50 protein-coding genes, 2 tRNA genes and 1 pseudogene (2 of these 53 cut by a window edge) are annotated in these 55670 nt (G+C 72.7%); 23 read left to right on the top strand and 30 right to left on the bottom strand.

All coding sequences use genetic code 11. The features are described 5' to 3' along the window. On the bottom strand, window positions 1-451 hold the 5' portion of the coding sequence (locus ACGFZP_RS08560) for an SseB family protein (RefSeq protein ID WP_392929976.1). Its footprint begins 56 nt before the window's first position; 451 of the gene's 507 nt are visible here — the first part of the coding sequence; its start codon is at window positions 449-451; its stop codon lies off the left edge, out of view. A gap of 214 nt (window positions 452-665) precedes the next feature. On the opposite strand from ACGFZP_RS08560, the gene ACGFZP_RS08555 reads away from it, so the two are divergent. Further along, window positions 666-2495, top strand: coding sequence for an acyl-CoA dehydrogenase (locus ACGFZP_RS08555; protein ID WP_392929974.1), 1830 nt, complete (start codon window positions 666-668; stop codon window positions 2493-2495). A gap of 149 nt (window positions 2496-2644) precedes the next feature. Here ACGFZP_RS08555 and ACGFZP_RS08550 read toward each other — a convergent pair whose 3' ends face one another. Genes ACGFZP_RS08550 through ACGFZP_RS08540 form a run of 3 tightly spaced genes read right to left on the bottom strand, consistent with a single transcriptional unit; the run spans window position 2645 to window position 6224 of the window. Beyond that, window positions 2645-3892 (bottom strand): ABC transporter permease, encoded by a 1248-nt coding sequence (locus tag ACGFZP_RS08550; protein ID WP_392929972.1) that lies wholly within the window; start codon window positions 3890-3892, stop codon window positions 2645-2647. Further along, the gene (locus ACGFZP_RS08545) at window positions 3892-4647 is read right to left on the bottom strand and encodes an ABC transporter ATP-binding protein (protein ID WP_392929969.1); all 756 of its coding nucleotides are present in this window, start codon (window positions 4645-4647) and stop codon (window positions 3892-3894) included. Before ACGFZP_RS08545 ends, ACGFZP_RS08550 begins: the two co-directional genes overlap by 1 nt. Next, window positions 4644-6224 (bottom strand): peptidoglycan-binding protein, encoded by a 1581-nt coding sequence (locus tag ACGFZP_RS08540; RefSeq protein WP_392929967.1) that lies wholly within the window; start codon window positions 6222-6224, stop codon window positions 4644-4646. The genes ACGFZP_RS08545 and ACGFZP_RS08540 overlap by 4 nt, the downstream gene beginning before the upstream one ends. 633 nt (window positions 6225-6857) lie before the next feature. Between ACGFZP_RS08540 and ACGFZP_RS08535 the strand changes: the two genes are divergently transcribed. After that, window positions 6858-8171, top strand: coding sequence for a M18 family aminopeptidase (locus tag ACGFZP_RS08535; RefSeq protein WP_392929965.1), 1314 nt, complete (start codon window positions 6858-6860; stop codon window positions 8169-8171). Between the two features lie 123 nt (window positions 8172-8294). On the opposite strand, the gene ACGFZP_RS08530 is transcribed toward ACGFZP_RS08535, so the two are convergent. Both ACGFZP_RS08530 and ACGFZP_RS08525 read right to left on the bottom strand, forming a co-directional pair. Then, window positions 8295-10124, bottom strand: a complete 1830-nt coding sequence (locus ACGFZP_RS08530; protein ID WP_392929962.1) for an NHL domain-containing thioredoxin family protein — start codon at window positions 10122-10124, stop codon at window positions 8295-8297. 68 nt (window positions 10125-10192) lie between these two features. Next, window positions 10193-10708, bottom strand: coding sequence for a GNAT family N-acetyltransferase (locus tag ACGFZP_RS08525; RefSeq protein WP_392929959.1), 516 nt, complete (start codon window positions 10706-10708; stop codon window positions 10193-10195). Between the two features lie 89 nt (window positions 10709-10797). Here ACGFZP_RS08525 and ACGFZP_RS08520 point away from each other — a divergent pair, with 89 nt between their 5' ends. After that, window positions 10798-11280 (top strand): LURP-one-related/scramblase family protein, encoded by a 483-nt coding sequence (locus ACGFZP_RS08520; protein ID WP_392929958.1) that lies wholly within the window; start codon window positions 10798-10800, stop codon window positions 11278-11280. Between the two features lie 26 nt (window positions 11281-11306). Here the strand turns inward: ACGFZP_RS08520 and ACGFZP_RS08515 are convergent, their stop codons facing one another. Both ACGFZP_RS08515 and ACGFZP_RS08510 read right to left on the bottom strand, forming a co-directional pair. Then, on the bottom strand, window positions 11307-12536 hold the full coding sequence (locus tag ACGFZP_RS08515; RefSeq protein WP_392929956.1) for a glutathionylspermidine synthase family protein: 1230 nt from the start codon (window positions 12534-12536) through the stop codon (window positions 11307-11309). Between the two features lie 4 nt (window positions 12537-12540). Continuing rightward, a complete protein-coding gene (locus ACGFZP_RS08510; RefSeq protein WP_392929954.1) occupies window positions 12541-12942 on the bottom strand; it encodes a hypothetical protein in 402 nt (133 codons plus the stop codon). Window positions 12943-13107: 165 nt separating this feature from the next. On the opposite strand from ACGFZP_RS08510, the gene ACGFZP_RS08505 reads away from it, so the two are divergent. Then, a complete protein-coding gene (locus ACGFZP_RS08505) occupies window positions 13108-13530 on the top strand; it encodes a DUF350 domain-containing protein (RefSeq protein WP_387941005.1) in 423 nt (140 codons plus the stop codon). Window positions 13531-13608: 78 nt separating this feature from the next. On the opposite strand, the gene ACGFZP_RS08500 is transcribed toward ACGFZP_RS08505, so the two are convergent. Continuing rightward, the gene (locus ACGFZP_RS08500; protein WP_392929953.1) at window positions 13609-13965 is read right to left on the bottom strand and encodes a winged helix-turn-helix transcriptional regulator; all 357 of its coding nucleotides are present in this window, start codon (window positions 13963-13965) and stop codon (window positions 13609-13611) included. A gap of 97 nt (window positions 13966-14062) precedes the next feature. Here ACGFZP_RS08500 and ACGFZP_RS08495 point away from each other — a divergent pair, with 97 nt between their 5' ends. Further along, entirely contained in the window at window positions 14063-14953 is an 891-nt protein-coding gene (locus ACGFZP_RS08495) for an NAD(P)-dependent oxidoreductase (RefSeq protein WP_392929951.1), read from the top strand. Window positions 14954-15015: 62 nt separating this feature from the next. On the opposite strand, the gene ACGFZP_RS08490 is transcribed toward ACGFZP_RS08495, so the two are convergent. Continuing rightward, complete coding sequence (locus tag ACGFZP_RS08490; protein WP_392929950.1) at window positions 15016-16068, bottom strand: aldo/keto reductase; 1053 nt, start codon at window positions 16066-16068, stop codon at window positions 15016-15018. 310 nt (window positions 16069-16378) lie between these two features. On the opposite strand from ACGFZP_RS08490, the gene ACGFZP_RS08485 reads away from it, so the two are divergent. Further along, window positions 16379-17311: a hypothetical protein gene (locus ACGFZP_RS08485; RefSeq protein WP_392929949.1), complete on the top strand. Its 933-nt coding sequence runs from the start codon at window positions 16379-16381 to the stop codon at window positions 17309-17311. Between the two features lie 58 nt (window positions 17312-17369). Here the strand turns inward: ACGFZP_RS08485 and ACGFZP_RS08480 are convergent, their stop codons facing one another. The 3 genes from ACGFZP_RS08480 to ACGFZP_RS08470 all read right to left on the bottom strand — a co-directional run bounded on the left by ACGFZP_RS08480 (window position 17370) and on the right by ACGFZP_RS08470 (window position 18574). Then, window positions 17370-17681: a DUF6087 family protein gene (locus tag ACGFZP_RS08480; RefSeq protein WP_392929948.1), complete on the bottom strand. Its 312-nt coding sequence runs from the start codon at window positions 17679-17681 to the stop codon at window positions 17370-17372. A gap of 142 nt (window positions 17682-17823) precedes the next feature. Further along, entirely contained in the window at window positions 17824-18144 is a 321-nt protein-coding gene (locus ACGFZP_RS08475) for a DMT family transporter (RefSeq protein WP_392929946.1), read from the bottom strand. A gap of 85 nt (window positions 18145-18229) precedes the next feature. Beyond that, window positions 18230-18574, bottom strand: a complete 345-nt coding sequence (locus tag ACGFZP_RS08470; protein ID WP_392929944.1) for a DMT family transporter — start codon at window positions 18572-18574, stop codon at window positions 18230-18232. 117 nt (window positions 18575-18691) lie between these two features. On the opposite strand from ACGFZP_RS08470, the gene ACGFZP_RS08465 reads away from it, so the two are divergent. Together ACGFZP_RS08465 and metG are read left to right on the top strand one after the other, a co-directional pair. Continuing rightward, window positions 18692-19183: a MarR family winged helix-turn-helix transcriptional regulator gene (locus ACGFZP_RS08465; protein ID WP_392929942.1), complete on the top strand. Its 492-nt coding sequence runs from the start codon at window positions 18692-18694 to the stop codon at window positions 19181-19183. 292 nt (window positions 19184-19475) lie between these two features. Then, the gene (metG, locus tag ACGFZP_RS08460) at window positions 19476-21188 is read left to right on the top strand and encodes a methionine--tRNA ligase (RefSeq protein ID WP_392929940.1); all 1713 of its coding nucleotides are present in this window, start codon (window positions 19476-19478) and stop codon (window positions 21186-21188) included. Between the two features lie 257 nt (window positions 21189-21445). Here the strand turns inward: metG and ACGFZP_RS08455 are convergent. Then, window positions 21446-21598: pseudogene (locus tag ACGFZP_RS08455) on the bottom strand (DUF397 domain-containing protein); the annotation flags it as partial. A gap of 20 nt (window positions 21599-21618) precedes the next feature. On the opposite strand from ACGFZP_RS08455, the gene ACGFZP_RS08450 reads away from it, so the two are divergent. Further along, window positions 21619-21960: an ATP-binding protein gene (locus ACGFZP_RS08450; protein WP_392929939.1), complete on the top strand. Its 342-nt coding sequence runs from the start codon at window positions 21619-21621 to the stop codon at window positions 21958-21960. A 76-nt stretch (window positions 21961-22036) separates the two neighbouring features. On the opposite strand, the gene ACGFZP_RS08445 is transcribed toward ACGFZP_RS08450, so the two are convergent. Together ACGFZP_RS08445 and ACGFZP_RS08440 are read right to left on the bottom strand one after the other, a co-directional pair. Then, entirely contained in the window at window positions 22037-22639 is a 603-nt protein-coding gene (locus tag ACGFZP_RS08445; RefSeq protein WP_392929937.1) for a GNAT family N-acetyltransferase, read from the bottom strand. Between the two features lie 144 nt (window positions 22640-22783). Beyond that, a complete protein-coding gene (locus ACGFZP_RS08440; protein ID WP_387940967.1) occupies window positions 22784-24067 on the bottom strand; it encodes an adenylosuccinate synthase in 1284 nt (427 codons plus the stop codon). 126 nt (window positions 24068-24193) lie between these two features. Here ACGFZP_RS08440 and ACGFZP_RS08435 point away from each other — a divergent pair, with 126 nt between their 5' ends. The 3 genes from ACGFZP_RS08435 (at window position 24194) to purM (ending at window position 28181) form a co-directional block, all read left to right on the top strand. Beyond that, a complete protein-coding gene (locus ACGFZP_RS08435) occupies window positions 24194-25066 on the top strand; it encodes a diacylglycerol kinase family protein (protein WP_392929935.1) in 873 nt (290 codons plus the stop codon). A 372-nt stretch (window positions 25067-25438) separates the two neighbouring features. Then, window positions 25439-27019 carry an amidophosphoribosyltransferase gene (purF, locus tag ACGFZP_RS08430; RefSeq protein WP_392929934.1) on the top strand — a complete coding sequence of 527 codons (1581 nt, stop codon included), beginning with the start codon at window positions 25439-25441 and terminating at the stop codon, window positions 27017-27019. Between the two features lie 76 nt (window positions 27020-27095). Beyond that, the gene (gene purM / locus ACGFZP_RS08425; RefSeq protein WP_392929932.1) at window positions 27096-28181 is read left to right on the top strand and encodes a phosphoribosylformylglycinamidine cyclo-ligase; all 1086 of its coding nucleotides are present in this window, start codon (window positions 27096-27098) and stop codon (window positions 28179-28181) included. Window positions 28182-28360: 179 nt separating this feature from the next. On the opposite strand, the gene ACGFZP_RS08420 is transcribed toward purM, so the two are convergent. Both ACGFZP_RS08420 and ACGFZP_RS08415 read right to left on the bottom strand, forming a co-directional pair. After that, complete coding sequence (locus tag ACGFZP_RS08420; RefSeq protein ID WP_387940959.1) at window positions 28361-28618, bottom strand: DUF3073 domain-containing protein; 258 nt, start codon at window positions 28616-28618, stop codon at window positions 28361-28363. Between the two features lie 404 nt (window positions 28619-29022). Further along, entirely contained in the window at window positions 29023-30156 is a 1134-nt protein-coding gene (locus ACGFZP_RS08415; protein ID WP_392931002.1) for a Glu/Leu/Phe/Val dehydrogenase dimerization domain-containing protein, read from the bottom strand. Window positions 30157-30392: 236 nt separating this feature from the next. Between ACGFZP_RS08415 and ACGFZP_RS08410 the strand changes: the two genes are divergently transcribed. Together ACGFZP_RS08410 and bldC are read left to right on the top strand one after the other, a co-directional pair. Then, on the top strand, window positions 30393-31289 hold the full coding sequence (locus ACGFZP_RS08410; protein ID WP_392929929.1) for a hypothetical protein: 897 nt from the start codon (window positions 30393-30395) through the stop codon (window positions 31287-31289). A 565-nt stretch (window positions 31290-31854) separates the two neighbouring features. After that, the gene (bldC, locus tag ACGFZP_RS08405; RefSeq protein ID WP_014137253.1) at window positions 31855-32061 is read left to right on the top strand and encodes a developmental transcriptional regulator BldC; all 207 of its coding nucleotides are present in this window, start codon (window positions 31855-31857) and stop codon (window positions 32059-32061) included. A gap of 378 nt (window positions 32062-32439) precedes the next feature. Here the strand turns inward: bldC and ACGFZP_RS08400 are convergent. Together ACGFZP_RS08400 and hrpA are read right to left on the bottom strand one after the other, a co-directional pair. Next, window positions 32440-32513, bottom strand: a tRNA-Asp gene (locus ACGFZP_RS08400). Window positions 32514-32627: 114 nt separating this feature from the next. Next, entirely contained in the window at window positions 32628-36623 is a 3996-nt protein-coding gene (gene hrpA, locus ACGFZP_RS08395; RefSeq protein ID WP_392929928.1) for an ATP-dependent RNA helicase HrpA, read from the bottom strand. A gap of 164 nt (window positions 36624-36787) precedes the next feature. Here hrpA and ACGFZP_RS08390 point away from each other — a divergent pair, with 164 nt between their 5' ends. Next, the gene (locus ACGFZP_RS08390) at window positions 36788-37327 is read left to right on the top strand and encodes a SigE family RNA polymerase sigma factor (RefSeq protein ID WP_392929927.1); all 540 of its coding nucleotides are present in this window, start codon (window positions 36788-36790) and stop codon (window positions 37325-37327) included. Beyond that, window positions 37324-38244, top strand: a complete 921-nt coding sequence (locus tag ACGFZP_RS08385) for a hypothetical protein (protein WP_392929925.1) — start codon at window positions 37324-37326, stop codon at window positions 38242-38244. The genes ACGFZP_RS08390 and ACGFZP_RS08385 overlap by 4 nt, the downstream gene beginning before the upstream one ends. Window positions 38245-38344: 100 nt before the next feature. Here ACGFZP_RS08385 and ACGFZP_RS08380 read toward each other — a convergent pair whose 3' ends face one another. Together ACGFZP_RS08380 and ACGFZP_RS08375 are read right to left on the bottom strand one after the other, a co-directional pair. Beyond that, the gene (locus ACGFZP_RS08380) at window positions 38345-38890 is read right to left on the bottom strand and encodes a VOC family protein (protein WP_392929923.1); all 546 of its coding nucleotides are present in this window, start codon (window positions 38888-38890) and stop codon (window positions 38345-38347) included. After that, complete coding sequence (locus tag ACGFZP_RS08375) at window positions 38887-40188, bottom strand: MFS transporter (RefSeq protein WP_392929921.1); 1302 nt, start codon at window positions 40186-40188, stop codon at window positions 38887-38889. Before ACGFZP_RS08375 ends, ACGFZP_RS08380 begins: the two co-directional genes overlap by 4 nt. 163 nt (window positions 40189-40351) lie before the next feature. Here ACGFZP_RS08375 and ACGFZP_RS08370 point away from each other — a divergent pair, with 163 nt between their 5' ends. From ACGFZP_RS08370 to ACGFZP_RS08350, 5 genes are all read left to right on the top strand, one after another. Continuing rightward, window positions 40352-42349: an NAD-dependent epimerase/dehydratase family protein gene (locus tag ACGFZP_RS08370; protein WP_392929919.1), complete on the top strand. Its 1998-nt coding sequence runs from the start codon at window positions 40352-40354 to the stop codon at window positions 42347-42349. Continuing rightward, window positions 42346-43131 carry a protein phosphatase 2C domain-containing protein gene (locus tag ACGFZP_RS08365; RefSeq protein ID WP_392929917.1) on the top strand — a complete coding sequence of 262 codons (786 nt, stop codon included), beginning with the start codon at window positions 42346-42348 and terminating at the stop codon, window positions 43129-43131. Before ACGFZP_RS08370 ends, ACGFZP_RS08365 begins: the two co-directional genes overlap by 4 nt. 5 nt (window positions 43132-43136) lie before the next feature. After that, entirely contained in the window at window positions 43137-44255 is a 1119-nt protein-coding gene (locus ACGFZP_RS08360; RefSeq protein ID WP_392931001.1) for a Gfo/Idh/MocA family protein, read from the top strand. A gap of 131 nt (window positions 44256-44386) precedes the next feature. Continuing rightward, entirely contained in the window at window positions 44387-45811 is a 1425-nt protein-coding gene (locus tag ACGFZP_RS08355; RefSeq protein ID WP_392929916.1) for a UDP-glucose dehydrogenase family protein, read from the top strand. Then, entirely contained in the window at window positions 45812-46714 is a 903-nt protein-coding gene (locus ACGFZP_RS08350) for an NAD-dependent epimerase/dehydratase family protein (protein ID WP_392929914.1), read from the top strand. Here ACGFZP_RS08350 and ACGFZP_RS08345 read toward each other — a convergent pair. The 3 genes from ACGFZP_RS08345 to ACGFZP_RS08335 all read right to left on the bottom strand — a co-directional run bounded on the left by ACGFZP_RS08345 (window position 46666) and on the right by ACGFZP_RS08335 (window position 49263). Then, the gene (locus tag ACGFZP_RS08345) at window positions 46666-47343 is read right to left on the bottom strand and encodes a response regulator transcription factor (protein ID WP_392929912.1); all 678 of its coding nucleotides are present in this window, start codon (window positions 47341-47343) and stop codon (window positions 46666-46668) included. The genes ACGFZP_RS08350 and ACGFZP_RS08345 overlap by 49 nt on opposite strands. Before the next feature lie 50 nt (window positions 47344-47393). Further along, window positions 47394-48167, bottom strand: a complete 774-nt coding sequence (locus tag ACGFZP_RS08340) for a copper homeostasis protein CutC (protein ID WP_392929910.1) — start codon at window positions 48165-48167, stop codon at window positions 47394-47396. A 103-nt stretch (window positions 48168-48270) separates the two neighbouring features. Then, the gene (locus tag ACGFZP_RS08335; RefSeq protein WP_392929908.1) at window positions 48271-49263 is read right to left on the bottom strand and encodes a LysR family transcriptional regulator; all 993 of its coding nucleotides are present in this window, start codon (window positions 49261-49263) and stop codon (window positions 48271-48273) included. 137 nt (window positions 49264-49400) lie between these two features. On the opposite strand from ACGFZP_RS08335, the gene ACGFZP_RS08330 reads away from it, so the two are divergent. Together ACGFZP_RS08330 and ACGFZP_RS08325 are read left to right on the top strand one after the other, a co-directional pair. Continuing rightward, on the top strand, window positions 49401-50363 hold the full coding sequence (locus ACGFZP_RS08330; RefSeq protein ID WP_392929906.1) for a zinc-binding dehydrogenase: 963 nt from the start codon (window positions 49401-49403) through the stop codon (window positions 50361-50363). Between the two features lie 69 nt (window positions 50364-50432). Then, complete coding sequence (locus ACGFZP_RS08325; protein ID WP_392929904.1) at window positions 50433-51518, top strand: alpha/beta hydrolase family protein; 1086 nt, start codon at window positions 50433-50435, stop codon at window positions 51516-51518. A gap of 19 nt (window positions 51519-51537) precedes the next feature. Here ACGFZP_RS08325 and ACGFZP_RS08320 read toward each other — a convergent pair whose 3' ends face one another. The 5 genes from ACGFZP_RS08320 to ACGFZP_RS08300 all read right to left on the bottom strand — a co-directional run. Then, complete coding sequence (locus ACGFZP_RS08320; RefSeq protein ID WP_392929902.1) at window positions 51538-52047, bottom strand: hypothetical protein; 510 nt, start codon at window positions 52045-52047, stop codon at window positions 51538-51540. Then, window positions 52044-53672 carry an alpha/beta hydrolase gene (locus ACGFZP_RS08315; protein ID WP_392929900.1) on the bottom strand — a complete coding sequence of 543 codons (1629 nt, stop codon included), beginning with the start codon at window positions 53670-53672 and terminating at the stop codon, window positions 52044-52046. The genes ACGFZP_RS08320 and ACGFZP_RS08315 overlap by 4 nt, the downstream gene beginning before the upstream one ends. Window positions 53673-53674: 2 nt before the next feature. Beyond that, on the bottom strand, window positions 53675-54094 hold the full coding sequence (locus ACGFZP_RS08310) for a hypothetical protein (RefSeq protein WP_392929898.1): 420 nt from the start codon (window positions 54092-54094) through the stop codon (window positions 53675-53677). 255 nt (window positions 54095-54349) lie between these two features. Beyond that, window positions 54350-54425: transfer RNA gene (locus ACGFZP_RS08305), tRNA-Phe, on the bottom strand. Window positions 54426-54524: 99 nt separating this feature from the next. Then, window positions 54525-55670: the 3' portion of a helix-turn-helix domain-containing protein gene (locus ACGFZP_RS08300; protein WP_392929896.1), read on the bottom strand. Its footprint extends 93 nt past the window's final position; only the last 1146 of its 1239 coding nucleotides appear in the window; its start codon lies off the right edge, out of view — the gene reads right to left on this strand; the stop codon is at window positions 54525-54527.

The raw sequence follows: 55670 nt of genomic DNA, 5'->3' as shown, positions 1-55670 counted from the left end.
CGAACACCATCCGGTGCTCGCCCTCCATGTCCAGCGCGAAGCCGTACCCCGTCGGCAGCAGGTCGAGCACCTCGGCGCCGCTGACGGTGAAGTGCTTGGAGTCCTTGCCGGCGTAGCGGCGCAGCTCCTTCAGCGAGCTGAACATCGGGATCACCGGGGTCGGCGTGTTGTGCAGCGCCAGGAATCCGGGGCGCTCGCCGCGCGGGCAGTGCACCTTGGAGGTGATGAAGATGGCCTGGAAGTCCTCCACCGCCATCGACCCGGTGGTGAAGGCCCGGACGGCGTCCGCCAGCGAGGGCGGGGACGGCTCCGGGTAGAGGGACTGCTGCTGCGCCGCCTGCGGCTGCTCGCCGTAGGGGCCCGGCCCGGGCATGCCGTTCATGCCCGGCTGCGGCCCCGCCTGCTGCTGGTAGGGGTCGCCCGGGTACGCGTTCTGGTCATAGCCGTACACACGGACAGGCTATCGGGAGCGCAGCCGCCTGTGCGGCGGTCGATCCTGACAGGAGTGGCCGTCCGGCGTTGTGGGACGTGACCACGTTCATAGCGGATTCACCGCCAGGGGCTTGAAACAAGTTACCGCTGGGTAGCATCATGATGCCTACTGGTGGGTACGGGGCGCCCGAACGCGGCGGTCACCCGGAAGCGACGAACCGGAGATAACGGCCATGGGTCACTACAAGTCCAACCTGCGGGACGTGGAGTTCAACCTCTTCGAGGTGTTCGGCCGCGACCAGGTGTACGGCACCGGTCCGTTCGCCGACATGGACGTCGAGACCGCGAAGAACATCCTCAGCGAGATCGCGCGTCTCGCCGAGAACGACCTCGCGGCGTCCTTCGCGGACACCGACCGCAACCCGCCGGTCTTCGACCCGGAGACCAACACCGCCCCGATCCCCGCCTCGTTCAAGAAGAGCTACCAGACCTTCATGGACGCCGAGTGGTGGCGCCTGGGCATCCCGGAGGCCATCGGCGGCCAGGTCACCCCGTCCTCGCTGATCTGGGCCTACGCCGAGCAGGTCCTGGGCTCGAACCCGGCCATCTGGATGTACTCCTCCGGCCCGGCCTTCGCGGGTGTCGTCCACGACGAGGGCACCGAGGCGCAGAAGAAGGTCGCCGAGCTGATGACCGAGCGGCTCTGGGGCGCCACCATGGTGCTGACCGAGCCCGACGCCGGTTCGGACGTGGGCGCCGGCCGCACCAAAGCGATCAAGCAGGAGGACGGCTCCTGGCACATCGAGGGTGTGAAGCGCTTCATCACCTCGGGCGAGCACGACATGTCCGAGAACATCATCCACCTGGTGCTGGCCCGCCCCGAGGGCGGCAAGCCGGGCACCAAGGGCCTGGGCCTCTACATCGTCCCGAAGTTCGACTTCGACTGGGAGACCGGCGAGCTCGGCGAGCGCAACGGCGCCTACGCCACCAACGTCGAGCACAAGATGGGCCTCAAGGCCTCCAACACCTGCGAGATGACCTTCGGCGCCAAGCACCCGGCCAAGGGCTGGCTGCTCGGCGAGACCGTCGACGGCATCCGCCAGATGTTCAAGATCATCGAGTTCGCCCGGATGATGGTCGGCACGAAGGCCATCGCCACCCTCTCCACCGGCTACCTCAACGCTCTCGAGTACGCCAAGGAGCGCGTGCAGGGCGCCGACATCTCGCAGTTCCTGGACAAGACCGCCCCGCGCGTCACCATCACGCACCACCCGGACGTGCGCCGCTCGCTGCTCACCCAGAAGGCGTACGCCGAGGGCATGCGCGCCCTGGTGCTGTTCACCGCCTCCACCCAGGACGACGTGCTCGCCGCCCGCCTGCGCGGCGAGACCGACGAGGCCGCCGAGCGCCTGAACGACCTGCTGCTGCCGATCGTCAAGGGCTACGGCTCCGAGAAGTCCTACGAGCAGCTCGCCCAGTCCCTGCAGACCTTCGGTGGCTCCGGCTACCTGCAGGAGTACCCGATCGAGCAGTACATCCGGGACGCGAAGATCGACACCCTGTACGAGGGCACCACCGCGATCCAGGGCCAGGACTTCTTCTTCCGCAAGATCGTCAAGGACGGCGGCCAGGCGCTCACCGCGCTGTCCGAGCAGATCCAGAAGTTCCTCGGCTCGGCCGCGGGCGGCGACGCCCTGGCCGCCGAGCGCGAGCTGCTCGCCAAGGCCGCGGGCGACCTGGAGGCGATCGTCGGCAAGCTGCTGGCCGACCTCTCCTCGGTCGAGCAGGACGTCAAGAACATGTACAAGGTGGGCCTCAACACCACCCGCCTGCTGATGGTCTCCGGCGACGTCGTGATCGGCTGGCTGCTGCTGCGCCAGGCCGCGGTGGCCCTGGCCAAGCTGGAGGCCGGCGCCTCCGAGAAGGACGTCCCGTTCTACCAGGGCAAGGTCGCGGCGGCCCGCTTCTTCGCCAAGAACGTCCTGCCGACGATCACCCCGCAGCGCCTGATCGCCGAGGGCGTCGACAACGAGATCATGGAGCTGGCGGAGGAGGCGTTCTAGGACGCCCCCCCGTCGCCCGGTCGGCACCTGCCGCGTGTGACACCTCTCTGACCGCCTGACCCAACCCTCAGTACGAAGGGGGCCCGCCTTCCCGGCGGGCCCCCTTCGTGCTGTCCGCGGCCGCCCGGTCGTCCGGGCCGCCTGGCCGGTCAGCCGCTGCGGAGGGCCTGGAGCGGGTCGGTGCGGGCGGCGCGCAGCGCGGGGTAGAGGCCGGCCAGCAGCCCGACCACGCTGCCGATCAGCGGGGCGGGCAGCGTGGTGGCGGGCTGGAGGACGGCGGTCCAGTCCCGGGCGGCCGCGACGGCGACCACGGTGACCACGCCGAGGGCGGTGCCGATCAGGCCGCCCAGGGTGCCGAGGGCGGTCGACTCGGTGAGGAACTGGGCGGCGATGTGGCCGGTCCGGGCGCCGAGCGAGCGGCGCAGGCCGATCTCCCGGGTCCGTTCCAGGACGGCGACCAGGGTGGTGTTGGCGATGCCGACCGCGCCGACCAGCAGGCAGATCCCGGCCAGGGCCAGGAAGAGGCCGGTCAGGTCGGAGGCCACCTTGTCCTGGAGGCCGTGCGGGTCGGGCGGCGGGACGACCGTGAAGGCCTCCGGCGCGTCCGGCCGCAGGGCGAGCGGGAGCTGCGCGGCGACCACCGGGGCGGCGCCGACCCGGGTGGCCACCAGCGCCTGGGCCGCGTGCTCGGGATCCGCCCCGGGGTTGCCGAACTGCGCCAGCGCGGTACTGGCCGGGATGATCAGTCCGAGCAGCGCGCCGGACTGCCGCCGCACGTCCGAGTAGATCCCGATCACCGTGTACGGCGCGGAGTCGATGAAGACGGCGGGCTGGGCGTCCAGCCGGCTCACGCCGAGGCGTTTGGCGGCGGTCTGACTGAGCAGCACCACCGGTTGGGCGGTCCGCTGGACGAAGGGGTCCATGGCGACGCCGGCCGTGATGGTGGGCTCCATGGCGGCCACCGCGCCCGGGGTGGCCGCGAGCACGGTCAGGCCCGTTCCCTCGTTCGCGCCGTTCGGGCGGCCGGAGAGCACCGGAGCGCCCGGTACGGCCCACCAGACGCCGCCCGCGCGTACCCCGTCGATCCCGGCGAGCCGGCGGTCGGCGTCCTCGGGGAAGTGGGTCGGCGGGTTGGCGCCGGGCGCGACGCCCTCCGTCGCGGGCCGGTCGGAGACGTGCACCGTGGTGGCCCTGGTCAGGCTGAACTGTTCGCCGATCTGGCCGGAGGCCGTCGCGGTGAGGCCGAGCACCGCGACGAACGCGCCGATGCCCAGCACCGTGCCCAGCATGGTCAGCACCGAGCGGCCGGGGCGCTGGAGGACGCCGGACAGGGCCTCCGAGCAGAGGTCCCGCACCCGGAGCCGGGAGGGCGGCTCGGGCAGTGCGCCGCGGGCCATCAGCGCGGCGCTCCGGCCTCGGCGCCCTCGCGGGGAGCGGCACTGGTCCCGGCTGGTCCGGCCTCGTCGAGGACGCCGTCGTGGAGGGCGATCCTGCGCCCGGCGCGGGCGGCGACGGCCGGGTCGTGGGTGATGACCACCAGGGTGAAGCCCTGGGCGTGCAGCTCGTCGAACTGGGCCAGTACCGCTCCGGCGTTGGCCGAGTCCAGGTTGCCGGTCGGTTCGTCGCAGAGCAGCAGGCTGGGGCGGTTGACCAGGGCGCGGGCGATCGCCACCCGCTGCCGTTCGCCGCCGGACATCGTGGTGGGCAGGGCGTCGGTGCGGTGGCCGAGGCCGACCTGGCGCAGTGCGTCCAGGGCGGCCGCCCGGCGCCGTCCGCGGGGCGTGCGGTTGTAGACCTGGGCCAGCACCACGTTCTCCTCGGCCGTCCGGTGCGGCAGCAGGTGGAAGGACTGGAAGACGAAGCCGATCCGGCGCCCGCGCAGGGTCGCCCGGTCCCGGTCGCGCAGGCCTCCGGTGTCGATGCCGTCCAGCTCGTAGCGGCCCCGGCTGGGGGTGTCGAGCAGGCCGAGCAGGTGCAGCAGGGTGGACTTGCCGGAGCCGGACGGGCCGGTGATCGCCAGGTACTCCCCGCGGTGGACGGTCAGGTCGGACGGGTGCAGCGCGGTGACCGGGGGCTGTCCCGGGTAGCTGCGGCCGACTCCGGACAGGGCGATCACGGGCGGGGTTCCGGCGGTGCCTGGGGTCGCGGTCATCGGCCGACCACCACCTGGTCGCCGGGCCTGAGTTCGGCGCCGACGCCGGGCACCACGGCGACCATGCCGTCGGCGCTCACCCCGGTGGTGACCGGGACGGTGGTCCGGTTGCCCGCGGCGTCCACCCTGGTGACCGAGGTCCGGCCGGCCGCGTTGGTGGAGATCGCGGCCACCGGGACGGCCGTCACCGGCTGCCCGGCGTTGTCCTTCAACACGGTGAGCCGCAGGTTCCGGCCGTTCAGGGCGGCGGGCAGCGGGGCGGCGGGGGCGATGGCGACGGGGACGTAGGCCGGTCCTGCGCCCGGGCCGCCGGCGTTCGGGGCGCCCGGGGCGGCGTTGCCCGCCGACCCGCCTGCCCCCGACCCGCTTCCGCTGGTGCCACCGGTGCCGCCGCTTCCGCCGCCCAGCGTGATCACCTTGCCGGTGGGCGCCGCGGTGGTCGGGGCGCCGACCTCGCCCACCGTGCCCTTCAGGGTGGTGTTGGTGTCCTCGACCAGGATCTCCACGGCCATCCCGGTCTTGACGCCCGCGGCCTGGGCGGGCGTCAGCTGCCCGGTGACGCTGAGACCGCCGCTGGTGAGCGAGAGCAGGGTGCCGGTCGCGGGGGTGCCGACCGAGCCGTTGACCGCGGTGACCGAGGCGGGCAGCGTGGGCAGGAAGACGGCGTGGGCGGCGGGCACCATCGGGCCGTTCACCGCCTGGGCCTTGTCGAGGGCGGTCCTGTCGGCGGCCAACTGCTTCTTCGCGGCGGTGAGTTGCTGGTCGATGTCGAGCCCGGTGGCGGGGGCCGGCGCTCCGGTGGCTGCTCCGGTGGGCGCTCCCGCGGTGGGGGCGGGGCCGGTGGGGGCGGGCGTCGGCGGCTGGGCCGCGCTGCTCTGGCCGGCCTTCTTCTGCGCGGTGAGCGAGTCCACCGTCTGCCGGCTGGCGTCCACGGCCTTCTGTGCGGTGTCGACGGCCTGCTGGGTGGTGGCGCCGGTGGTGGGTACGGGGTAGCCGAGTCTGCGGTAGAACTCGGTGACCGCCTGCGCGGTGCCCGGGCCGAAGGCGCCCTTGTCGTCCGATCGCAGCGAGTACCCCAGGCCGGCCAGCGCGTCCTGCAGCTCGGTGACGTCCGGGCCGCTGCTGCCGGGCTTGATGTCCCGGTAGGCGGGCACCGGCCCGTTGAGCGCGAAGAGCGGCTGGCCGGACACCTCGGCCAGTAACTGCCCGCTGTTGACGGCGTCTCCGGTCCTCACGGCCAGTTTGGACACGTACAGCCGGGTGACGTCGGGGGAGGCCGAGGAAGGGACGATGTCGTACTGGGCCGGCGGGTAGACCACCGCGCGGGCCGGCACCGACCGGTTCAGCACCTGGCTGGTCACCGGCGCGGTGATCAGGCTGTTCGGCGCCGCCGCCGCCTGGGCGGCCCGCTCGGCGGGGGACTTCACCAGCGAGGCGGCGCCCAGGCCGCCCACCGCCAGCAGGGCCGCACCCGCCGCCACCAGCGCCAGCACCCGTCGGCGCCGCGCGGTCCGGGAGCGGCGCGGGGGCGCCGCGGCGTCGGCCGGCTCGGCGGCCTCGATCGTGGTGGTCGTCAACGTGCTTCTCCCCCCGGCGACTTCACTCCCGGGGGAGTATCGTCGATCGGCCGTCGGACGGGTGCAACGGGGTGCGCGCCGAGCCCGACCGGGCGCCTGGTCGACCGGGCGCGGGCCCGGCCTGGTCGGCGTCACAGCCGCCCCGGCCGTCGGGGGCGATCCGGGCGGCCCTGCGCCCTGGGCCCGCATCGGCGGCCGGATCCGCGCGGGGTTGGCCGGACGGGTCGCGACCACCGGCACGGGCGGTGGTGATGTTGGTCACCAGGACGGCGGGCGGGCGGCCCCAACTCACCCGCCGTGCCGGGTGGGCGGTGGTGCACCGGCCGTTCCGCGCGTAGCCGGGGCCGCAGCCGCGGCAGTGCCGTAAGGGCCGGACGGCGCCCGTCCGGTTCGCTGACGGCCCGTCACTTGTGAAAGGGTGGGGAGGGGGATATGTGATGACCCTGTGCAAGCGGCCGGAATCCCTGGGTGCCCGACGGGGGTTCGGGGACCGGCGGGGCGTCACTTCACGGTTGTGTCTGCGTTCTGCATCCGTTGCCGGGTTCCGAGTGTCATGTCCGTGTACGGGCATATGCTCAGGGTGCGAAGTCGACCCCCAATCCGGCTTCAGCCCTCCCTCGACTCAGGAGCAGCATGTCGACCGCCGCCCGCCAGGCCTTCTTCGACCGGACGCACACCGATGATCTGATCGCCTTCCTCGGCACCTCCCCGTCGCCCTACCACGCGGTCGCCAGCGCGGCGGAGCGCCTGGAGAAGGCGGGCTTCCGGCAGGTCGCCGAGGCCGACGCCTGGGACGCGGCGGCCGGGGGGCGCTACGTCATCCGGGGTGGCGCGCTGATCGCCTGGTACGTGCCGCAGGGCGCGGGCCCGGAGACGGCGTTCCGGGTCGTGGGCACGCACACCGACTCGCCGAACCTGCGGGTCAAGCCGGTGCCGGACACCGGGTCGGCCGGCTGGCGACAGGTCGCGGTGGAGATCTACGGCGGCGTGCCGCTGAACACCTGGCTGGACCGCGACCTCGGCCTCTCCGGCCGGCTCGCGCTGCGCGACGGCAGCTCGCGGCTGGTGCAGCTGGACGAGCCGCTGCTGCGCGTGCCGCAGCTGGCGATCCACCTCGACCGCCAGGTCAACGAGGGCATGAAGCTCGACAAGCAGCGCCACCTCACCCCGATCTGGGGCCTCGGCCCGGTCGACGAGGGCTCGCTGATCTCCTACGTCGCCCAGCGGGCGGGCGTCGAGGCGGCCGACGTGGCCGGCTGGGACCTCATGACGCACGACGTGCAGCCGGCCTCCTACCTGGGCCGCGACCGCGAGCTGCTGGCCGGCCCGCGCCTGGACAACCTGCTGTCGGTGCACGCGGCCGCCGCCGCGCTGGCCGCCGTCGCCACCGCCGCCGCGACGGACGGCGCGGACCTGCCGTACATCCCGGTGCTGGCCGCCTTCGACCACGAGGAGACCGGCAGCGAGTCGGACACCGGCGCGCAGAGCCCGCTGCTCGGCAACGTCCTGGAGCGCAGTGTCTACGCGCGCGGCGGCAGCCCCGAGGACCGCGCCCGGGCGCTGGCGGGCACCGTCTGCCTCTCCTCCGACATGGGCCACGCCGTCCACCCGAACTACAGCGAGCGGCACGAGCCGGGGCACCACCCGATGCCGAACGGCGGCCCGATCCTCAAGGTCAACGTCAACAACCGGTACGCGACCGACGGCGTCGGCCGGGCGGTGTTCGCGGCGGCCTGCGAGCGGGCCGGCGTGCCGTGGCAGACCTTCGTCTCCAACAACGCCATGCCCTGCGGCACGACGATCGGCCCGATCACGGCGGCCCGGCTCGGGATCAGCACCGTCGACTGCGGCATCGCGGCGCTGTCCATGCACTCGGCGCGCGAGCTGTGCGGGGCGGACGACCCGTACCTGCTGGCGAGCGCGATCAAGGCCTTCCTGGAGGGCTGAGCGGCTACCCGGAAGGGCCCGGCGGAGCGCTCTCCGCCGGGCCCTTCCGTCATCCGCTCCGTGCTGCCGGACGCCTGCGCCGTGTTGCTGGACGCCGGGTCCCGTGCTGACGGATACCGCCGGCTACTCCATGCCCGCCAGGACCAGCGGCAGCCGCCGCGCGCCGTCCGCGGTGAGCGTCACCGGCACGCCCCAGTCCTGCTGGTGGACGTGGCAGGCCGGGTACTCGATCTCCGGGTCGTCGTCGCAGGAGGCGGCCATCGCCGAGACGTGCAGGACGCCCTCGGCCACCTCCGCGGAGAGCACCAGCTCGCGGGAGAGCGCCGAGTCGGCCCCCGCCCCGGAGACCAGCAGCTCAGGCGGGGTGGAGCTGACCAGCAGCCGGGTGGACGGGCCGTAGCGCTCGTCCAGCTTCTGACCGGTGGGTGCGGAGAACACCACGTCCAGCTGGAACGCGCCCGGCGCGACCTCGGTGGCCGCCCGCCGGGTGCGGTGCGCGACCGACTCCACCCGGACGGCCTCCTCGGGCAGTCGCAGCCTGGTCAGCCGGTGCCGGGCGGACTCGACCACCACGATGTCGCCGTCCACCAGCACCGCCCCGGAGGGCTCGCGCAGGTCGGTGGCCAGCGTGGTGACCTCGCCGCTCGCCGGGTCGAAGCGCCGCAGCGCGTGGTTGTAGGTGTCGCTGACCGCGACCGAGCCGTCGGGCAGCACGGTGACGCCGAGCGGGTGCTGGAACAGCGCCTGGTCGGCCGCGCCGTCGCGGTGGCCGAAGTCGAACAGGCCGGTGCCGACGGCGCTGTGCACCGTCTTCGTTTCACGTGAAACCCACCGCAGGGACGACGTCTCAGAGTCGGCCACCCAGAGCCGCTCGCCGTCCGCCGACACCGCGAGCCCGGACGGCTGCGCGAACCACGCCTCGGCGGCCGGCCCGTCGACCAGGCCCTCGTTGGTGGTGCCGGCCGCGACGCCGACGGTGCCGGCCGCCGGGTCGTAGGACCAGAGCTGGTGGACCCCGGCCATGGCGATCCAGACCCGGCCGTCGAACCAGGCGACGTCCCACGGCGAGGAGAGGTCCACCTCGCGGGCCGGGCCCTCGGTCGCCGAGCCCTGCCACCACTGCCGACCGGTGCCCGCCAGGGTGGTGACGGAGCCGTCCGACAGCCGGACGCCGCGCAGCGCGTGGTTGACGGTGTCGGCGACGATCACGTCGCAGCCCAGCGCGTCGCGGACCGGACCCTCGGGGAGCAGCAGCAGACCCTGCGGCTCGCTGAACCGGGGGCTGGTGCCGTCGACCAGGCCGCGCTCGCCGTCGCCGATCCGGCGCACCACGCGCTCGCCGTCCTCGGCCAGCTCGACCAGCGAGTGGTGGCCGGAGTCGGCGACCAGGAAGTGCCCGTTCGGCAGTCGGACGGCCTTGCCCGGGAACCTGAGGTCGCCCGCGACCGGCTCGGGCGCCACGTACGGGCCGTCGCCGCGCCGCAGGGTGCCCTTGGCCTCGTGCTCCGCCTCCAGCTCCTCGACCAGCCGGGCGATGGCGTGCGCGTGCCCCTCGCCGGCGTGCTGGGCGACCACGTACCCCTCCGGGTCGATCACCACCAGCGTCGGCCAGGCGCGGACGGCGTACTGCTTCCAGGTGACGAGCGCCGGGTCGTCCAGCACCGGGTGGTGCACCTCGTACCGCTCGACGGCGTCCACGACCGCCTGGTGGTCGGCCTCGTGCACGAACTTGGGCGAGTGCACGCCGACGATCACCACGGTGTCGCGGTGCTTCTCCTCCAGCTCGCGCAGCTCGTCCAGGACGTGCAGACAGTTGATGCAGCAGAACGTCCAGAAGTCCAGGATGGTGATCTTGCCCCGGAAGTCCGCGAGCGTGAGCTCCTTGCCACCGGTGTTCAGCCAACCGCCTGCCCCGACCAGCTCGGGGGCGCGTACACGTGCACGAGATGCCATGAGCCAATCAAACCGCACCCGGCGGCAGGACATTCCGCCGTGGTGGGTTTCAGCGGGTGGCCTTCGGCTCAGGTGGTCCGGGCGGGCTGGTCGAGGCGCCAGCGGACCTCGCCGTCGTGGAGCTCGCCGGTGGGGGTCAGGCCGAGGGAGCGGGCGATGGCGGCGGAGGCGTGGTGGTCGGGGTGGATGTGGGCAAGGACGGTGGTGACGCCGCCCGCGGTGAGGTGGGCGAGCAGGGTGCGGGCGGCCTCGGTGGCCAGGCCGCGGCCCTGCCAGGGGGTGCCGGTCACCCAGGCCACCTCGGTGGCCTCCGGGCCGATGGTGGCCTGGACGTAGCCGGTCAGCCGGCCGTCGGCGCGCAGTCGCAGGGCCCAGTTGCCCCAGGCCTGGGCCGGGTCGGGGGAGCCCGCGGCGAGGCGGGCGTAGCGGGTGCGCAGGGCGTCGGCGGTGGGCGGTTCGCCGCCGGTGAAGGCGTAAAGGGCCGGGTCGGCGAGCGCCTCGGCCATCCCCTCGGCGTGCTCGGGCCCGATCGGGAGCAGGTCGAGGCGCTCGGAGCGCAGGGGCACGGTGGTGGAGGGGCGCATGCCGGTATTCAACGCCTGTGTGTGGCGGTGCTTCGTGCCGGGTACCCGTTCGGGTCGAATGGGGGGAAGGTCCACTCGGAGGAGGCGTTATGCGGTACCTCATCAGGGAGAAGCTGTTCACGATCGGCGACGACTACTGGATCGAGGACGAGGACGGGCACCGGGCGTTCCTGGTGGACGGCAAGGTGCTGCGGCTGCGGGACACCTTCGAGCTGAAGGACACCAGCGGCCGGATCCTCGCCGTGATCAAGGAGAAGGCGTTCACCGTCCGGGACGCGATGAAGATCGAGAACGCCGACGGGGACGTGATCGCGACCGTCCGGGAGAAGCTGTTCACCCCGTTCCGCGACAAGTACCACGTGGAACTCGCGGGCGGCGGCGAGCTGAAGATCCACGGGAACCTGATCGACAAGGACTACCGGATCGAGAACAGCCACGGCGACGACCTCGCCCGGATCTCCCGCAAGTGGTTCCGGATCCGCGACAGCTACGGCGTGGAGATCGCGGACGGCGCGGACGCCGGCCTGCTGCTCGCCGTCGCGGCCTGCGTGGACCACCTGACGGAGGAGTAGGCGCGCGGCCGGGCCGACTGCGCGGTCTACACGATGACGTGCGGCAGGAAGCGCGCCCCCTGGTGGGTGATCGGGCTGTCGTCCGTCTCGCGGATGCCCAGGCCCGCCGACTCGCCGTCGACCACCCAGGTGCCGAGCACCGGGCGGTTGCCGTCGAAGTCGGGCAGCGGGTGGTACTGCTGGTAGCAGAACCCCTCGGAGCCGTAGCGGTCCGGGTCGCCGGCCCAGTCGGCGAGCCGGGTCTCGCCGCCGTCCGCCTCGACGATCCGGATGCCGGCGCCCTCGCGGCCGAGCAGCGGTTTGGCCGCGTAGCCGGGGCCGTCCGGGTCGGCGAGTTCGCGCGGGCCGTCCAGGTAGGCGGGCAGCAGGTTGGGGTGGCCGGGGTACAGCTCCCAGAGCACGGCCAGCAGGGCCTTGTTGGAGAGCAGCATCTTCCAGGCCGGTTCGATCCACAGGGTGGAGCCGGTGGAGCCGCCGAGGTCGATGGCGTCCAGCAGCTGTCCGCCGAACTCGTCCGAGGCCAGCCACTCCCACGGGTAGAGCTTGAACGCGGAGCGGATGAAGCGGTGTTCGAGGTCGACGAAGCGGCCGGAGAGGCCGTCCCAGCCGATGTCCTCCATGGCGATGCCGACCGTCTCGACGCCGGCCTGCTCGGCGCACTCCTGGAGGTAGAGGGTGGTCATCCAGTCCTCGCCCTCGGTGTCGCCGCGCGAGTGGGCGAAGTGCACCGGGCCGGGCGGCAGCAGGTGCTTCTGCCGGGCCCAGGAGGCGACCAGGCGCTCGTGCAGCGAGTTCCACTGGTCGGCGGCGGGGAAGCGCTCCTCCATCCAGAACCACTGCGGCCCGGCCGCCTCGATCAGGGAGGTCGGGGTGTCGGCGTTGTACTCGAAGAGCTTGGCCGGGCCGGCGCCGTCGTACGCGAGGTCGAACCGCCCGTACACGGCGGGCTGTTCGTCGCGCCGCCGCCAGGACTCGGCGACGGCGGCGGCCAGTCGGGGGTCGGTGATGCCGTAGTCGGCGAACCGGCCGGTGCGCACCACGTGCCCGGCGGCGGCGAGGGACATCTCGTGCAGTTCCTCGACCACCTCCTCCAGCGCCTCGACCTCGGGCAGCGAGAACTCGTAGTACGCGCTCTCGTCCCAGTAGGCGTGCGGGCCGCCCTGGTTGCAGGGGTCGGAGCACATGGCGTAGATCAGACCCTGGGCCTCCACGGTGGCCAGCCAGTCGGGGCGCGGGGCGATGGTGCGACGGCGCACGGGCTCAGCCCCCGCCCGAGCCGCTGGAGCCGGACGGGCAGCCGAAGCCGCCGCGCTTGGTGGCGGCCTTGTCGAAGGTGCCGCCGAGGGCGGTGGTGGCGCCCGAACCGCAGTAGTACCAGCGGCCCGCGGTGGCGCCGGCGCCCTGGCAGGAGTGGCTGTCCAGCACCTTGAGCGTGCCCGGGTCGACGCAGCGGCTGGGCGGGCTGCTGCCGGCGGACGAGCAGCCGGAGAGCGCCAGCGCGAGGGTGCCGACCATGCCGAGGGCGACGAAGCCCGAGCGGCGGCGGCCGTCGGGGGAGTCGGCGGGCCGCCCGGCGGGTACCGGGGAGGTGGCCGCGGCGGGCGTCGCGGCGGGTCTCGCCGGCTTCTCGGCTGGCCCGGCTGCGGGTGGGGGCGGCGTCATGGCGACCGATGGTACGCGGCGGGCCGGATGGTACGGGAGGGGCCCCGGTTCCCCGGCCGGGCGTTGACCCGATGGGATATGTTTTGCCGATCCTTGACCGGGGGAGCCCGGTGACCGCACCGGGCTCAGCCGGACTCAGTGAATGGACCCGGGGGGAAGACACCCATGAACGACATCCTGCACGGTCTCGGTGCCGCGGCCGCCTTCGGCGGCGTCGGCGTGGTGCTGCTGCTCCTCGGCGTCGGCCTGGTCGACGTGCTGACGCCCGGGAAGCTGGGGCACCAGATCTGGGTGGAGCGCAACCGCAACGCCGCGGTGGTGCTGAGCTCCGCGCTGCTCGGCATCGGCGGCATCGTCTTCACCGCGATCATGTACACCTACGAGGACTTCGGCAAGGGCCTTGCGTCCACCGCCTGCTTCGGCCTGCTGGGGCTGCTGCTGATGGCCGTCGCGTTCTGGGCGGTGGACGTGCTGACGCCGGGCAAGCTCGGCGCGATCCTGGTCGACCCGGAGCCGCACCCGGCGGTCTGGGTCACCGCCAGCTGCAACATCTCGGTGGCGGCGATCGTGGCGGCGGCGATCGCCTGAGGCCGCGATCGCCTGAGGCCGCGATCGCCTGAGGCCGCAGCGCCGGGCTCCAGCTCTCAGGGGCGAAGGCCTCAGGGTTCAGGCGACCTGGACGGGGTGCGGGTCGCCGCCGAGGACGTTCTCGCGGCCCCAGGCCCCCAACGGGGCCAGTGCCGCGTTGAGCCGGGCTCCGGCCTCCGTCAGCGAGTACTCCACGCGCGGCGGCACCTCCTCGTACGCCTCGCGGTGCACCACGCCGTCCGCCTCCAGCTCGCGCAGGTGGGCGGCGAGCACCTTCTCGGTGATGCCCGGCACCAGGCGGCGCAGTTCGCCGAAACGGCAGCTCCCGCGCTCGTCCAGGGCCCAGAGGATCAGCACCTTCCACTTGCCGCCGATGACGTCCATCGCGGCGTCGATCCCGCAGACGTACGCGCCCGGCCTCGATACGGTCGCCATGCCCCCACCTTCCGACCTGGATGCTCACCCCAGGGTAACCACCCACTCCCAAGTGCGTACTTGATCACCTCAGGGGCCTGCGACGAGCCTGGTCGGCATGGCACAGAACACCGTTGAGAAGACCTCCCGTACCCCGCTGACCCTGCTCGGCCTCGGTGCGATGGGCACCGCGCTCGCCCGGACCTGGCTCGCCGCCGGGCACCCGACCACCGTCTGGAACCGCACCGCCGCACGGGCCGAACCGCCGGCCGCCCAGGGCGCCGGCGTCGCCGCGACCGCGGCCGAGGCGGTTGCCGCCAACCGGCTGGTGGTCGTCTGCCTGCTCGACGACGCCTCCGTGGACGAGGCGCTGTCGGGCGTCGACCTGTCCGGCAAGGACGTCGTCAACCTCGTCACCAGCACCCCCGGCCAGGCCCGGGCCCGCGCCGAATGGGCCCGCGAGCGCGGCGCCCGCTACCTGGACGGCGGGATCATGGCCGTCCCGCCGATGATCGGCGTCCCGGCGGCCGGCGGGTACGTCTTCTACAGCGGCTCGGCCGAGCTCTTCGAGGAGCACCGCGAGACCCTGGCCGTCCCGGCCGGCACCACGTACGTCGGGGCGGACGCCGGCTTCGCCGCGCTGTACGACGTGGCGCTGCTGAGCGCGATGTACGGCATGTTCGCCGGGCTCACGCACGCCTTCGCGCTGCTGCGCAAGGAGGCCCTGCCGCCGACCGCGGCGGCCCCGCTGCTGAGCGGCTGGGTCGGCGCGATGGCGCAGTCGGCGCAGCGCAGCGCCGAGCAGCTGGAGAGCGGGGACTACGTCACGGGCGTCGTCTCCAACCTCGCGATGCAGGTCGCGGGCACTCCCACCTTCCTGCGCACCGCCGAGGAGCAGGGGGTCAGCCCGGAACTCCTCACCCCCTTCTTCGAGCTGATGCGGCGGCGGCTCGAGGAAGGGGGCGGCGAGGAGGACCTGACGGGCCTGGTGGACCTGCTCCGGCGGTAGCGCGGTCCGGTGGGCCGGTCCGGGTGGTGGCTCGGGCCGGGCGTCCGCGAAGGCCCGCGGTGTCAGCCGGCCGCGCGGGCGGCGGGCGTGCGGCGGCGGAGGGCCGGGTCGGTGAGCGCCGGGGGCTTCCAGACGCCGTCGGGGTGGTAGACGTTCGTGCCGGGCGGGACGATCGCGTCGATGCGGTCGAGGGCGTCGTCGTCCAGGACGAGGTCGGCGCCCTTGAGGGCGTCCTCCAGCTGTCCCATGGTGCGCGGACCGATGATCACCGAGGTGACGGCCGGGTGCGCCAGGGGGAAGGCCATGGCCACCTCGGGGAGGGTGCGGCCGAGCTCCTCGGCCAGTGCGGACAGCTCCTCGACGGCGTCCAGCTTGGCCGCGGTGCCGGGCAGCGCCGGGTCGAAGCGGGCCGGGGTGAGGGCGGCGCGGCCGGAGGTCATGTCGATCGGACGGCCCTTGCGGTAGCGCCCGGTGAGGAAGCCGGAGGCGAGCGGGCTCCAGGTCAGCGCGCCCATGCCGAGCCGCTGGACGACCGGCAGCACGTTCGCCTCGATGCCGCGGGCGAGCAGCGAGTACGGCGGTTGCTCGGTCCGGAAGCGCTGCAGGCCGCGGCGTTCGGCCACGTGGTACGCCTCGACCAGCTCCTCGGCGGGGAAGGTCGAGCAGCCGAAGGCGCGGATCTTGCCGGCCCGGACGAGGTCGCCGAGCACCGAGAGGGTCTCCTCGATGTCGGTGGTGTGGTCGGGGCGGTGCACCTGGTAGAGGTCGATCCGGTCGGTGCCCAGTCGGCGCAGGCTCTCCTCCACCTCGCGGACGATCCAGCGCCGCGAGTTGCCGCCCCGGTTGCGGCCCTCGCCCATCGGGAAGTGCACCTTGGTGGCGAGCACCACGTCGTCCCGGCGGCCGCCGGCGAGGGCCTTGCCGACGATCTGCTCGGACTCGCCCGCGGAGTACATGTCGGCGGTGTCGACGAAGTTGATGCCCTGGTCGAGGGCGGCGTGGATGATCCGGACGCAGTCGTCGTGGTCGGGGTTGCCGACGGCACCGAACATCATCGTGCCGAGGCAGTGGGTGCTCACCTCGATGCCGGTGCCGCCGAGGACGCGGTAGCGCATGGTTCAGGCTCCCTGGAGTGGGTGGTGGGCGGGCGGTGGCCGGTGGTGGTCGGCTGTGGGTCCCGACGGTAGATCTTGGAGTGCACTCCAGGGCAAGGGGATTCCGTCGACCGGCTCGGCGCGGACCGGCTCCGTGCGGACCGGTTCCCTGTGGACCGGCTCCGTGCGGCCGGATCCCCCCGCCGGGGGAGCGGCTTCCTCCGGGCGGTGGAGGCCGAGCGGCCAACGCCGGTGCGAGCGTGGGGGCATGACGGACATCGGGCGGATCGCCGCACGGGCAGTGAACGGACGGGCAGTGAACGGACGGGCCGTGAACGGATGGGGCGTTGCCGGGTGGGGCGCGGCCTACGCCGCACTGGGGGCCGGCTGCGCCGCGGGCGGCCAGGCGCTGTTCGGACTGGCCTGGCTGGGGTGGGCGGTCGCGGCGGTGGGCGCGGTGGCCGTCGCCGTCGGCCTGGCGGTGGTGCGCCTCGGCCCGCAACCTCCTTTGCGCAGAGCTCTGTTGGCACTCTGCGCGCTTACGGTGGCGGGGGCGTTCAGCCTGCTGATGGACGTGATCACGCTCATCTTCGGTCAGGGCGTGGACAGTCGGGCTGACGCCGGGCTGCACGCGCTGTCGGCGTTCGGCGCCGTCCTCCTGGCCGGGGTGGCCCGTCCGGGCCGCCCGGCCAGGGCGGCCGAGCCCGTCGGACCGGCCTCGCGTCGGGTCCAACTCGCCGCCTGTGCCGGGACGCTGGCCTTCGCGCCGTACGTCGCGATGAAGCTGGTCTGGGTGCTGGGCGGCACCTTCGCCGGAACGGACGGCGCCGAGATGCGAGCCGCCTCGGAACGCAACGGCGCCTCCGGGATCTGGCTCACCCTGGAGTCCTGGGGCCTGGACGGGACGGTGCTGTTGGCGGCCCTCGGCGTGTTCCTGCTCTGGGGCCTGGTCCGGCCGTGGGGCCGGGTCTTCCCGCGGTGGACCCCGGTGTTGCGCGGACGCCCCGTCCCCCGCTGGCTGCCGCTCACCCCCGCCCTGCTCGGCGCCGCCACCCTCGCGCCGTACGGCGTCCTCGGTCTCGGGTACCTAAGCCTCGCCACGGCGGGCGCGGTGACGATCCGGCCCGGTGACTTCCACAGTGCGGCGGACGCCCTGCTGGTGGGCTGGATCGGTTTCTGCGCCTTCGCCGTGTACGGGGTGGCACTGGCGGTCGCGGCCCGCTCGTACTGGCGGCGGACGGCGTCCGGTCGCCAGGCCCCTTGATGCCCGCCCTGGCTCGGGTTCCGTCCGTCGGGAACCGTGGCCAGGGCCCGGCCCCGTCTCAGGCGTCCGGCTTCCGGTGGCGGCCGGTGCCCTTGCGCAGGAGCGGTACGGGGGTGTCGGACTGCGGGAAGGCCCGGAGCGGCTCGACCCGGGCGATGAGCCCGTACGCCTCGGCGTAGTTCTTTGCGACGGCGACCGGCTGCCAGGCGAAGCCGTCCCACTCGACCACCAGCCGTGGTGCGTCCTGGAAGAGGTGCGCCCCGCGCTGCGGCCCTGCCACCAGGGCGATCGCGTCCCGCACCCCGGGCGGGCGGCGCCGCTTCGCGCGGGCGGCATACCAGTCGGCCAGCGGTTCGTCCTCGGCGTCCATCGCCACCTCCCTCACGTCCGGCGGGGCCAGTCTTGCCGATGGCGGGAGGGCGGGGCGATTCCACGAACGGGTGAAACGGTAGTGCTGTTGTCCGACCGTCAGATGTCCGACTCCGGGCCTGGAGTGCTCCGGGCCGCCCGGTTCAGATCCCGGCGGCGAGCTTCAGGGTGATCGCCCCGGCGATGATCGAGGCGAAGGAGAGCAGCTTGGGCAGGGTGATCCTCTCCTTGTAGACCAGGGCTCCGAAGAGGACCGTGCCGATCGAGCCGAGCCCGGTCCAGATCGTGTACCCGACGCTGAGGTCGATGGTCCGCAGGGCGAGGCTCAGGGTGAAGATGCCGGCCGCGGCCACGACCAGGGTGAAGACGGACGGCCAGAGCCGGGTGAAACCGTGGGTGGCGTTGGTGCCGAGGGCGAAGCCGATCTCGAAGACGACGGCGATTGCGAGGAAGACCCAGGCCATGACGTGCTGCTCCTTTGTGGGCGCGGTTGTTCGGGATCAGGGGTCGGGCGGGTCCGCCGGACCGGAGGGGGTCGAGGAGGCGGGGTCAGGAGGCCGGCTGCTGTTCGCCGCCGAGCCGGTCGGCGAGCTTGAGGCCGAGGACGCCGCCGATGATCAGGACGAAGGCGACGGCCTTCCCGGCGTTCATCGACTCGTGGAAGACCACCGAGCCGAGGGTGACGGTGCCGATCGACCCGATCCCGGTCCAGACGGTGTAGCCGACGCCCACGTCGAGGGTCTTGAGGGCGAGGCTGAGGAAGAAGATCCCGCCGGCGGCGGCCGCCGCGGTGAGCAGCGAGGGCCCGAGGACGGTGAAGCCGTGGGTCGCGTTGGTGGCCAGGGCGAAGACCACTTCGAAGGCCGAGGCGATGAGCAGGTAGATCCAGGCCATGAGAACCCCCCGGGTTCCTAGTAATTGCATGTATGTGCAAGTTCATGGAGACTGGGCAAGAGCATGCATGTACAAGTAACCTGTGTCAACCCACCCCGCACGGCCAGGGAGTCACCCATGACCTCTCGACCCACCCCCACCAGCGGCGATGCGGATGCCCGGATGTGGGCCCGCCTCACCGCGCTGCACACCCAGGTCGAGGGCCGCCTGGCCACCGCCCTCCAGCGCCGCCACGGTCTCGGCCTCTCCGAGTACCGCGCCCTCGGCTTCCTCGCCGAGGCCCCCAAGGGCGAACTGCGCATGCAGGACCTCGCCACCAGCCTCGGGCTCAACCAGAGCTCGGTCACCCGCCTGGTCGCCCGGCTGCACACGGCCGAGTTCACCTACCGGGACAGCTGCCCGGACGACAAGCGTGGCGTCTACACCGTCATCACCGACCTCGGCCGCGCCCGCCGGGAGGAGGCCCGCAGCACCTACGAGTCCACCCTCACCGCCGCGATCGACGAGGCGGGCGAGGCCGCTGCCGACCTCGCCCCGCTGCTCACCACCGCCCGGCGCTCGCTCGGTACCCCCGTCCCCGGGCCCCCGCCGGCGGTCGCCACCAGCTGATCACCCCGGCCCGAGCCCGGCCCGAGCCCGCGTCCGCGCAGGTGTCCCGTGCAGGCGTCCGGTACAGGCGTCCGTACCAGCGCCCTCGTCCGCGCCCGAGCCCGGTGCCGCTCGGGGACGTGCCGGGAGCCACTAAACTCAGCCGCACCCGGGACGCACCGCGTCCAGGTCGCCTCCGGCCGTCCGGACTCGCTTGGCCGCCTGTACCCGACGCCCGGTGCACAGGACATCGACACCATCCACCCGCGGGCACCCCCACCGGTGTTCGCCGGAGACATTGGAGCATCCCAGGATGACTCGGCAGTTGATCACCAGCGCGCTTCCCTACATCAACGGGATCAAGCACCTGGGCAACATGGTCGGGTCGATGCTCCCGGCGGACGTCTACTCCCGCTACCTGCGCCAGCGCGGCCACGAGGTCCTGTACATCTGCGCCACCGACGAGCACGGCACCCCTGCCGAGCTGGCCGCCCAGGAGGCGGGCCTGCCGGTCGCCGAGTTCTGCGCGCAGGCCCACGACCAGCAGAAGGCCATCTACGACGGCTTCCAGCTGTCCTTCGACTTCTTCGGCCGCAGCTCCTCCCCGCAGAACCGGGAGATCACCCAGGAGATCGCCCGCGAGCTGCACGCGAACGGCTTCATCGAGGAGCGCTCGGTCCGCCAGGTGTACTCCAACACCGACGGCCGCTTCCTCCCGGACCGGTACATCGTCGGCACCTGCCCGCACTGCGGCTACGACAAGGCCCGCGGCGACCAGTGCGAGAACTGCACCCGCGTCCTCGACCCGACGGACCTGGTGGAGCCGCGCTCGGCCATCAGCGGCAGCTCCGACCTGGAGGTCCGCGAGACCAAGCACCTCTTCCTCCTCCAGTCGAAGCTGACGGACGAGGTCGAGGAGTGGATCGCGGCCAACGGTGACACCTGGCCCGTCCTCGCCTCCTCGATCGCCCGCAAGTGGCTGACCGAGGGCCTCCAGGACCGCGCGATCACCCGCGACCTGGAGTGGGGCGTCCCCGTCCCGGCCGACGTCTGGCCGGAGCTGGCGGCCTCCGGCAAGGTCTTCTACGTCTGGTTCGACGCCCCGATCGAGTACATCGGCGCCACCAAGGAGTGGGCGGACGCCGCCCCGGCCGGCGAGGTCCGGGACTGGAAGTCCTGGTGGTACGAGGCCGACTCCACCGTCCGGTACACGGAGTTCATGGCCAAGGACAACGTCCCGTTCCACACGGTGATGTTCCCCGCCACGATCCTCGGCTCGCGTCGGCCGTGGAAGAAGGTCGACTACGTCAAGGCCTTCAACTGGCTGACGTACTACGGCGGCAAGTTCTCCACCAGCCAGAAGCTGGGCATCTTCACCGATGTCGCGCTGGAGCTGCTGCCGGCCGACTACTGGCGCTACTTCCTGATGGCGCAGGCCCCCGAGTCGGACGACTCCAGCTTCACCTGGGACCTCTTCGCCTCCGTCGTCAACAAGGACCTCGCCGACACCCTCGGCAACTTCGTCAACCGCGTGCTGTCCTTCAGCCGCAAGCGCTTCGGCGACGAGGTCCCGGCCGGCCACGAGGCGGGCGAGGCCGAGCAGCGCCTCGGAGCCCAGATCGCCGAACTGCTCGCCGAGTACGAGGGCCACCTCGACGCGCTCAACTTCCGCAAGGCCGCGCAGAGTCTGCGTGCGCTGTGGAGCGCCGGCAACTCCTACCTGGACGAGAAGGCCCCCTGGCTGCAGGCCAAGACGGACCTGGAGGCCGCCGCCCTGACGCTGCGCACCGCGATGAACCTCATCCACCTGTACTCGGTGGTCTCCGAGCCCTTCATCCCGACCGCCGCCAAGGCCATCCGCGACTCCTTCACCCTGCCCGACGACACCCGCACCTGGGTCGCCGCCGACGAGGCGCTCACCCTCGTCCCGGCCGGCACGCCGTTCACGGTGCCTCCGGTGCTCTTCGCCAAGATCACCGACGAGCAGCTGGAGAGCTGGACCACCCGGTTCGGCGGCGGCGCCTGAGCGTCCAACCCCGGGCTGCGTGGGAAGTCGGCAGGTCCGACTTCCCACGCAGCCGCGGCGGGGCGGCCGGGGGAGTTCGGGTTGTTGTAGACCGTCTCCCGGTACCGGCGAGGTGTCCGGTAACGGTCGAACGGTTGGCCCTGTTGGCGCGTGGGTTCGCCCGTGTCGGCGGCCCCTTGCGGGAGCAGGGGGCCGCCGGAACGATTCGGCCAGGCGGTGCCGAAGTGGTCGAACTCGCCGCGCTTGACGCCTTCGAGCCGGAGGGCGAACTTCTTGGGGGTGGTGACGACGACGGCGTCGGGGGCGTCGGACTCGCGGATCTCGACCAGGCCCTCACTGTTGATCGCGACCTCGACCGAATTGCCGCCGCCCTGGGTGCTGCTGGTCGACTTCTGCCACTGATGCGACATCGCTTATCTTCCCGCCGGCCGTGCCGGAGATCGTCGGCACCCTGCGGCGGCTCCTCCGCGAAACGCTGCAGATCATCGGCCGGGGCGCGGACGTCCCGTGCCTCCTGCTCTCCGAGCTGGTCACCAACGCCCTCGTGCACGGCGACGGCGCCCCGACCGTTGTGCTCGAACTCCGCGCCCACAAGCTCTACATCACCGTCTCCGACGCCTCGGCCGCACCGATCCTCCGACCGGTCCCCGATGACACGCGAACAAGTGGACGGGGGCTTGACCTTGTCGACTCGCCTGCCGATGAGTGGGGTGTGGAACTCATCGGGTCGTACGGGAAAGCGGTGTGGGCGGTTGCGGCGGTCGGTGGCTGATGGGTGTCGTCCTGCTGGCCGGGCTGTTCGTCTCGGTGCTCTTCGTCGGCGTCGTCGCGCAGATCGCCGCTGCCCGTCAGCCGAGTGAAAGGCGTTCCGTCAAGCGGGACTTGGCCTCCGGCCACTCGTCGGCCAGCATGGAGAAGTAGGCGCTGTCGCGCCAACTGCCGTCCGCGCGAAGCCTGTCCCGGCGGTGGATGCCCTCGAAGGTCGCGCCCAGACGTGAAATGGCGCTGCGGGAGCGCTCGTTGAGGCTGTCCGCCTTCCAGAAGACGCGACCCATCCCCAGGTCCTCAAAGGCATGGGTGAGCAGCAGCAGCTTGGACTCGGTGTTCACCGCCGTCCGCCAGGCGGTCCTTGCGTACCAGGTGCCGCCGATCTCGACGAGTTCGTTGACGGCGTCGAAGTCGTAGTACCCGGTCATGCCGATCGCCCGCCCGCCCGCCAGGTCGATCACCGCGAACACGACCGCCGTTCCGCCCTCGATCTCGGCGAGCCGCTTGTCGATGACGGCGGCGAACTCCGCCTCGGTGTGCGGCGTGCCGGAGGGCACCCAGCGCCAGACCTCCTCGTCGCCGCCGCCGGCGGCGAACAGGTCGGACAGGTGGTGGCGGCCGAGGGGTTCGAGGCGGACGTGGCGTCCGACGAGGGTCACCGGCGCGGGAAGCTTCGCAGTCATGATCCCGAAGGTAGCGCCACTCTGCACTAGAGGCAATGCCTTGTTGCACTAGTGCAAAAGCCCCAAGGAGCGAAGAAGGCCCTGTGGGACGGTGCGTCCCACAGGGCCTTCTCAGCTGCCCGCGTGCCTACCGGGCCGGGCGGCTCAGATGAACGAGTTGATCTCGATCGTCTCGGTGCGGCCCGGGCCGACGCCGATGGCGGAGATCGGGGCGCCCGACATCTCCTCCAGGGCCTTCACGTACGCCTGGGCGTTCTTCGGCAGGTCGGCGAAGGTCTTCGCCTTGCTGATGTCCTCGGTCCAGCCCGGCAGCGTCTCGTAGATCGGCTTGGCGTGGTGGAAGTCAGACTGGTTGTACGGCAGCTCCTCGACCCGCTTGCCGTCGATCTCGTAGGCGACGCAGACCGGGATCTGCTCCCAGCCGGTGAGCACGTCGAGCTTGGTCAGGAAGAAGTCGGTCAGGCCGTTGACCCGGGTCGCGTAGCGCGCGATCACCGCGTCGAACCAGCCGCAGCGGCGGTCGCGGCCGGTGGTCACACCGCGCTCGCCACCGATCCGGCGGAGCGCCTCGCCGTCGGCGTCCAGCAGCTCGGTCGGGAACGGGCCCGAGCCGACGCGGGTGGTGTACGCCTTCAGGATGCCGATGACGCGGTCGATCTTCGTCGGGCCGATGCCCGCACCGGTGCAGGCACCGCCGGCGGTCGGGTTGCTGGAGGTGACGAAGGGGTACGTGCCGTGGTCGACGTCGAGCAGGGTGCCCTGGCCGCCCTCCAGCAGGACGACCTTGTTCGCCTTCAGCGCCTCGTCCAGCACCAGGGTGGTGTCGGCCAGGAACGGCTTGATCTTGTCCGCGTAGCCGAGGTACTCCTCCAGCACCAGCTCGGCCGGGATGGCGCGGCGGTTGTAGAGCTTGACCAGCAGCTGGTTCTTGTCGTGCAGGGCGGCTTCGATCTTCTGCTGCAGGATCGACTCGTCGAAGAGGTCCTGCACGCGGATGCCGACGCGGTTGATCTTGTCCGCGTAGGTCGGGCCGATGCCGCGGCCGGTGGTGCCGATCCGGCGCTTGCCGAGGAAGCGCTCGGTGACCTTGTCCAGGGTGCGGTGGTACGGCGTGATCAGGTGGGCGTTGCCCGAGATCAGCAGCTTGGAGGTGTCGATGCCGCGCTCGTTCAGACCGCTGAGCTCGGAGAGCAGCACGCCCGGGTCGATGACGACGCCGTTGCCGATCACCGGCGTCACATTCGGGCTGAGGATTCCGGAAGGCAGCAGGTGAAGTGCATACTTCTGGTCGCCGATGACCACCGTGTGACCGGCGTTGTTGCCGCCCTGGTAGCGAACGACGTAGTCGACGGAGCCGCCGAGGAGGTCGGTCGCCTTCCCCTTGCCCTCGTCTCCCCACTGAGCGCCAACGAGCACGAGTGCCGGCACAGGCGTACACCCCTTCCGGTTGGGGCATCCTGCGTAGGCCGCAGTCTGCCCCGAGATAGACGAAGCCCCTGGCGCAATAGCGCAAGGGGCTCTTGCACCGAGAGATTACCTGAGGAAGGACCGGTCGTGTCGTCCCTGTCCACGCCCGCAACCGGCGGCCCCGAGCCGCTCCTCCTGCTCCTCGACCCGGCGGCCCGGCAGACCGACGGCGAGTCGGTGCGGATCGCGAAGGACGTCCTCTGCGGAGGCGCGGACGTCAAGGTGGCGTACCCGGAGAGCCCGTCCGAGCTCGACCGGGTGCTTTCGCACCGGGGCCGCCGCCGACCGGTCGTGATCGGTTCCGATCTCGCGCTGCAGAGGGTGCTCCAGGCCCTGCACCGCCAGCGTGAGCTGGGAGCGGACGCGGTGGGCATGGTCCCGGTCGGCCGGGTGAACGAGCTGGCCGCGGCCCGCGCGCTCGGTGTGCCGGCCGAGCCGGTACCGGCCGCGCGGGCGGTGCTCTCGGGCGCGCCGCGCAAGCTGGACCTGCTGGTGGACGACGGCGGCGGGGTGGCGCTCGGCGGGGTGCGGATCTCGGGCAGCGGGGCGCGCCGACTGGGGGGCCGCACGGGTGGCTGGCGTTCGCTATGGGCGAAACTGGCTGCGGCCGAGCAGGGGACCGTACTCACGAAGAGCGCATCGGACACCACCAAGAGCGAGCACAGCTCCCGGCTCCGGGTCGAGGCGGACGGGCGGCTGCTCGCGGACGTCGACCGGCCGGTCCGGGTGGTCGAGGTGGCCCTGCCGGTCGGCGAGGCGGCGGGCGAGGGCGTGATGGAGATCGTCGTCCGCGCCCCCGGCGCGCTGGTGCGGGCCCGCGCGGCGACCGTCTCGGTGGTCGGGCGCGGCTTCGGCTACGAGGCGGACGGCCATCCGGTCGGCCCGGTCCGGGCGCGGACCTGGACGGTGCACCCTGGCGCCTGGGGCCTCCTGCTCCCGGCCACCCAGCCCACGGTCTGACCCGCGGCCGCACCCGCACCCGGCGACGCAGACCTGCACCCTGCACCCTGCAGCCGGCAACGCAGACCCGCAGCCGGCAGCCGACAACGCGGCCCCCGCCCCCCGTCCGGCCCCACCCCGACCCCCTCCGGCCCCGGGTGAGCAGGCTCACGTTGGGCGAACCCCCGGCGAACGCCCGGCGAAGGGCCGATCGCGCACGCATCGCGCCAACGGGCGCGGGCCGCAAGGCCAAGCGCCCCTCCGGCGAATTGCCGCGCCCCGAATTCCACGCCGCGTAAGGGGTTTTGTCTACGCGCGTTACTGATCGATCGCCCAACAATCCCGGCCTCCCCGGTTCCGGAAGCCTGTGCCAACTGCCCTAGACTCGAAGGCGTGCCACGTGGTGACGGAAGACTCAACCACGATCTTCTTCCCGGTGAGAAAGGCCCCCAGGACGCTTGCGGCGTCTTCGGTGTCTGGGCTCCCGGCGAGGAGGTCGCCAAGCTCACGTTCTTCGGCCTTTACGCCCTGCAGCACCGCGGTCAGGAATCCGCGGGCATCGCAGTGAGCAACGGCTCCCAGATTCTCGTCTTCAAGGACATGGGACTCGTCTCCCAGGTCTTCGACGAGGCCTCCCTGGGGTCGTTGCACGGGCATATCGCCGTCGGACACGCCCGCTACTCGACCACCGGTTCCTCGGTCTGGGAGAACGCCCAGCCGACCTTCCGTGCGACCGTTCACGGTTCGCTGGCCCTCGGGCACAACGGAAACCTGGTGAACACCGCCGAACTGGCGGCCATGGTCGCCGAACTGCCCGGTGAGGAGCACGTCTCCCGCTCGGGCCGGTCGGCCGCGACCAACGACACCGACCTGGTGACCGCCCTGCTCGCAGGCCATCCGGACCTCTCCATCGAGGAGACGGCCAAGCTGGTCCTGCCCAAGGTCAAGGGCGCGTTCTCACTCGTCTTCATGGACGAGCACACGCTCTACGCCGCCCGCGACCCGCAGGGCATCCGCCCGCTGGTGCTAGGCCGGCTGGAGCGCGGCTGGGTGGTCGCCTCCGAGACGGCGGCGCTGGACATCTGCGGCGCCTCCTTCATCCGCGAGGTCGAACCCGGCGAGCTCATCGCCATCGACGAGAACGGCATGCGGACCTCCCGCTTCGCCGAGGCGAAGCCCAAGGGCTGCGTCTTCGAGTACGTCTACCTGGCCCGCCCCGACACCTCCATCGCCGGCCGCAACGTGCACCTCTCCCGTGTGGAGATGGGCCGCCGGCTGGCCGCCGAGGCGCCCGCCGAGGCCGACCTGGTGATAGCCACTCCGGAGTCCGGCACCCCGGCCGCCATCGGCTACGCCGAGGCCAGCGGGATCCCGTACGGCTCCGGCCTGGTGAAGAACGCCTACGTGGGCCGCACCTTCATCCAGCCCAGCCAGACCATCCGCCAGCTCGGCATCCGGCTGAAGCTCAACCCGCTGCGCGAGGTCATCCAGGGCAAGCGCCTGGTGGTCGTCGACGACTCGATCGTGCGCGGCAACACCCAGCGCGCGCTGGTCAAGATGCTGCGCGAGGCCGGCGCCGCCGAGGTCCACATCCGGATCTCCTCACCGCCGGTGAAGTGGCCCTGCTTCTTCGGCATCGACTTCGCCACCCGCGCGGAGCTGATCGCCAACGGCATGACCATCGAGGAGATCGGCCGCACCCTCGGCGCGGACTCGCTCTCCTACATCTCGATCGACGGCATGATCGAGGCCACCAAGCAGCCGAAGGACCGGCTCTGCCGGGCCTGCTTCGACGGGGAGTACCCGATGGAGCTGCCCGACCCGGCGCTGCTCGGCAAGCTCCTGCTGGAGGCCGAGATCAAGGGCGGCCAGCAGCCGCCGGCCGTCCGCGGCAAGCCGACGGGCAGCGACCCGGACGGTGTCCAGTCCCTGCTCGGCGGAGCGGGCGCGGCCGACGCCCTGCGCCGCCCGTAGTACTCAAGGTGGGGTCCCGGAACCCGGGGCCCCACCGCTGTTCCATCCCCCACTGACCCGAAAGGGCCGCACCGCAGTGACCACGAACCAGAACGGCGCCACCTACGCCGCCGCCGGCGTCGACATCGAGGCGGGCGACCGCGCCGTCGAGCTCATGAAGCAGTGGGTCAAGAAGGCCAGCCGCCCCGAGGTCGTCGGCGGCATCGGCGGCTTCGCCGGGCTCTTCGACGCGTCCGCCTTCAAGCGCTACGAGCGGCCGCTGCTGGCCTCGGCCACCGACGGCGTGGGCACCAAGGTCGCCATCGCCGCCGCCATGGACAAGCACGACACGATCGGCCACGACCTGGTCGGCATGGTCGTGGACGACCTGGTGGTGTGCGGCGCCGAGCCGCTGTTCATGACCGACTACATCTGCGTCGGCAAGGTCGTGCCGGAGCGGGTCGCCGCGATCGTCAAGGGCATCGCCGAGGGCTGCGCGCTGGCCGGTTGCGCCCTCGTCGGCGGGGAGACCGCCGAGCACCCGGGCCTGCTGGGCCCGGACGAGTACGACGTCGCGGGCGCCGGCACCGGTGTGGTGGAGGCGGACGCGCTGCTGGGCGCCGAGCGCGTCCGGGCCGGCGACGTGGTGATCGCGATGGCCGCCTCCGGTCTGCACTCCAACGGCTACTCGCTGGTCCGCCACGTGCTGCTGAACGAGGCCGGCTGGAAGCTGGACCGCAAGGTCGAGGAGTTCGGCCGTACGCTCGGCGAGGAGCTGCTGGAGCCGACCCGGATCTACTCACTGGACTGCCTGGCGCTGACCCGGGCGACCGAGGTCCACGCCTTCTCGCACGTCACCGGCGGCGGCCTGGCGGCCAACCTGGCCCGGGTGATCCCGGACGGCCTGCACGCCCGCCTGGACCGCGGCACCTGGACCCCGCTGCCGGTCTTCCAGACCGTCGCCCAGGTCGGCAAGGTGGCCACCCTGGAGATCGAGAAGACGCTGAACATGGGCGTCGGCATGGTCGCCGTCGTTCCGCCGCACTCGGTGGACGTGGTGCTCTCGATCCTGGAGGACCGGGGCGTCGAGGCCTGGCTGCTCGGCGACATCGTCGAGCGCGACGGTGGGCACGAGGGCGGCGCGGCGCTCTACAACGCGTACGAGGGCTTCACGGCGGGCTGAGCAGCCCCCTGAGGCACGGAGAGGGCCCCTGCGGCGGGAACGGCCGCAGGGGCCCTTCTTCACACCCGCCCCACAGGCTGCCGCCGTCCTGAAGAGGCCCGCGGCGGTAGCCCGTGCGCGGGAACGCCGAAAACCGGCCCGGCGCACTGGGCGCCCGGACCGGTCAGGCCAGACTGCGACTACGCCCGGCGGCGGGCCTGGGATTGCCCGGAGCCCGACTCGACGTCGTCGTCCTCGTCATCGTCGGCGTAACGAGCCGCGTATTCCGCGTAGGGGTCGTCGTCCTCTTCTTCCTCGATCGGCTCAGGCTCGATCGGGGTGGTGGAGGGCGATACGCCCAGCTCGTTGGACAGACGATTGGCGTCGAACCCGCCGCTGTTGTACTTCAGCTCGCGGGCGACCTTCGTCTGCTTGGCCTTGGCCCGGCCGCGCCCCATGGGTCGACCCCCTCAACGATGGGGCTCACGGCCCCGAGTCTGACACGTGTTCATGATCAAGAGCGGCCTGCCCGAATGGGGAGGACCGTCCCTTGGAGCATTAACGGTACCTGTTTCTGCCGCTGGACGGTACGTCGTCGGTGTGACGTGGCGCGCACCGGCCGCACCCGAGACCAGGTCTTCCCAGGTCAGGGGAGGTTTTGCGGCCATTTGCGCGCTGTCCGGAGGTAGTTCAGGTCCGTCGTTCCCGGATCGATTATCCCCCCAAGGGGGACTTTGGATCACCCGATCGGGTGCAGAAGTGAGAATCCGGTTCCACATTGTGATGCGCGGGAGGCGGAAGGTGGACGGCTCGGGACCGCCCCGGCGACCGCCCCCCGCGCAGCAGGGTCCTACGGCGGTGCTCAGGCGCGGCGGGCACCCGGCAGCAGGACCGAGCGCAGCGCGCTGATCTCGCGCATCCGCTTCTCGGCCAGGCGGTCCGCGGCCACGGCCGGCGGGACGCCGTCCGAGGCGGCCCGGGTGAAGATCTCCAGCGTGGTGTCGAAGATCCTGGTGGCCTTGTTCTTGGCCCGCTCGAAGTTGAAGCCCTCGATCTCGTCGGCGACCTGGATCACGCCGCCGGAGTTCACCAGGTAGTCCGGGGCGTAGAGGATCCCGCGGCCGGCCAGGTCCTTCTCGACGCCGGGGTGGGCCAGCTGGTTGTTGGCCGCGCCGCAGACGAGGGAGGTGCCGAACTCGCCGAGGGCGGCCACCGTGTCGTCGGTGAGCGCGCCGCCGAGCGCGCAGGGGGCGTAGACGTCCAGCTTGGCCTGGAGCAGGGCGGCGGTGTCGGCGACGACCTCCACCTCCGGGTGGGCCGCGCGCACGCGGTTCACGGCGGCCTCGGAGACGTCGGTGATGACGACGGTGGCGCCGTCCGCGACCAGGTGGCCGACCAGGTAGTGGCCGACCTTGCCGACGCCGGCCACGCCGACCCGCCTGCCGCGCAGGGTCGGCTGGCCCCAGCGGGCCTGGGCGCTGGCGCGCATGCCCTGGAACACGCCGAAGGCGGTCAGGATGGAGGAGTCGCCGGCGCCGCCGTTCTCCGGGGAGCGGCCGGTCACGAACTCGGTCTCGCGCGCGATGACGTCCATGTCCTGGACGTAGGTGCCCACGTCGCAGGCGGTGATGTAGCGGCCGCGCAGGGACTCCACGAAGCGGCCGTAGGCGCGGAGCATCGCCTCGTTCTTGTCCTTGTTCGGGTCGCCGATGATGACGGCCTTGCCGCCACCGAGGTCGAGCCCGGCCAGCGCGTTCTTGTAGCTCATGCCGCGCGACAGGTTGAGCGCGTCCTCCAGCGCCGCCTCCTCGGAGGCGTACGGGAAGAAGCGGGTGCCGCCGAGGGCCGGGCCCAGGGCGGTCGAGTGGATGGCGATGACGGCCTTGAGGCCGGAGCTGCGGTCGTGGCAGAGGACGACCTGCTCGTGGCCGTCGCCGGGGACGCCGTCCTGTTCGGTACGGAAGATCCTGCTGAGCACTCCGGGTGCGGCGTGCATGGCGGATGCGGTCTGTACGTCGGTCACTGTGGTGACTCCAGTATCCGAGGCCCGCTGCTGTGGTGCGGGCGCCTAAGGCGAAGCGTAGTCGCGAGGGCGTCGCCGATCTGCCCTCTTGTACGAGCTTGTACGGGTTGTCCGAAGTGTGAGACGGAGGCGGCGCGAGGGCCGCGGGGGTGCGCCCGCGAACCGTTCCGGGCCCGCGCCCTCCCGGTGGACCGGTGGTGCGTGCGACGATGCAGAACGTGACCGTCGTGCGCACCTCCGTACTGCCGCCCTACGCCGCCCACCTGCGGGTCTACGAGCCGCTGGCCGCCTACCCGGAGCCGGACCGGGTGCGTTGGCAGGCGTACGCGGCGGAGCGCGGCCCGGACGCGGAGGTGGCCGGGCAGGCGGTGGCCGCGGCGGGGCTGGAGGAGCAGCGGGCGGCCCTGGCGGAGCTGGTCGGGCGGACGCCGCGGGCGCTGCCGGAGCGGGAGAGCGAGCGGGCCTTCGTCCGGGCCGTGGACGGGGTGCTGTACGTCTGCCCGTGGGCGACCAGGCTGCGCAGCTGGCAGGCGCTGGAGGAGCTGCGGGCGGGGGCGCCGGTGGCGCTGGTGGACACCGCGCTGCCGCCGGCCACCCGGGCGGTCGCGGAGGCCGACCGGGAGCGCTGGCGGGCGGAGCACCCGGACGCCCGGCCGTGGATCCTGACCAGCCGGTGGGAGGTGCCGGTGCGGTGGTTCCTGCCGTTCGGGGAGGAGGACCGCTGCTTCGTGCCGGCCGGCGGGGCGGAGAAGGGGGAGACGGCGGCCGCGCTGTTCTATCTGACCCCGATGGCGCAGGCGCGCCGGCGGGTGGCACGCGGCTACCGGGTGTTGCGCGAGCACCTGCCGCAGGGTGAGCTGGTGCGCGGGGCGGAGCAGGTCGGGCGGTGGCTGGAGGAGTTCCATCCGCGCTCGCTGGTGGAACTGGACTACGGGGGCCTGGTGCACCTGCTGGGGCCGGGGCTGTTGGCGGAGGACCGCTCGGCGGGTGATCTGGAGGCGGGGCTGCAGGCGCTGCGGGCGGGGGACTCGGCGGGCGCGGTGCAGGCCTACGAGGAGCTGACGGGACGCTGGCGGCGGGTGCAGGCGCTGCGGCAGGCGAACTGACGGCGGCTGGGGGCTGCCAGGAGGGCCGCGGGGAGGGCCACCGGGGGCCGCTGAGGCCCTGTCAGCACTGGCTGGAGCCGGTGTCGGTGGTACTTGTAAGACTGGAAGGGTCGTTGGGCCCGACCCTCATGACCAAGGTCCCGGTTCGGGTCAATACCTATCGAACGTGACACTACTCACCGTTGACGCGAACTTACCCCTATGTGCAAAAATGGGACAACCAGCCCAACTTCACATGAGCGTGCCCCCTTTTGGGTGGTTCTGGACTCGATGAGCGCTTTGCGGGGAAACGGCGGGTCTGGTCCCCTCGTAACTAGATGTCACTATAAGGTGACTGCCCGTTATGGGGTGGTCCATCGCCATCCGTCGGCCTTGAACCCGTGAGGGGTCAATTTTGGCGGTTTGGTCGATAGGGCTGGACGGATGGTGTAGTTGTAGACACCAGGACAAGCCGTTCGTCCTATAACCGACTCGGCCCGTCTATGCCATTTCGGGCATCGCGGGCCAAGGTGCAGAATTTGAAGGATAGAACCGCCCTGGTTCGGTTCTCCCGAGGAGGCCGCTCATGACCGCTCGTACCCCTGATGCTGAGCCGCTGCTGACGCCGGCAGAGGTCGCCACCATGTTCCGCGTGGACCCGAAGACGGTCACCCGCTGGGCCAAGGCGGGCAAGCTCACATCGATCCGCACACTTGGTGGACACCGCCGCTATCGCGAGGCGGAGGTTCGCGCTCTGCTGGCCGGTATTCCGGCTCAGCGCACCGAGGCCTGATAGGCCAGAGGCTCTTTAAAGGGGCTGCTTACCGGACTCCGCCGGGTCCGGTAAGCAGCCCCTTTTGCATGCCCCGGGACGGCTCCGGAGATCGCCCGGTTCACCGCCCGTTCCATGCCGGTCGGTCGGAATGTTGAACTCCGGATAACGATTTGATGGTTGTGGGGTGGGGGGGATTTACTGTGAATGGCAGTGCAATTTTATATATTAAATTGGCACGGGTCGCGAGGGGGCGCCGGACGGTCGCTCTCAGGAAAAGGCAAGTGACGACGGTCACACGGACGGTCACTTGTGGTCTAGACCTATGCAGGGGTAGTGCGCACCCGGCCAAAAGCAGAGAGGCCCGGAACCAGACGGTTCCGGGCCTCTCGGCAACGGCGATCCTGACGGGACTTGAACCCGCGACCTCCACCTTGACAGGGTGGCGAGCTAACCAACTGCTCCACAGGACCAGAGATTTTCGATCCGTTCGCTTTGCTGTGCGCTGCGAACAAGACAGATCGTAGCCCATGGTGGGCCCCCAGGTCGAACCGGCTCCTGAGGGCCCCGTGCACCGCCCGCGCAGCTCAGAGCGCGGCCCGGGCCGCCTCCATCGCCTTCATGATCCGCTTCTCGGAGACCGGGGTCGGCGTGCCCAGCCCCTGGGCGAAGAAGCTGACCCGCAGCTCCTCGATCATCCAGCGGATCGCCAGGACCTCCGGGGAGGGCTGCCGGCCGGCCGGCACCTCCGCCAGCAGCTCGCCGTACGCCTGCTGGACCTGCTGGACCTTCAGCAGCTGCTGGGTGTCGCGCTGAGGGTGGTTCGGCAGCGCCTCCAGCCGGCGGTCCACCGCCAGCAGGTAGCGCTTCAGGTCCGGCAGCCGCTGCCAGCCGCTCTCGGTGACGAAGCCCGGGTGCACCAGCGAGGCCAGGTGCAGCCGGATGTCGTTCACGGCGTTCAGCAGCACCGGGCTGCTCACCGCCTTGAGCCGGGTCGAGGCCTTGTGGAAGGCGATCAGCGCCGTCGCCGTCTTCAGCGTGGTGTCCGCCGAGAGCTCGTACAGATCGGCCCGGACCTTGTCGTGCAGCTTGCCGAAGGCCGCCTCGTCCCAGGCGGGCCCGCCGGCCGAGGCCATCAGCCGGTCGGTGGCGCAGGCCACCACGTCCTCGAACAGGGCCGGGATCGAGCCGTGCGGGTTGTAGGAGAGCGCCAGCTTGGCCTGGTTGCCCAGCCGGCCCTGGATCGACTTGGCCGGCGAGTTGGTGCTCAGCATCAGCAGCCGCCGGGTGCCCTCCCACATCGCCTGGGCCTGCGCCTGCGGGGTGTCGAACAGCCGGATGCCCACCGACTCCCGCTCGTCCACCAGCGCCGGGTAGGCGCGCAGCGAGTGGCCCCGCGAGCGCTGCTCGAAGGTGCGCTGGAGCACCGGCAGGCCGACCGGCCAGGCGGTCAGCCCGGACTGCTCGATGCCCTGGCCGGAGGCCGCCGAGGAGAGCGTCTCCTTCAGCTTGGGCTTCAACTGGAGCCGGAGGTCCTCCAGGTCCTTGGACTCGGCGAGCTTCTTGCGTCCGTCGACCACCCGGAACGTCACCCGCAGGTGGTCCGGTACCCGCTCGTCGTCCCAGGCCTCCGGCGGGATGGTGATCGCCGTCATCCGCTTGAGGATGTGCTCCAGGGTCGGCAGCAGGGGCTCCTGGCGGTCCTTCACCTGGCGCAGTGCGGCCCGGGCGAAGTCCGGGGCCGGGACGAAGTTGCGCCGGATCGCCTTGGGCAGGGCCCGGATGTAGGCGGTGACCAGCTCCTCGCGCAGGCCCGGGATCTGCCAGTCGAAGCCCTCGGCGGTGACCTGGTTGAGGACCGGGAGCGGGATGTGGACGGTCACGCCGTCCGCGTCGCTGCCCGGTTCGAACTGGTACGTGAGCTTGAAGCGGAGCTTGCCCTGCTGCCAGTAGTCCGGGTAGTCCGCCTCGGTGACGCCGTCCGCCGAGTCGTTGATCAGCATCGACTTCTCGAAGTTCAGCAGGTCCGGCTGGTCGTGCCGGGCCTTCTTCCACCAGGAGTCGAAGTGCCGGGTGGAGACGATCTCCTCGGGCAGCCGGGAGTCGTAGAAGTCGAACAGGGTCTGGTCGTCGACCAGGATGTCGCGGCGCCGGGCCCGGTTCTCCAGCTCCTCCACCTCGGAGAGCAGCTTGCGGTTCTCGGCGAAGAACCGGTGGTGGGTCTCCCAGTCGCCCTCGACCAGCGCGTTGCGGATGAACAGCTCGCGGCAGAGCTCCTGGTCGATCCGGCCGTAGTTGATCTTGCGCTGGGCGACGATCGGCATCCCGTAGAGGGTGACCTTCTCGTAGGCCAGCACCGCGCCGGCCTTCTTCTCCCAGTGCGGCTCGCTGTAGCTGCGCTTGATCAGGTGGCCGGCCAGCGGCTCGACCCACTCGGGCTCGATCTTGGCGTTGATCCTGGCCCAGAGCCGGGAGGTCTCCACCAGCTCGGCGGACATCACCCAGCGCGGGGGCTTCTTGAACAGGCCGGAGCCGGGGAAGACGGCGAAGCGGGCGCCGCGCGCGCCGCCGTACTCGCGCTTCTCCACGTCGAACAGCCCGATGTGCGAGAGCAGGCCGGCCAGCAGCGACTGGTGGATCCGGTCCGCGTCCGGCTCCGCGTCCGGGTGCGGCTCCTCGATGGTGACCCCGAGCTGCTTGGCCACCGTGCGCAGCTGGGAGTAGATGTCCTGCCACTCCCGTATCCGCAGGTAGTTCAGGAACTCGGCCTTGCACATCCGGCGGAACGCCGAGGAGGAGAGCTCCTTCTGCTGCTCCCTGACGTAGCGCCACATGGCGAGGTAGGAGAGGAAGTCGGAGGTCTCCGACTGGAAGCGGCGGTGCCGGTCGTCGGCGGCCTGGCGCTTCTCGGTGGGGCGCTCGCGCGGGTCCTGGATGGAGAGCGCGGCGGCGATCACCATGACGTCGCGGACGCAGCCGTTGCGGTCGGCCTCCAGGACCATCCGGGCCATCCGGGGGTCCACCGGGAGCTGGGCCAGCTGGCGGCCGAGCGGGGTGAGGCGCTTGCGGACGTCCTTCTCGTCGGGGTCGAGGGCCCCGAGCTCGTGGAGCAGGCTGACGCCGTCCTTGATGTTGCGGGAGTCCGGCGGGTCCAGGAACGGGAAGGCGGCGATGTCGCCGAGCCCGGCGGCGGTCATCTGGAGGATGACCGAGGCCAGGTTGGTGCGCAGGATCTCGGCGTCGGTGAACTCGGGGCGGGAGAGGAAGTCCTCCTCCGAGTACAGCCGGATGCAGATGCCGTCCGAGGTGCGGCCGCAGCGGCCCTTGCGCTGGTTGGCGCTGGCCTGGCTGATCGCCTCGATCGGGAGGCGCTGGACCTTGGTGCGGTGGCTGTAGCGGGAGATCCGGGCGGTGCCCGGGTCGATCACGTACTTGATGCCGGGGACGGTCAGGGAGGTCTCGGCGACGTTGGTGGCCAGCACGATCCGGCGGCTGCCGGAGCGCTGGAAGACCTTGTGCTGCTCGGCGGAGGAGAGCCGGGCGTAGAGCGGGAGGACCTCGGTGAACTTCAGTTTCAGCTTGTCGAGCGCGTCGGCGGTGTCGCGGATCTCGCGCTCGCCGGAGAGGAAGACCAGGATGTCGCCGGGGCCCTCGGCCTGCAGCTCCTCGGCGGCGTCGCAGATCGCCTGGATCTGGTCGCGGTCCCGGTCGACGTCCGTGGACTCCTCGTCCTCGGCGTCGTCGACGATCGGGCGGTAGCGGACCTCGACCGGGTAGGTGCGGCCGGAGACCTCGATGATCGGGGCGTCGCCGAAGTGGCGGGCGAAGCGCTCGGGGTCGATGGTCGCCGAGGTGATGACGACCTTGAGGTCCGGGCGGCGGGGCAGCAGCTGCTTGACGTAGCCGAGGATGAAGTCGATGTTGAGGCTGCGCTCGTGCGCCTCGTCGATGATCAGGGTGTCGTACTGGCGCAGCTCGCGGTCGGTCTGGATCTCGGCGAGCAGGATGCCGTCCGTCATCAGCTTGACCAGGGTGTCCGGGCCGACCTGGTCGGTGAACCGGACCTTCCAGCCGACGGCCTCGCCGAGCGGGGTGTTCATCTCCTCGGCGACGCGCTCGGCGACGGTGCGGGCGGCGATCCGGCGGGGCTGGGTGTGGCCGACCAGGCCGCGGATGCCGCGGCCGAGCTCCAGACAGATCTTGGGGATCTGGGTGGTCTTGCCGGAGCCGGTCTCGCCCGCCACGATCACCACCTGGTGGTCGCGGATGGCGGCGAGGATGTCGTCCTTCTTCTGGCTGACCGGCAGCTCGGCGGGATAGGTGATCGCGGGGACGGCGGCCCGGCGCTGTTCGACCAGCAGCTCGGCGCGCTCGATGTCGGCGGCGATGTCGGCGGCGACCTTCTGCCAGGCCTCGGGCTTGCGGACCCGGCGGGCCCCCTCCAGCCGGCGGCCGATCCGGACCTGGTCGCGCAGGGTCAGCTCGGGCAGGCGGGCGGCCAGCTCACCGATGCCGGGACCCTGGGCCGGGTCCTTGCCGGTGGCGTCGGCGGACTGGACTGCGGGAGAACTCACTGCGGGCATCCCTCTAGGTTCGCAAGGAGGTGGGGTGGTGTGCACCTCGGTTTTTGAGCCCCTCCAGTGTCACAGCCGGGGGAGGGGATGTGCGAACGCCGTCCGGGGGCCTGTCTTCCGGCGGGGCAACGGTTCGGCGGGCCGCTGGGCTCTGAGGGGGAGAGGAGGTGCTCATGGGAGCCCAGAAGACCGAGCGGGACGAGGAGTTTCGCGCGTTCACCGGCACCGCGTGGCCACGGCTGCTGCGCACGGCCTACCTGCTGGCGGGGGACCGGTACTCGGCGGAGGACCTGGTCCAGCAGGCCCTGGAACGGGCCTACGCGGCCTGGGGACGGGTCCGCCGGGCCGATGATCCGCACGCCTACGTGCGCCGGATCGTGGTCAACGAACACGCCCGGAGGTTTCGCCGCCGCGCACCGGAACAGCTGGTCACGGCGGTGCCGGAGCAGGCCGGACCGGACGGGTTCGGGGCGCTGGACGACCGGGCGGCGCTGCTGGCCGCGCTCGCCTCGCTGCCCGCGCGGCAGCGGCAGGCGGTGGTGCTGCGGTACTGGGAGGACCTCAGCGAGAGCCAGGTGGCGGCCGCCATGGGCTGCTCGGTCGGGACGGTGAAGAGCCAGGCCTCCAAGGGGATCGCCAAGCTCCGTTCCGCCACCTCACTCACCGGGATCACCGGGATGACCGGAATGACGACGATCGGAGGCACGGCATGACCGAGCGGGACGGGTACGGAACGGCGGACGGCGACGAGGCGGTGGCCCGGGGGCTGACCGGGCTGGCGGAGGGGCTTGAGATCGGGCCGGTGCCCTACGACCGGGTGGTGGCCGGGGGCCGTCGTCGGCGGCTGCGGCGCCGGTCGGCCGTGGTGGGCGCGTTGGCGCTGGCCGTGGTGGCGGTGGCCGGCGGGGTGGCCGCGCTCGGTCCGAACGGGTCCGGGCGGGTCACCGCGGTGACGGTGGCGGGTGCGCCGTCCGCGGTGGCGCCGGGGATCGGTCCGACCGCCACGGCCACCGTGACGGCGGCCGCCAGGGACCCGTTCACCCCGGTCCGGGTCACGCTGGCCCAGGGCACGTCGAACGGGAAGGCGTGGACGGCCTGGGCGGCGCTCTGGCCCGCCGCCGCGAAGGACCAAGCGTTGCGGCAGGCGGGGCTGATCTGGCAGGACCAGCACGCGGCCGGCTCGGACCTGCCCGAGCCCACCGAGGACTTCGTGCGGCAGTACTGGCGGCAGGGCGAGGACGTGGTGAACCTCTACGTCACGCTGGACGGCCGTCGGCTGCCCGTCGACGCGACCCACACCACGCCCTCCCCGCAGGGGCGGTCGGCGGACGACTCGGACCGGCACGGCAACCTGACGGGCACCGCGATCGGCCCCCTGACCAAGGGCGGGACGTCCGGGCCGATGCTCGGTGCGCCGGACCTGGTGCTGCTGAAGGTGGGCGGGGACACCGCGAAGCTGGTGGCGTCCTGGCCGGACGGCACCACCTTCGAGCCGCCGCTGGTCACCGTCGGGGACTCGGCGGTCCGCTGGGTGGCGATCCCCCGGCGGGAGGGCCGGGACGGCGGGAAGATCAAGGTCTACGGGGCGGACGGCGTGCTGCTGGGCACCAACACCAGCTGGCTGGCCTGAACCTCCTGCCGGCCGTCGGTGCCGTGTTGTGTGGCAGGGCGTGTGGTGGGTCGTCACCGTGGCTGCGGTGGGCGGGCGGTCAGTGGTCAGTGGTCGGCGGTCACGGCGCGGGCGGGGCGTAGAGCTCCAGCTGCATGCCCCACGGGGCGAGGAAGTAGACCCAGCGGGTGCCGGCGACGGGGTGGCCGGGGCCGATGGTCTGGGGTTCGCCGAGGACCAGGACGCCGAGCGCCCGCAGGTGTCCGGCGGCCGCGTCCACGTCGGCGACCCGCAGGGCCAGGTGGTGGCCGCCCCAGTCGCTGTTGGCCGGCAGGACGCGGCGCTGGCCGGGTGCCCGGTACTCGAACAGCTCCAGCTCCAGGCCGTCGGGGAGGCGGACCACCGCCACCTCGGCGGTGGCCCGCGGGTGGACGCCGAGGTGCCGGGCCATCCAGTCCCCCTCCTGGTCCTCCACCGGTCCGGCCCGGTAGACCTCCTCGCCGCCGATCACCGCGGTGAAGAAGGCGACGGCCTGGTCCAGGTCGGGCACCGTGTAGGCGGCGTGGTGGGCGCCCAGCAGGCCGGGCAGTCCGGGCTGGGTGGGCTGGGTGGGCTCGCCGGGCTGGGTGGGCCGGGCGGTGGTCGAGGTCGCGGCCGGGTCGGTCATGACTGCAGCTCCGGGGTCGGGCCCGTGGCCGGCTCCGGGGTGGACCCGGGCTTGGCAGCGGGCTTGGTGAGGGTCTTTGTGGTGGTCTTTGTGGCGGTCTCGGTGGCGGTCTCGGTGGCGGGCGGTTCGGCCCGGCGGATGGCGGCGGTCAGGACGGCCGCCAGGGCGAGCAGCAACGGGATCAGCAGGTAGCCCACGCCGGGGTTGACCCGGTCGGAGACGGCGGCCAGCAGCATCGGGGCCACCCCGAAGGCCGTCCCGGAGGCGTAGCCCATCCGGGAGGACGCGGCGTCGACGCCGTTGGTGGCGGTGGCCAGCACCAGCACGATGGCCAGCGGGAACTGCAGCGCCATGCCGAGGCCGCAGACCACCAGGCCGGTCACCGCGATGGCGGGGTTCGTCGAGGCCCAGAACAGCGCGAAGCCGACCGCCGAGACGCCCAGCGAGCCCAACAGGACGGTGGGCGCCGGGAACCGCAGCGTGAAGCGGGCGCCGAACAGCCGGCCGACGAAGATGCCGACCACGAGCGCCGAGCCCGCCGCGGTGGCCCCGGCGGCGCTCACCCCGGCGTGTTCGCGCAGGTAGTCGGACTGCCACTGGGTGAGGCAGACCTCCACCCCGGCCACGGCGACGATCACCCCGAGGGCGGCGAGGAAGAGCCGGGGGCTGCGGCCGCCCGGTGCCCGCGCCTCGGCGTCGGCCGGGCCGCTCGGGGCGTCGGCGGGCGCGGATGCCGAGGGCAGCGGCGCGCGCAGCAGGCGGCCGAGCAGGAACACGGCGCCGACCAGGACGGCGGTCAGCGCGATGCCCGGCCGCCAGCCGAGGTCCGCGTTCACCGAGGCGCCGATGACCAACGGTGCCAGCAGGCCCATGCCGGACATCGCGGCGTTGGCCTCACTGATCGCGGCCGGTCCCGCCGCGCCGTGGTGATCGCTCAGCGAGGGCCAGATCGCGGTCAGGGTGAGGCAGCCGAAGAAGGCCGTCACCAGGGTCGCGCCGAGCGTCTGCGCGGTGCCGTGGGCGAGTGCCAGGCAGAGCGAGCCGACGGCCACCCCGCCCATCGCCCCCCAGAGCGTGCGGCCGCGGCCGAACCGGGCGACGAGCGGCGGGAACAGCGGCGCGCAGAGCAGCATCGCCACCGAGAAGGCCGTGCCGTGCAGGCTGGCGACAAAGCGGCTGGTGTGCTGCTCGTCGCGCAACAGCGGTACGAGCGGGCCGAATCCGAAGACGAAGTACCCGTACGCGGCGATCTGGGCGTAGAGCAGCCACGTGGTGGCGTCCCTGGTCAGTCGAGGCATTGGCCGAAGCTAACCGGCGCCGGCCGGGGCTGTCTGTACACGCCTGTGGTACCCGACCGGGTACCCCGGCCGACCGCCGCTTCGGCCGTGCCGCAGCCCGCTTCCACCGTGTCAGCATCGCCCTCCTGACCGAGCGGCAGGTACTGGCGGAGGGGAGCCCCGAATGGACGCGGCACGGCTGGACGCGGTGCGGGTGAGCGGGGCGGTGATGACGCATCCGCGCCGTGCCGACCTGGCGCGGGAGCTGATCGGGCGCTGCCGGCCGGAGGAGCTGGACCTGGTGCTCGACCCGGAGCCGGACGGCCCGCCGACCGGGCTGCGCACGGCCGTCCGGGCCTGGTCCTCGGTCCCGGCCGGGGCCACCCACCGGCTGGTGCTCCAGGACGATGCCGTGCTCACCCCCGGTTTCTTCGACCACGTCCGGGCCGCGGCGCGGGCGGCGCCCGCCGCCGCGCTCGCCTTCTACACGCACTGGCAGTCCCGCAACGCCGCCGCCGTCCGGCTGGCCGTGCTGTCCGGCCACCGCTGGGCGCCGGCCACCGCGGAGTACACCCCGACCGTGGTGCTGCTGCTGCCCGCGGCGGTCGCCGCCGGGTTCGCCGACTACGCCCGGGAGTTCGGCGCGACCTGGGCCGACGACGTGGTGATGAGCCGCTACCTGCGCGCGGCCGGGGTGCCGACCTATCTGGCCGCGCCCAACCTGGCCGACCACGCCGACGTACCGAGCATGCACGCCAACGGCGGCCACGGGCCGCGCCGTTCGGCCTGCTTCGCCGCCCTGGCCGCCGGTGCCGACTGGGAACTCGACGGCGGTCTGGCGGAGTTGGACGCGATCCCGTTCTTCAAGTACGGCCGGGCGCAGGTCGCCACCCGGCTGGCGGACGGCCGGTGGGCCAGCATCGAGGCGTACCGCTACCTGCGGCGGATCGGGCTCGACCCGGCGGAGTCGCGCAAGCGGCTCGGCGAGTCGATCGCCGCGCCGACGCCGCACACCGCCCGGCTGCTCGCCGAGCTCGACCGGCCCACGGTGGAGGCGCACTGGCAGACCGCCCTGCTGATGGGGGTGGTCACCGCCGCCCGCCGCCGGGCCGCCGCCGAACCGGACGGTGCGCTCGCCGAGTCGGCGCTCGGGACGGTCGGTGCCGGGGGGCTCTGCACCCGGTTCGGCGACGACGGGCTGGCGCGGCTGCGGCCGGGGCTGCTGGAACTGGCCCGGAGCGCCTATGCCGAGGGGCTGGCGGTCGGCGCGGGGTGCGCGCCGGACGCGGGCGGCGGCGGGCCGGTGCGGCCGGCCCGGGACCGGCGGGTGGTGATCACCGGCCAAGGTGGCCAGGATGGACGGGAGTTGGCCGGGGCGCTGGCCCGGATCCTCGCGGACGGGGACTGGGACGTCACGCTGTGGGGTGCGGACCGGTCCGACTACCCGGGCGTGACGGCGGCCGAGCCCGGCACGGGCCTGGCGGGCGCCACGGCCCTGCTGCAGGTGGCGGGCGGTGGGTCGGCGGCGCTCGATGGGGGTGCGCTCGATGGGGGTGCGCTCGTGGCGGGCGTCCGGGCCACGGCGGACGCCGCGGCCGCGGCCGGTGTCGCCGGATCGGTGCTGGTCGGCCCGGCCGAGGTCGCGGGGACGACCGTGCTGAGGCCCGGCCTGGTCTACGGGCCCGGCATCCAGGACGGCTCGGTGCTGGAGCAGGCCGTGCGCCAGTCGCTGCTCGCCCGGCCGATCCGCCCGGACGCCCGGTCGGGGCGGCGCTGGCAGCCCGTCTTCGTGGACGACCTCGCCGAGGCGGTGGACCGCGCGCTGCGACTGCCTGCCGTGTCGGGGGCGTTGGACGCCGTACCGGGGGCACCTGAGGCCGCCGTGACGGGGCTGCTGGACGTCTGCGGGACGCGGGCGCTGACCGCCGTCGAGCTCGCCGAGGCGGCCTCCGCGGCCGTCCGGCCGGTGCCCGTGGAGGCGGCCCCGCCCGGCGGTCAGGACGCCGCCGGCGGTCACGACGCCGCCGACGGGCAGGTCGAGGAGGACCCGGTCCGCTCGACCGAGGCCGCCGCGGCGGTACTCGGCTGGCAGCCGGGCACCCGGCTGGTCGACGGCCTGCGTGCCTGGTCCCAGTGGCTGGCCTACGAGGCCGAGCCGCGCTCCGCCGGGGGTGCCGAGTGACCACCACCCCGCTCTCCACCGAGGCCGCCAGCATCGCCACCCCCGGCGGAGCCAACGAGGACCTGGCGCTGACCGGACCGCAGTTCGCCCTCGTCCTGGACGGCGCGACCGCCGAACCCGGCGCCAGCACCGGCTGCGGCCACGACGTCCGCTGGCTGGTCGCCGAGGTCGGCACCCGCCTCGCCCGCGCCCTGCTGCACGACCCCGAGGCCCGGGTACCGCTGCGCGAACTGCTCCACGACGCGCTGGCCGAGCTGGCCGCCGACCACGGCCGCACCTGCGACCTGGACAACCCGTGCAGCCCCACCGCCACCCTCGCCCTGCTGAGGCTCGCCGGGGACACCGTCGAGCACCTCGTCCTGGGCGACTCCACCGTGGCGCTGCGGGACCGCTCCGGGGCCGTCCAGGTCGTCACCGACGACCGCCTGGAACGCCTGATCCACCTGCCCTGGGCGGAGCTGCGCCGCCACCGCAACCGGCCCGGCGGCTTCTGGGTGGCCGGTCCCAGGCCGGAGGCCGCCTGGCACGCCCTGGCCGGCAGCCTCCCGGTGGCCGGGCTCGGCACCGCCGCACTGCTCACCGACGGCGCCGCCCGGCTGGCCGAACGGTACGGCTGCGGCTGGCCCGACCTGCTGGAGCTGCTGGAGCGGGAGGGCCCGGTGCAGCTGGTCGAGCGGGTCCGCGCCGCCGAACTGCGCACCGCCCCCGGCCGCTACCCCGGCAAGCACCAGGACGACGCCACCGCCGTGCTCTGCCGCTTCGAGAGCCACGAGAGGCCGTGAACGCAATGGTCCCCTTCGGCATCGCCGTCATCGGCTGCGGCTACGTCGCCGACCTGTACGCGGCGACCCTGCCCAACCACCCGTCCCTGCGGCTGATCGGGGTGTACGACCGCGACCCGGCCCGGACCGCCGCCTTCACCGCCTGCCACGGCGTCCCCGGCTACCGGACGGCCGCCGAGCTGCTCGCCGACCCCGCCGTCCGGGCCGTGGTCAACCTGACCAACCCGGAGAGCCACTACGAGGTCACCCGGGCCGCCCTGCTGGCCGGCAAGCACGTCTATGTCGAGAAGCCGCTGGCGACCGACCTCGACCGGGCCCGGGAGCTGGCCGCCCTCGCCGCCGAGCGCGGCCTCCAACTCGCCTCCGCACCCTGCGGACTGCTCGGCGGCGCCGCCCAGACCGCCTGGCGGGCGCTGCGCGAGGGCCGGATCGGCACCCCCCGGCTGGTCTACGCCGAACTGGACGACGGCCCGATCCTGCGGATGCCGTTCCACGAGTGGATCAGCCCGTCCGGGGCGCCGTGGCCGTACCAGGACGAGTTCGAGACCGGCTGCACCGTCGAGCACGCCGGGTACTGGCTGACCTGGCTGACCGCGTTCTTCGGCCCGGTCCGCGAACTGGTCGCCTACTCCGCCCTGGTGGCGCCCAACCCGCACGTCCCGGCGGGCACCGCGCTCGCGCCGGACTTCTCGCTGGCCGTGCTGGGCTTCGAGCAGGGCGTCACCGCCCGGCTGACCACCAGCATCCACGCGCCCAAGGACTACTCGCTGCGGGTGATCGGCGACGAGGGCGTCCTGCACGTCGCCGACTCCTGGCAGTACGACTCACCCGTCACCGTGAGCCGGCACCCGGACGGCGGGCCGCAGCCGGTCCCGCCGGTGCCCGGCCCGGAGCGGCCGCACCGCTACCCCGGCACGCACGACATGGACTTCGCGCGCGGCGTCGCCGAACTCGCCGCCGCGGCCGAGGACGGTCGGCCCTCCCGGCTGCCGCTGGACCACGCCCTGCACGTCCTGGAGCTCACCCTGGCGATCTCCGCGGCGGGCCCGGGAGCCGTCATCAGACCCACCACCACCTTCGCGCCCGTGCCACCGATGCCGTGGGCCGGGGGAGAGCAGCAGTGAGGAGAGAAGAGATGTCACCGCCTGAGACAACGGCGTCCCGTCCCCGGACGCCCGGACCGTCGGCGCCCGGTGGACCGGAAGCCCGTGAACCGGGGTCCCGGGTAGCGGAGTCCCCGGAGTCGGAGTCCCCGGTGTCGGAGTCCGGCCTGTTGGAGTCCGGCCTACCGGGCCCGGCGGCGCCCGCCGACCGGGAGCCGCCGAGGCTGTCCTTCCTCGGCACCGGCTACCTCGGCACCACCTACGCGGCCTGCTACGCCGAACTCGGCCACCAGGTGATCGGCCTGGACGTCGACCCGGTGAAGGTCGCCGCGCTCGCCGCCGGCCAACTGCCGTTCCACGAACCGGGTCTCGCCGAACTCGTCCGGCGCGGACTGGACTCCGGGCGGCTGCGGTTCACCACCGACCCGGCGGTCGCCGCGGCCGGGGCCGACGTGCACTTCCTCTGCGTCGGCACCCCGCAGCGCCCCGACGGCGGCGCCGACCTCGGCCAGGTCGCCGCCGCCGTCCAGGCCATCGCCCCGCACCTGCACGGGCGGACGCTGCTGGTCGGCAAGTCGACCGTCCCGGTGGGCACCGCGGAGTGGATCGAGCGGCTGCTGCGCAAGCACGTCCCGGACGACGCGGACGCCGAGGTCGCCTGGTGCCCGGAGTTCCTCCAGGAGGGGCACGCCGTGGACGACGTGCTGCGCCCGGACCGGATCGTGGTCGGCGCGCGCGGCGAATGGGCCCGCCGGACACTCGACCGGGTGCACCGCGGGGTGCACGAGCTGGCCGCCCGCGAGGGGCGCGAAATCCCGGTCCTGGAGACCGACTTCGCCACCGCCGAGCTGGTCAAGACGGCCGCCAACGCCTTCCTGGCCACCAAGATCTCGTTCATCAACGCGATGGCCGAACTGTGCGAGGCGGCCGGCGCGGACGTCGCCCGGCTGGCCGAGGCGCTCGGCCACGACGAGCGGATCGGCCCGCACTTCCTGCGGGCCGGGGTCGGCTTCGGCGGGGGCTGCCTGCCCAAGGACATCCGGGCCCTGCAGTCCCGCGCCGAGCAGCTGGGCGCCGGGGCGGCCGTGCGCTTCCTGCACGAGGTGGACCTGATCAACCAGCGGCGCCGGGAGCGCGTTCTGCAGCTGGCGGGGGAGCTGTTGGACTGCGTGGCCGGCCCGGCGGGGCCGGAGCTGACCGGTACCCGGATCGCCGTTCTCGGCGCCACCTTCAAGCCGGACTCGGACGACGTCCGGGACGCCCCGGCGCTGGCGGTCGCCCGACTGCTGCACGGCGCCGGCGCCCAGGTGCGGGTGTACGACCCGCTGGGCGGGGCCAACGCCCGGCGCAGCCACCCCGAACTCGGCTACGCCGAACGCCTGGAGCAGGCCTGCGCGGGCGCCGACCTGGTCTGCGTGCTGACCGAGTGGCAGGAGTTCCGGGAGGCCGACCCGGCCGCGCTGGCGCGCCTGGTCAACGGACGGATCGTGATCGACGGCCGCAACTGCCTGGACCGGGGCGCCTGGGGCGCGGCCGGCTGGACGTACCGCGGCCTCGGCTGGAAGGAGGTGGCCTGAGTGGCCGAGAAACTGATCCTGGTGACCGGAGGGGCCGGCTTCGTCGGCGGCCGGCTGATCCGCAGCCTGGTGGCGGCCGAGCCGCACGCGGAGATCGTCTCGGTGGACAACTACTTCACCGGCTCGCCCGAGCGGCACGTCGACCACCCCCGGGTGCGCTACCTGTACGGCGACACCGTCGACGTGGTCGCCCTCTGGTCGGAGCGCGGCCTGCCGGCGCCCGCGGTGGTGTACCACCTGGGCGAGTACTCGCGGATCCCGCAGTCCTTCGAAGAGCCGGACCGGGTTTGGGAGTTCAACCTGCACGGCACCAAGGAGGTGGTCCGGTTCTGCCGGCTGCACGGCGCCAAGCTGGTGTACGCGGGCTCCAGTTCGAAGTTCGGCAACGACGGCCGGGACGAGCACCTCAACCCGTACGCCTGGACCAAGGCCAAGAACATCGAGTACATCCGCAACACCGCGGACTGGTTCGGCCTGGACCACGTCATCACGTACTTCTACAACGTGTACGGGCCCGGTCAGATCGCCACCGGTTCGTACGCCACCGTGATCGGCATCTTCGAGCAGCAGTACCGGGCCGGTCTGCCCCTCACCGTGGTCGAACCGGGCACCCAGAGCCGCGACTTCACCCACATCGACGACATCGTCGAGGGCCTGTTGCTGTGCGCGGAGCGCGGCTCCGGGGACGGTTACCTGCTGGGCCGGGGAGAGGAGTTCCAACTGGTCGAGGTGGCAGGGATGTTCGGCGGGGAGATCGCCATGATCCCGTCCCGCCGGGGTGAGCGCGCCAGTGGTCGGGCGGACAACTCCCGCTCCAGGGAGCTCGGCTGGGATCCGAAGATCTCGCTGCGCGACTACATCGCGGAGTTTGTCGCGACCCGCAGGCCGGTCTCGGTGTCCTGAGCGCCGACCGGGTCCACGATTCCGTAGCGCAGGGCGATCGCCACCGCCAACGTCCGGTTGGGGCAGTTGAGTTTGGCCAGCACCATGGTCACATGGCGCTTCGCGCCGTGTACCGAGATGCCGAGCCGGGTGGCGATCTCCTTGTTGCTCAGGCCCTCCACCAGCAGCCCGAGTGTCTGCCGCTCCCGTTCGGTCAGCGCCCCGCCGGCCACCCCCGGCAGGCTGCCGCGCTGGTACGGGACCCTGGGGCCGGGCCGCCCCTGCGCCGGGGCGGGGGCGCGGCGCAGCACCAGGCGGCGCAGCGAGTCCTCCAGCAGCGGGGTGGTGACCTGCTCCAGGGGCAGGAAGCCGTCCACCCGGGCGGTGTCCCAGATGTGCGGGCTGCGTGCGGCGGCGGCGTCGAGCAGGACCAGGAGCCGGCCGTCGCCGCGCGGGGCGGCCAGCACCGACCTGGTCCACGGCGCGACCTCGTCGACGCAGACCAGCGCCACCACGTCCGCGCTCCACAGCTCGGCGGGCGCCCCGATCCGCTCCGGTGGCCTGGTCGAGGCCTCGGCCACCAGCGGCAGCCCGCCGAGCATGCCGGCGATGCCGTGCCGGTGCAGCTCGCTCTCGGCGACGACCGTCACCGAGAGGCGGTCCCTCGGCCGGTCCTTCGCGTGCTGTCCCCCCGGATCGTTCACGACACGCCCGCCAGCAGCTCCCGCCAGTGCCGCACCGCGGCCTGGTCGACGGGGTGGTCCCAACTGCCGTGCGGGCGGGCCCGGGTGCCGACGTGGAAGGCGTCCAGGCCGCCCGCACGCAACGGTGCGACGTGCGGCTCGCGCAAGGTCCCGCCGGCGATCAGGCGGGGGGTGGGGGTTCTCGGGCGGTCGGCTGCGCTCGGGCCGTCGGCTGCTGTGCGGCCCTCACCTGCGTTCGGGTCGTCGCCTGCTCTTCGCTGGGCGCCGAGTCTTCGGTTCTCGGCGAGCAGGGTGGCGAGACCCTCCTCGACGCCCTGCGGCCCGCCGGAGCTGAGCACCGAGTCGAGTCCGGGCAGGCCGGTGACGGCGGCCCAGGCCGCGGTGCGGTCGGCGGCGAAGTCGATGGCCTTGTGGAAGGTCCACGGGCGGCCGTCCAGCACCTCCAGGACGGCCTCGACGGCGGGCAGGTCGACCGCGCCGTCCGGGGTGAGGAAGCCGAGGACGAACTCCTCGGCGCCCGCCCGGAGCAGCGCCCGGGCCTGTGCCCGGAGCAACTCCACGTCCCCCGCGGCGAATCCGGCCGCCTCGCGCAGCATGACCCGGACCGGCAGGTCCACCGCCGCGCGCACCTCCCGCACCGCCTCCGGCGACGGTGTCAGCCCCCACTTCGCCATGTCCTGCACCAGTTCGATCCGGTCGGCACCCCCGAGCGCTGCTGCCCGGGCGTCCAGCGCGTCCAACGCGATCACTTCGAGCATTGGTCTAGACATGAGAAGAGCATTGCACAGCCCCTGAAGGGAACTGACGTGTTCACACGAGAAGTCCGTGTGCGCCGGACGCGCGCGAACGACATCCGGACGGCCGCGTTCGGGTTCAGGCCTCCAGTGCCGCCTGGTCGGCCTCCGGCAGCCAGTCGCGCGCCGGGTCGTACTCCAGCCAGCGGTTGCGCCGGGCCTCCTCGCCGAAGGCCCGCAACAGCTGTTCCAGCAGCGGGTGGTGGCGTTCGGTGGGCCGGCGGGGGTCGGCCGCCGGCAGGGGCTCCTCGCGCCAGAGCAGCGACCAGGCGTAGAGCGGGGTCGGGCCGACCAGCGGGACGGTCCGCACCCCGGGCAGGTCCGGCAGCGGGCAGTCCGCGGGGACGAGGGAGAAGCAGCCCTGGTCCGCCCGCACCCGCTCCACGAAGTGCTCCAGCCCCAGGTTGACCGAGCCCACCCGGTCCGAGATCCCGAACTGGTCGGCGAACCGGGTCAGGAAGTCCAGCCGGTCCACCGCGGCCGGATACCGCAGCGCGCCGCCGCCCTCGCGCAGGTCCGCCGGGCGCAGCGACGGGCGGTCCGCCAGCGGGTGGTCGGTGCTCAGCAGCGCGTCGACCGGCTCCAGCCGGACCAGGCGGTGGGTCAGCCCCTCGCCGAGGCCGCCGGGCAGCGGGTGGACCCGGCCGAACCCGGCATCCGTCCCGCCGCGCAGCAGGGCGGCGGCCACCGAGGGGAGGTCCCGGCCGGGGACCGGCTCCACCTCCAGTCCGGGGGCGCCCTCGACGGCCTGCGCGACGGTCCGCATCGGTGCGTACAGGTGCCCCCAGACGTCGATGCGCAGCGGGCGCCGCACGCAGGCCACCGCCGCCAGCGCGGCCTCCCCCTGGGCGAGCAGCCGCAGGGCCGGCTCCAGGAAGCGGCGTCCGGCCTCGGTCAGCCCGGTGCCGCGACCGTCGCGGTCCAGCAGTCGGGCGCCGAGCACCGCCTCCAGGCGGGCGATCCGCTTGGACAGCGCCTGTTGGCTGATCGACAGCCGTCGTGCGGCGTGCCCGAAGTGCAGCTCCTCGGCGGCCACCGTGAAGGCCCGGACCTGGGCGAGATCAAGATCCATGGCCGTTCACCATAGGCGACAACCCCCGGTTGTCGCAGCGGAACGGGGGTTGTTGGACCGCCGCAGGCGGGGCGGGGTGTGCTGGGCGCCCGGCGGGGCTTGTGGCGCCCCGGCCGACGACGGACCAAGGAGTGGGTATGAAGGCGCTGACACCGACCGGTCGGCCCGCTGCGGCGGTCGGGTTCGCGGAGGTCGGGTTCGCGGAGGTCGACCAGCCCCGGCCCGGGCCCGGCGAGGCCCTGGTGAAGGTCGAGGCGTTCTCGGTGAACCGCGGCGAGACCTTCCAGCTGGAGGCGCCGAAGCCGGGCTGGCGGCCCGGCAAGGACATCGCCGGACTGGTCGTCCAGGCCGCGGCGGACGGCTCCGGCCCGGCGGTGTGCCGGCGGGTGGTCGGCCACCCGCCGGCCGGGGGCTGGGCCGAGTACGTGTGCGTCCCCACCGACTCGCTGGCCGAGCTCCCCGACTCGCTCGACAGCGTCCGGGCGGCCGCGCTCCCGCTGGCCGGGCTCACCGCGCTGCGGCTGCTGCGGACGGCCGGCGCGCTGGCCGGTCGGCGGGTGCTGCTGACCGGGGCCTCCGGGGGCGTCGGCCACTACGTCACCGAGCTGGCGTCGGCCGCGGGCGCCGAGGTCACCGCCGTCACCGCCTCGGCGGAGCGCGGCCGACGGCTGACCGAGCTGGGCGCGGCCGCGGTCGTCCACGAGATCGGCGCGGCGCGCGGCCCGTACGACCTGGTGCTGGAGTCGACGGGCGGCGCCGGCCTGCCGGTGGCGCTGTCCCGGCTGGCCCGGCGCGGCACGCTGATCTGGTTCGGGCAGGCCTCCCGGACGCCCGCCACGCTGGACTTCTTCGACTTCTTCAAGGGCCCGGAGTCGGCCACCCTGCGGCACTTCCACTACGCGGACTCCGAGGCGGGCCACGGGGCGGGCCGCGGCGTTGGCTACGGGGCGGACCTCGCCACGCTGGTCCGCCTGGTGGGGGAGGGGCGGCTGACCCCGGAGATCGGCCGGATCGCCCCCTGGGCGGAGACCGCCGCCGTCCTCACCGACCTGAGGGAGCGCCGGATCCGCGGCAAGGCCGTCCTGACGGTGAGCGCGTGAGCCCGTGGCCCTCGCTCCGTCGACCCTCGTGAACCCCTGTCCGCACACCACCGACGAAGGCTTCCCCCGATGACCACCTCGCCCGGCCTCTCCCCGCCCGACCTCTCCTTCCTCGACCTCCCCGGATTCCTCCAGGCCTTCGTCGAGGAGACCCGCCCCCGAGCCACCGGCGCCGGGCTGGACCCGCACGAGTACAGCCGGGTCACCGCGCCGCTCGCCTCCGCGACGGACTGGCCGGAGGCCTGCCGCCAGGCCGGTCGGCGGCACCTCGCCGCCGCCGACCTGGCCGACGCCGAGGGCCGGACGGTGACCGCCGGCGAGGCCTACCGCAGGGCCGCCCGCTGGTTCCACTTCGCCGCCCTCATCCCGCACCCCGACCGCGCCGCGGCGGCCGAGGCCGCCACCGAGGCGGACGAGGCGATGCGCCGCGCGCTGGCCCGGCTGGACCAGGCGGCCGAACGGATCGAGGGCGACACCTACGCCGGCTGGCTCCGCCGCCCGGCCGGGGCGGCCCGCCCCGCGGTGGTGATCGTCGTCCCCGGCATGGACTCCGGGAAGGAGGAGTTCCACGGCGTCACCGAGGCACTGCTCGCCCGCGGGGTCGCGGCGCTCGCCATCGACGGCCCCGGCCAGGGCGTCCTCGCCGCCACCACACCGGTCGAACCGGACTACCACCGCGTGGTCGCCCGGGTCATCGACGCGCTGGCCGCCCGCGAGGACGTCGACGCCACCCGCATCGGTGTGATCGGCCTCAGCCTCGGCGGCTACTACGCCGCGATGGCCGCCGCCCACGAGCCCCGCGTCCGCGCCACCGCGACCGTCAGCGGCCCCTACCGGCTCGACTGGCCCGCACTGGTCCCCTTCGTCACCGCCACCCTCGCCCAGCGCTGCGGCGGCGACACCGCCGCGGCCCGCGCCTTCGCCGACCGGGTCGACCTGACCGCCACCGCCCCGCTGATCCCCGGCCCCCTGCTGGTCGTCGACGGCGGCGAGGACGGCATCCCCGGCGCCACCGACGGCGAACCGCTGGCCCGCCACGCCCCGCACGCCGAGTACCTCCTCGTCCCGCACGGCAACCACCTCCTCGGCAACGCCACCGCCGACTGGCTCCCCCCGACCGCCGACTGGCTCACCGCGCACCTCACCGCCGACTGACCTGGCGGTTTGGGGCGGCCTACTCGGCAGGCCTCGTCCCCTCCGGCCAGACGCAGGGGGAGGCGAAGCCGACGTTCAGGGTGCGTTGGCCGTCGCCGATCTCGATCAAGGACGCGGTGAACCCGTTCGCGTGGTTGGTGAAGAAGAGGGCGTGGTCGAAGTCGGCGGACGCGTCGTTCAGCTTGAAGCCCATGGCCTCGACCTGGGCGCGGAAGGCCGCGAAGTACTCCGGATGCCGGTCCACCGGCACCCCGGTCAGGTTCCGTGCGGTGACGGCGGTGACCTTGCCGTCGTACTCGGAGGGGGCGTCGTTCTTGAAGCACACGCCGTCGTTGTCCCGCTCCGCGACGGGGGTGACGGGCTGCGGAAACGCGCCCACGGCCTGAGCGACGTAGCTCTCGGTCTGCGCCTTCGCCTCGGCCCGCGTCATCGTCGGCCGATTGGACTCGACACTGCACCCCGCCAGCACCAGCGCCAGCACGACGACGACGGCCGGACCGAGCCTTCGGTTGCGGTGCACGGCACTCATCCGGCCTTCCTTGTTCCGGCCGCGACTTCGCCGAACGCCGTTACCGACGGCGAGTTCTCCCGCCAGTAGTGCGAGTGGTCGGTGTCCCCGGCGGCGAGGTGCTGTGCGCCGAACCGGGTGTCCATCGGATCCATCCCGAACAGGAGGCTGGCGCCCGCCGCGTTCTTGATCATGGTGTCCTCGCTCCCGCGCGCCACGTAGACGTGGGACGGGTCGATGTTCAGGTCCTTGGCGTGGTCGACGCCGACGCCCGGGCTGCCCACGAGGATGACGTCGTCGACCGGGACCTTGTGGTCCCGCATGGTGAAGCCGACGGTGGTGCTGCCGTAGCTGTGGCCCATGAGGGTGTTGTGCGACGGTGCGCCCTCGTGGGTGGTGCGCAGTCCGGTCTGGAACCGGGCCAGGTCCTTCTCCGCGTTCTCGGCGAACTCGTCCCGCACCGCGTCGGGGAAGAGGTTCTGCGGCGCGTCGTAGCCCACCCAGGCGAGGGCCGCCGTGGTCTTGGAGCCGTCCGCCAGCTTCGCGGCCTTCACCATCTCGTCGGCCTTGTCCACGTCCCCGGGGGCCGTGGCGAGCCGGGCCGAGGTGCCGGGGACGAAGGTGAGCACGTTGTCCGCGGTGTCGGGGTTGTTGACCGACACGATCGCCCGCCCACGGCCCTTGGTGTCCAGGCCGAGCAGGAAGGCCGGGGCGCCGTCACGGAGTTTCAGCTTGTCCCCGGTCAGCCGGCTCTCGATGGCGTTGAGCGACTTGAGCTTCTCCTGCAGGTCGTAGTTCTTGGCGTCCCACGCCATGAAGTCGGGGTTGGTGATGGCGCCGTTCACTCCCGCGATCTTCTCGGGCGGCTGGGGGCCCAGCTGGAGGAGCTGGAGCTTGAGGTCCTCCTGGCTGTGCTTCAGGGTGATGCGGTTGGCCTGGTCCCGGGCGACGGCCGGGACGCCGTCGAGGTTGCCGACCTGGTCGGGGTGGTTGAGGACGAAGCGCTGCTGCTGCGCCTCGGTGAGGCCGTCCCACCAGCGTTTGACGTCGTCGGGGTTCGTGCCGGTCGCGGGGACCTGGTCGCGGGCCGCCACGGCGGCCTGGTCCGCCTGTGCGGTGGCGCTGTCCAGCCCGGTGCCGCTGCTCGCGTTGTAGGAGAGGTGGCTGAGCCGCTGTTCGATCTCCTGGTCGGCGTGGGCGGCCTCGTTCAGGGCGGCGGTGATCCGCTTGCCGATCTCGCGGGCGTTCGCCTCGGCGCCGGTTCCGGCGTAGCCGGCGGAGGAGGGTTCGTTGTCCCAGCTGATGCGGCCGTCGGCGGCCACGGCGAACCTCTTCGCCTTGGCGTCGTCGAGGGCGCTGATCAGGTGGGCCTGGGCTGCCGCGAAGCCCTCGGCGGCGTCGGCGAGGGCGCGGCCGACGAAGGCGAGCTCCTGGCGGGCGGCCTGGAGCTTGGAGCCCAGGGCCTTGATCTCCGCCTGGGCCTTGTCGGATGTGGCCCCGGTCCAGTGCGAGCCGCCCAGGCGGTCGGTGACCTCCCGCTGCCAGTCCTCGATGTGCCGGCCGAAGGCGGTGGCCAGGGAGTCGTAGGCGGTTTTGGCGCTGGTGAGGTTGTTGATGCCGGCGTTCTGCAGGGTGGCGATGTCCACGGCTACCGGGCCTTCCGCTCGGCGGCGGTCTGCGGCGCCTCGCCCGCCACCACCGTCCCCCAGGGGTCCGGTACGGCCGTGGCCTTTGACCCTGAGCCTGCGGGGGGATTGCCGCCCTGCAGGTGTGCGTAGACGCTCTGCTCGCCCTGCCGGTACCCGGCGGCCGTCTGGACCAGCCTCGTCCCGCAGCCGGCCATCTCGACGGAGAGCTTGTCGAGCAGGGTCTTCCAGTTCGCGGAGCAGTCGTGCAGGGCTCCGGCGGTGCGCCAGCCCTTCAGTGCCGCTGACGCCTGGTCGCTCGGGCCGACGATCTTCGCGGTCTCGCCTGGTACCTGCTGCGCGATGTGCTGGGCACTCTGCCCGCAGCCCTCCAGCGCGGCCGGATTCACCGTGAACTGTGAGGCCAGATCAGGATTTGGCATGCGTCCCCCCGGGCGCGTCCAGGCGGGCCCATCGCCCGCCTGGGCCTCACCTTAGACGGCCGTGCGTGTGCGCATGGTCTTATTGCGAGGAAACGAGCCCCTCCCAGCGCGCGGCCGAGACCGAGCGCCGGTGGCCCCTGTCGGCGACCCAGCGGCCGGAGTCGGTGCCCCTCGGTCCGGAACCGCCAAGCCGTTGGCGGCCACAGCATGACGAAGGCCCCGGAGAGTGATCTCTCCGGGGCCTTCGTCATGCTGTGGCCAGGGCCGGGGTCGAACCGGCGACCTTCCGCTTTTCAGGCCGCGTGAGGGCCCTCAAGCGCCCTGGACTGCCCCGCAGGGGAGTCCAGGGCCGTGTTCCGCCGTCTGGTGTTGTGCGCCGTTGTTGGCGTACGGGTTGGAGTACGCCAACAGCCATGAGGCACGGGTTCAGCTAGTCGAGGGCGTTGGCCCGCTCGGCAAGCCCGAGCAGGTCGGCCGGGGCGCCGCGGCCGGCAACGAGGACGAGTTCGCGGATCGTCGCGCGGGCTGCGACATGAGTGCGGACGGTCTCTGGGGCGAGCTCCTCGGCCCGAAGCAAGCAGTCGAGGGCCTCGCCAAGGTGCCGCCGCTGGGCATGGGCCCGGCCTAGGTCCATCAGCAACCGAGAGCGCCGCTCAGGCGACAGAGCAGCGGAATTGATCCGGCCCCCGATGTCCAGGGCCTCCCCGGCATCCCCAAGCTCTACCGCTGTCGACACCGCTTGGATCTCGACGTTGGTGGGGCCGAACTCCAGATTGAAGTCGTTTCGGTCTTCCCCGAGCTTGGCCGCCACATCCCGGGCGTGGCGGAGATCCGCACGTGCGTCTTCCCGCTGCCCACTCCGGGCGTGCACGAGAGCAAGAACCAGGTGGAGTGAGCCCAGGACAGACAGCGCTTCAGGCTCGACGGACTCCCGCGTGGCGTACCGGCTCAGCACGTTGACGGCGCTCTCGGCCGCATGCTGAGCCTGGTCAAGGTGCTTCAGTCGAACGAATGCTTGGGCGAGCCGGAAGATGCCAGCAAAGACGATCAACGGCTGGGCTGACTGTTCGGCTGCTCGGATAGATCGATCGGCCGCGACCCATGCGGCGTCAGCCTCATCCTGGCGTACGAAGGCAGCTGCTAGTGCCTGGTAGGCCTGGCTGAGCAGCCCCTGAATCTCGGGCCGCTCGCCAGCGGGCGCTGTGCGTGCGGCCCGTTCAAGTCGGGGCAGGACGCGGCCCAACACCGCGCTCAGTTCGGCGAACCGCGCGGCGTGTGTCAGCTCCCAGACCTCCTCAACAGCCTCCGTTAGCTCGGTCACTGAGGGGGCGTCGCTCCTCGTGGGAGCACTCAGGAGAACGTCGAGCGCGGGATGCCCGGAGATGAGGAGCCGGGCCTGATCCAGATCGTTCGGCTCCTCATCGGCTGGCGGCGGTACGGGTGCAGGTGTGGGCGCATCTGGCCGAAGCACCTGCACGGAAACTCCAAGCCCATCAGCCAGGAGCTGGAGGACATCCAGTCGCACGACTGGCTGAACGCCACGCTCGACCTGGGAAACCCAGCTCGCCGTTCGATC

Origin of the sequence: Kitasatospora sp. NPDC048239, from assembly GCF_043202015.1 — a bacterium.
GTDB lineage: Bacteria > Actinomycetota > Actinomycetes > Streptomycetales > Streptomycetaceae > Kitasatospora.
This window is presented reverse-complemented; position numbering and strand designations above follow the sequence as displayed.

Coding starts and splice junctions, on each gene's coding strand:
- ACGFZP_RS08555 (WP_392929974.1), top strand. CDS start 666: ATGGGTCACTACAAGTCCAACCTGCGGGACGTGGAGTTCAACCTCTTC.
- ACGFZP_RS08550 (WP_392929972.1), bottom strand. CDS start 3,892: ATGGCCCGCGGCGCACTGCCCGAGCCGCCCTCCCGGCTCCGGGTGCGG.
- ACGFZP_RS08545 (WP_392929969.1), bottom strand. CDS start 4,647: ATGACCGCGACCCCAGGCACCGCCGGAACCCCGCCCGTGATCGCCCTG.
- ACGFZP_RS08535 (WP_392929965.1), top strand. CDS start 6,858: ATGTCGACCGCCGCCCGCCAGGCCTTCTTCGACCGGACGCACACCGAT.
- ACGFZP_RS08530 (WP_392929962.1), bottom strand. CDS start 10,124: ATGGCATCTCGTGCACGTGTACGCGCCCCCGAGCTGGTCGGGGCAGGC.
- ACGFZP_RS08525 (WP_392929959.1), bottom strand. CDS start 10,708: ATGCGCCCCTCCACCACCGTGCCCCTGCGCTCCGAGCGCCTCGACCTG.
- ACGFZP_RS08520 (WP_392929958.1), top strand. CDS start 10,798: ATGCGGTACCTCATCAGGGAGAAGCTGTTCACGATCGGCGACGACTAC.
- ACGFZP_RS08510 (WP_392929954.1), bottom strand. CDS start 12,942: ATGACGCCGCCCCCACCCGCAGCCGGGCCAGCCGAGAAGCCGGCGAGA.
- ACGFZP_RS08505 (WP_387941005.1), top strand. CDS start 13,108: ATGAACGACATCCTGCACGGTCTCGGTGCCGCGGCCGCCTTCGGCGGC.
- ACGFZP_RS08500 (WP_392929953.1), bottom strand. CDS start 13,965: ATGGCGACCGTATCGAGGCCGGGCGCGTACGTCTGCGGGATCGACGCC.
- ACGFZP_RS08495 (WP_392929951.1), top strand. CDS start 14,063: ATGGCACAGAACACCGTTGAGAAGACCTCCCGTACCCCGCTGACCCTG.
- ACGFZP_RS08490 (WP_392929950.1), bottom strand. CDS start 16,068: ATGCGCTACCGCGTCCTCGGCGGCACCGGCATCGAGGTGAGCACCCAC.
- ACGFZP_RS08480 (WP_392929948.1), bottom strand. CDS start 17,681: ATGGACGCCGAGGACGAACCGCTGGCCGACTGGTATGCCGCCCGCGCG.
- ACGFZP_RS08475 (WP_392929946.1), bottom strand. CDS start 18,144: ATGGCCTGGGTCTTCCTCGCAATCGCCGTCGTCTTCGAGATCGGCTTC.
- ACGFZP_RS08470 (WP_392929944.1), bottom strand. CDS start 18,574: ATGGCCTGGATCTACCTGCTCATCGCCTCGGCCTTCGAAGTGGTCTTC.
- ACGFZP_RS08465 (WP_392929942.1), top strand. CDS start 18,692: ATGACCTCTCGACCCACCCCCACCAGCGGCGATGCGGATGCCCGGATG.
- metG (WP_392929940.1), top strand. CDS start 19,476: ATGACTCGGCAGTTGATCACCAGCGCGCTTCCCTACATCAACGGGATC.
- ACGFZP_RS08445 (WP_392929937.1), bottom strand. CDS start 22,639: ATGACTGCGAAGCTTCCCGCGCCGGTGACCCTCGTCGGACGCCACGTC.
- ACGFZP_RS08420 (WP_387940959.1), bottom strand. CDS start 28,618: ATGGGGCGCGGCCGGGCCAAGGCCAAGCAGACGAAGGTCGCCCGCGAG.
- ACGFZP_RS08415 (WP_392931002.1), bottom strand. CDS start 30,156: ATGCACGCCGCACCCGGAGTGCTCAGCAGGATCTTCCGTACCGAACAG.
- ACGFZP_RS08410 (WP_392929929.1), top strand. CDS start 30,393: ATGCAGAACGTGACCGTCGTGCGCACCTCCGTACTGCCGCCCTACGCC.
- bldC (WP_014137253.1), top strand. CDS start 31,855: ATGACCGCTCGTACCCCTGATGCTGAGCCGCTGCTGACGCCGGCAGAG.
- hrpA (WP_392929928.1), bottom strand. CDS start 36,623: ATGCCCGCAGTGAGTTCTCCCGCAGTCCAGTCCGCCGACGCCACCGGC.
- ACGFZP_RS08390 (WP_392929927.1), top strand. CDS start 36,788: ATGGGAGCCCAGAAGACCGAGCGGGACGAGGAGTTTCGCGCGTTCACC.
- ACGFZP_RS08385 (WP_392929925.1), top strand. CDS start 37,324: ATGACCGAGCGGGACGGGTACGGAACGGCGGACGGCGACGAGGCGGTG.
- ACGFZP_RS08380 (WP_392929923.1), bottom strand. CDS start 38,890: ATGACCGACCCGGCCGCGACCTCGACCACCGCCCGGCCCACCCAGCCC.
- ACGFZP_RS08375 (WP_392929921.1), bottom strand. CDS start 40,188: ATGCCTCGACTGACCAGGGACGCCACCACGTGGCTGCTCTACGCCCAG.
- ACGFZP_RS08370 (WP_392929919.1), top strand. CDS start 40,352: ATGGACGCGGCACGGCTGGACGCGGTGCGGGTGAGCGGGGCGGTGATG.
- ACGFZP_RS08360 (WP_392931001.1), top strand. CDS start 43,137: ATGGTCCCCTTCGGCATCGCCGTCATCGGCTGCGGCTACGTCGCCGAC.
- ACGFZP_RS08340 (WP_392929910.1), bottom strand. CDS start 48,167: ATGTCTAGACCAATGCTCGAAGTGATCGCGTTGGACGCGCTGGACGCC.
- ACGFZP_RS08335 (WP_392929908.1), bottom strand. CDS start 49,263: ATGGATCTTGATCTCGCCCAGGTCCGGGCCTTCACGGTGGCCGCCGAG.
- ACGFZP_RS08330 (WP_392929906.1), top strand. CDS start 49,401: ATGAAGGCGCTGACACCGACCGGTCGGCCCGCTGCGGCGGTCGGGTTC.
- ACGFZP_RS08325 (WP_392929904.1), top strand. CDS start 50,433: ATGACCACCTCGCCCGGCCTCTCCCCGCCCGACCTCTCCTTCCTCGAC.
- ACGFZP_RS08320 (WP_392929902.1), bottom strand. CDS start 52,047: ATGAGTGCCGTGCACCGCAACCGAAGGCTCGGTCCGGCCGTCGTCGTC.
- ACGFZP_RS08310 (WP_392929898.1), bottom strand. CDS start 54,094: ATGCCAAATCCTGATCTGGCCTCACAGTTCACGGTGAATCCGGCCGCG.